The sequence below is a fragment of the Ruegeria sp. HKCCD6157 genome (genome assembly GCF_013110685.1).
In the GTDB taxonomy this organism is placed as follows: domain Bacteria; phylum Pseudomonadota; class Alphaproteobacteria; order Rhodobacterales; family Rhodobacteraceae; genus Ruegeria.
The window spans coordinates 1-52,190 of sequence record NZ_WVRB01000009.1; the positions used below are offsets into that span (position 1 = coordinate 1).

Annotated in this window: 72 protein-coding genes, 1 tRNA gene and 2 pseudogenes (1 of these 75 running past the window's edge); 32 read left to right on the forward strand and 43 right to left on the reverse strand. The window is 57.4% G+C overall.

Translation table 11 applies throughout. The features are described 5' to 3' along the window. The 6 genes and pseudogenes from tuf to GS612_RS18745 form a co-directional block, all read left to right on the forward strand. Positions 1-143 (forward strand): annotated as a pseudogene (tuf, locus tag GS612_RS18720) (elongation factor Tu); the annotation flags it as partial. Between the two features lie 126 nt (positions 144-269). Further along, on the forward strand, positions 270-2,111 hold the full coding sequence (locus GS612_RS18725) for an amidohydrolase (protein WP_171642360.1): 1,842 nt from the start codon (positions 270-272) through the stop codon (positions 2,109-2,111). A 175-nt stretch (positions 2,112-2,286) separates the two neighbouring features. Further along, positions 2,287-2,601, forward strand: a complete 315-nt coding sequence (gene rpsJ, locus GS612_RS18730) for a 30S ribosomal protein S10 (protein ID WP_008756422.1) — start codon at positions 2,287-2,289, stop codon at positions 2,599-2,601. Positions 2,602-2,616: 15 nt separating this feature from the next. Beyond that, complete coding sequence (gene rplC / locus GS612_RS18735; RefSeq protein ID WP_152459170.1) at positions 2,617-3,342, forward strand: 50S ribosomal protein L3; 726 nt, start codon at positions 2,617-2,619, stop codon at positions 3,340-3,342. Continuing rightward, on the forward strand, positions 3,339-3,956 hold the full coding sequence (gene rplD / locus GS612_RS18740; protein ID WP_171642363.1) for a 50S ribosomal protein L4: 618 nt from the start codon (positions 3,339-3,341) through the stop codon (positions 3,954-3,956). Before rplC ends, rplD begins: the two co-directional genes overlap by 4 nt. Continuing rightward, positions 3,953-4,249, forward strand: a complete 297-nt coding sequence (locus GS612_RS18745; protein WP_068348029.1) for a 50S ribosomal protein L23 — start codon at positions 3,953-3,955, stop codon at positions 4,247-4,249. Before rplD ends, GS612_RS18745 begins: the two co-directional genes overlap by 4 nt. Before the next feature lie 90 nt (positions 4,250-4,339). On the opposite strand, the gene GS612_RS18750 is transcribed toward GS612_RS18745, so the two are convergent. Continuing rightward, a complete protein-coding gene (locus GS612_RS18750; RefSeq protein WP_371809363.1) occupies positions 4,340-4,777 on the reverse strand; it encodes a MarR family winged helix-turn-helix transcriptional regulator in 438 nt (145 codons plus the stop codon). 101 nt (positions 4,778-4,878) lie between these two features. On the opposite strand from GS612_RS18750, the gene GS612_RS18755 reads away from it, so the two are divergent. Then, positions 4,879-5,301: a YceI family protein gene (locus GS612_RS18755; RefSeq protein ID WP_253286223.1), complete on the forward strand. Its 423-nt coding sequence runs from the start codon at positions 4,879-4,881 to the stop codon at positions 5,299-5,301. Between the two features lie 197 nt (positions 5,302-5,498). Then, complete coding sequence (locus tag GS612_RS18760) at positions 5,499-6,179, forward strand: hypothetical protein (RefSeq protein WP_171169125.1); 681 nt, start codon at positions 5,499-5,501, stop codon at positions 6,177-6,179. A 216-nt stretch (positions 6,180-6,395) separates the two neighbouring features. Here GS612_RS18760 and GS612_RS18765 read toward each other — a convergent pair whose 3' ends face one another. From GS612_RS18765 to rpmC, 13 genes are all read right to left on the reverse strand, one after another. Beyond that, on the reverse strand, positions 6,396-6,557 hold the full coding sequence (locus GS612_RS18765) for a DUF1127 domain-containing protein (RefSeq protein ID WP_224859333.1): 162 nt from the start codon (positions 6,555-6,557) through the stop codon (positions 6,396-6,398). Positions 6,558-6,917: 360 nt separating this feature from the next. Further along, a complete protein-coding gene (locus tag GS612_RS18770; protein ID WP_152459163.1) occupies positions 6,918-7,301 on the reverse strand; it encodes a hypothetical protein in 384 nt (127 codons plus the stop codon). A 117-nt stretch (positions 7,302-7,418) separates the two neighbouring features. Further along, the gene (rpmD, locus tag GS612_RS18775; RefSeq protein WP_008757946.1) at positions 7,419-7,607 is read right to left on the reverse strand and encodes a 50S ribosomal protein L30; all 189 of its coding nucleotides are present in this window, start codon (positions 7,605-7,607) and stop codon (positions 7,419-7,421) included. A gap of 12 nt (positions 7,608-7,619) precedes the next feature. Continuing rightward, complete coding sequence (gene rpsE, locus GS612_RS18780) at positions 7,620-8,189, reverse strand: 30S ribosomal protein S5 (protein ID WP_039538294.1); 570 nt, start codon at positions 8,187-8,189, stop codon at positions 7,620-7,622. Between the two features lie 116 nt (positions 8,190-8,305). Beyond that, positions 8,306-8,665: a 50S ribosomal protein L18 gene (gene rplR, locus GS612_RS18785; protein WP_152459162.1), complete on the reverse strand. Its 360-nt coding sequence runs from the start codon at positions 8,663-8,665 to the stop codon at positions 8,306-8,308. Between the two features lie 11 nt (positions 8,666-8,676). Next, positions 8,677-9,210 carry a 50S ribosomal protein L6 gene (rplF, locus tag GS612_RS18790; protein ID WP_152459161.1) on the reverse strand — a complete coding sequence of 178 codons (534 nt, stop codon included), beginning with the start codon at positions 9,208-9,210 and terminating at the stop codon, positions 8,677-8,679. 11 nt (positions 9,211-9,221) lie between these two features. Next, on the reverse strand, positions 9,222-9,614 hold the full coding sequence (rpsH, locus tag GS612_RS18795; RefSeq protein WP_068340741.1) for a 30S ribosomal protein S8: 393 nt from the start codon (positions 9,612-9,614) through the stop codon (positions 9,222-9,224). A gap of 13 nt (positions 9,615-9,627) precedes the next feature. Further along, entirely contained in the window at positions 9,628-9,933 is a 306-nt protein-coding gene (rpsN, locus tag GS612_RS18800; protein WP_010437098.1) for a 30S ribosomal protein S14, read from the reverse strand. Between the two features lie 19 nt (positions 9,934-9,952). Further along, positions 9,953-10,513, reverse strand: a complete 561-nt coding sequence (rplE, locus tag GS612_RS18805; RefSeq protein WP_152459160.1) for a 50S ribosomal protein L5 — start codon at positions 10,511-10,513, stop codon at positions 9,953-9,955. Continuing rightward, entirely contained in the window at positions 10,506-10,817 is a 312-nt protein-coding gene (gene rplX / locus GS612_RS18810) for a 50S ribosomal protein L24 (RefSeq protein WP_152459159.1), read from the reverse strand. The genes rplE and rplX overlap by 8 nt, the downstream gene beginning before the upstream one ends. A 2-nt stretch (positions 10,818-10,819) precedes the next feature. Beyond that, positions 10,820-11,188 (reverse strand): 50S ribosomal protein L14, encoded by a 369-nt coding sequence (gene rplN / locus GS612_RS18815; protein WP_039523372.1) that lies wholly within the window; start codon positions 11,186-11,188, stop codon positions 10,820-10,822. A 75-nt stretch (positions 11,189-11,263) separates the two neighbouring features. Beyond that, positions 11,264-11,494 (reverse strand): 30S ribosomal protein S17, encoded by a 231-nt coding sequence (rpsQ, locus tag GS612_RS18820; protein ID WP_152459158.1) that lies wholly within the window; start codon positions 11,492-11,494, stop codon positions 11,264-11,266. 4 nt (positions 11,495-11,498) lie between these two features. Continuing rightward, positions 11,499-11,705, reverse strand: a complete 207-nt coding sequence (gene rpmC / locus GS612_RS18825) for a 50S ribosomal protein L29 (protein WP_093965352.1) — start codon at positions 11,703-11,705, stop codon at positions 11,499-11,501. Positions 11,706-12,046: 341 nt separating this feature from the next. On the opposite strand from rpmC, the gene GS612_RS18830 reads away from it, so the two are divergent. Next, positions 12,047-12,490, forward strand: a complete 444-nt coding sequence (locus GS612_RS18830; protein ID WP_171642368.1) for a GFA family protein — start codon at positions 12,047-12,049, stop codon at positions 12,488-12,490. A 77-nt stretch (positions 12,491-12,567) separates the two neighbouring features. Here the strand turns inward: GS612_RS18830 and GS612_RS18835 are convergent, their stop codons facing one another. The 9 genes from GS612_RS18835 to GS612_RS18880 form a co-directional block, all read right to left on the reverse strand. Beyond that, entirely contained in the window at positions 12,568-13,188 is a 621-nt protein-coding gene (locus GS612_RS18835) for a 2OG-Fe(II) oxygenase family protein (protein ID WP_171329111.1), read from the reverse strand. Positions 13,189-13,421: 233 nt separating this feature from the next. After that, positions 13,422-13,835 (reverse strand): 50S ribosomal protein L16, encoded by a 414-nt coding sequence (rplP, locus tag GS612_RS18840; protein WP_117872242.1) that lies wholly within the window; start codon positions 13,833-13,835, stop codon positions 13,422-13,424. A 12-nt stretch (positions 13,836-13,847) separates the two neighbouring features. Beyond that, entirely contained in the window at positions 13,848-14,558 is a 711-nt protein-coding gene (rpsC, locus tag GS612_RS18845; protein ID WP_117872244.1) for a 30S ribosomal protein S3, read from the reverse strand. Further along, on the reverse strand, positions 14,558-14,938 hold the full coding sequence (gene rplV, locus GS612_RS18850) for a 50S ribosomal protein L22 (RefSeq protein ID WP_039538267.1): 381 nt from the start codon (positions 14,936-14,938) through the stop codon (positions 14,558-14,560). The genes rpsC and rplV overlap by 1 nt, the downstream gene beginning before the upstream one ends. Positions 14,939-14,941: 3 nt before the next feature. Further along, positions 14,942-15,220: a 30S ribosomal protein S19 gene (gene rpsS / locus GS612_RS18855; RefSeq protein WP_068348022.1), complete on the reverse strand. Its 279-nt coding sequence runs from the start codon at positions 15,218-15,220 to the stop codon at positions 14,942-14,944. A gap of 3 nt (positions 15,221-15,223) precedes the next feature. Further along, complete coding sequence (rplB, locus tag GS612_RS18860; protein ID WP_008757664.1) at positions 15,224-16,066, reverse strand: 50S ribosomal protein L2; 843 nt, start codon at positions 16,064-16,066, stop codon at positions 15,224-15,226. A gap of 745 nt (positions 16,067-16,811) precedes the next feature. Further along, entirely contained in the window at positions 16,812-17,666 is an 855-nt protein-coding gene (locus GS612_RS18870) for a hypothetical protein (protein ID WP_171642372.1), read from the reverse strand. Between the two features lie 77 nt (positions 17,667-17,743). Further along, a complete protein-coding gene (gene ettA, locus GS612_RS18875) occupies positions 17,744-19,411 on the reverse strand; it encodes an energy-dependent translational throttle protein EttA (RefSeq protein WP_171642374.1) in 1,668 nt (555 codons plus the stop codon). 67 nt (positions 19,412-19,478) lie between these two features. Beyond that, positions 19,479-20,834, reverse strand: a complete 1,356-nt coding sequence (locus GS612_RS18880; RefSeq protein WP_171642376.1) for a P-loop NTPase fold protein — start codon at positions 20,832-20,834, stop codon at positions 19,479-19,481. A gap of 91 nt (positions 20,835-20,925) precedes the next feature. Here GS612_RS18880 and GS612_RS18885 point away from each other — a divergent pair, with 91 nt between their 5' ends. The 3 genes from GS612_RS18885 to dacB all read left to right on the forward strand — a co-directional run bounded on the left by GS612_RS18885 (position 20,926) and on the right by dacB (position 23,591). Further along, a complete protein-coding gene (locus tag GS612_RS18885) occupies positions 20,926-21,393 on the forward strand; it encodes an MOSC domain-containing protein (RefSeq protein WP_171642378.1) in 468 nt (155 codons plus the stop codon). 32 nt (positions 21,394-21,425) lie between these two features. Then, a complete protein-coding gene (locus GS612_RS18890; protein WP_171642380.1) occupies positions 21,426-22,046 on the forward strand; it encodes a nicotinate-nucleotide adenylyltransferase in 621 nt (206 codons plus the stop codon). A 66-nt stretch (positions 22,047-22,112) separates the two neighbouring features. Then, the gene (gene dacB, locus GS612_RS18895) at positions 22,113-23,591 is read left to right on the forward strand and encodes a D-alanyl-D-alanine carboxypeptidase/D-alanyl-D-alanine-endopeptidase (protein WP_171642382.1); all 1,479 of its coding nucleotides are present in this window, start codon (positions 22,113-22,115) and stop codon (positions 23,589-23,591) included. A 19-nt stretch (positions 23,592-23,610) separates the two neighbouring features. Here dacB and GS612_RS18900 read toward each other — a convergent pair whose 3' ends face one another. The 3 genes from GS612_RS18900 to GS612_RS18910 all read right to left on the reverse strand — a co-directional run bounded on the left by GS612_RS18900 (position 23,611) and on the right by GS612_RS18910 (position 25,219). Next, positions 23,611-24,033 (reverse strand): tellurite resistance TerB family protein, encoded by a 423-nt coding sequence (locus tag GS612_RS18900; RefSeq protein WP_152459150.1) that lies wholly within the window; start codon positions 24,031-24,033, stop codon positions 23,611-23,613. 89 nt (positions 24,034-24,122) lie between these two features. Further along, a complete protein-coding gene (locus tag GS612_RS18905; RefSeq protein ID WP_216603653.1) occupies positions 24,123-24,497 on the reverse strand; it encodes an EamA family transporter in 375 nt (124 codons plus the stop codon). Further along, positions 24,494-25,219, reverse strand: a complete 726-nt coding sequence (locus GS612_RS18910; protein ID WP_171642384.1) for a class I SAM-dependent methyltransferase — start codon at positions 25,217-25,219, stop codon at positions 24,494-24,496. The genes GS612_RS18905 and GS612_RS18910 overlap by 4 nt, the downstream gene beginning before the upstream one ends. Before the next feature lie 364 nt (positions 25,220-25,583). Here GS612_RS18910 and GS612_RS18915 point away from each other — a divergent pair, with 364 nt between their 5' ends. From GS612_RS18915 to GS612_RS18935, 5 genes are all read left to right on the forward strand, one after another. Then, on the forward strand, positions 25,584-27,158 hold the full coding sequence (locus GS612_RS18915) for a lysine--tRNA ligase (protein WP_171642488.1): 1,575 nt from the start codon (positions 25,584-25,586) through the stop codon (positions 27,156-27,158). Between the two features lie 49 nt (positions 27,159-27,207). Beyond that, positions 27,208-27,609, forward strand: coding sequence for a DUF4864 domain-containing protein (locus GS612_RS18920; protein ID WP_171642386.1), 402 nt, complete (start codon positions 27,208-27,210; stop codon positions 27,607-27,609). 138 nt (positions 27,610-27,747) lie between these two features. Then, on the forward strand, positions 27,748-30,036 hold the full coding sequence (locus tag GS612_RS18925) for a glycosyl hydrolase family 28-related protein (RefSeq protein ID WP_171642388.1): 2,289 nt from the start codon (positions 27,748-27,750) through the stop codon (positions 30,034-30,036). Positions 30,037-30,179: 143 nt separating this feature from the next. Continuing rightward, the gene (locus GS612_RS18930) at positions 30,180-30,506 is read left to right on the forward strand and encodes an antibiotic biosynthesis monooxygenase (protein WP_152459145.1); all 327 of its coding nucleotides are present in this window, start codon (positions 30,180-30,182) and stop codon (positions 30,504-30,506) included. Positions 30,507-30,571: 65 nt separating this feature from the next. Continuing rightward, positions 30,572-30,979, forward strand: a complete 408-nt coding sequence (locus GS612_RS18935) for a universal stress protein (RefSeq protein WP_152459144.1) — start codon at positions 30,572-30,574, stop codon at positions 30,977-30,979. A 3-nt stretch (positions 30,980-30,982) separates the two neighbouring features. On the opposite strand, the gene GS612_RS18940 is transcribed toward GS612_RS18935, so the two are convergent. Next, positions 30,983-31,465, reverse strand: a complete 483-nt coding sequence (locus tag GS612_RS18940; RefSeq protein ID WP_171642390.1) for a pyridoxamine 5-phosphate oxidase — start codon at positions 31,463-31,465, stop codon at positions 30,983-30,985. 143 nt (positions 31,466-31,608) lie between these two features. Between GS612_RS18940 and GS612_RS18945 the strand changes: the two genes are divergently transcribed. Both GS612_RS18945 and GS612_RS18950 read left to right on the forward strand, forming a co-directional pair. Beyond that, entirely contained in the window at positions 31,609-32,031 is a 423-nt protein-coding gene (locus GS612_RS18945) for an excalibur calcium-binding domain-containing protein (RefSeq protein WP_171642391.1), read from the forward strand. A 162-nt stretch (positions 32,032-32,193) separates the two neighbouring features. Beyond that, entirely contained in the window at positions 32,194-32,427 is a 234-nt protein-coding gene (locus GS612_RS18950; RefSeq protein WP_171169092.1) for a zf-TFIIB domain-containing protein, read from the forward strand. A gap of 5 nt (positions 32,428-32,432) precedes the next feature. Here the strand turns inward: GS612_RS18950 and GS612_RS18955 are convergent, their stop codons facing one another. From GS612_RS18955 to GS612_RS18975, 5 genes are all read right to left on the reverse strand, one after another. Further along, on the reverse strand, positions 32,433-32,861 hold the full coding sequence (locus GS612_RS18955; protein ID WP_171364017.1) for a hypothetical protein: 429 nt from the start codon (positions 32,859-32,861) through the stop codon (positions 32,433-32,435). A 43-nt stretch (positions 32,862-32,904) separates the two neighbouring features. Beyond that, the gene (locus GS612_RS18960; RefSeq protein ID WP_171642393.1) at positions 32,905-33,612 is read right to left on the reverse strand and encodes an ORF6N domain-containing protein; all 708 of its coding nucleotides are present in this window, start codon (positions 33,610-33,612) and stop codon (positions 32,905-32,907) included. 181 nt (positions 33,613-33,793) lie between these two features. Further along, complete coding sequence (locus GS612_RS18965) at positions 33,794-34,492, reverse strand: hypothetical protein (RefSeq protein WP_171642395.1); 699 nt, start codon at positions 34,490-34,492, stop codon at positions 33,794-33,796. A gap of 4 nt (positions 34,493-34,496) precedes the next feature. Further along, positions 34,497-36,683, reverse strand: a complete 2,187-nt coding sequence (uvrB, locus tag GS612_RS18970; protein ID WP_171642413.1) for an excinuclease ABC subunit UvrB — start codon at positions 36,681-36,683, stop codon at positions 34,497-34,499. 14 nt (positions 36,684-36,697) lie between these two features. Next, complete coding sequence (locus GS612_RS18975; protein WP_171642415.1) at positions 36,698-36,955, reverse strand: hypothetical protein; 258 nt, start codon at positions 36,953-36,955, stop codon at positions 36,698-36,700. Between the two features lie 157 nt (positions 36,956-37,112). On the opposite strand from GS612_RS18975, the gene GS612_RS18980 reads away from it, so the two are divergent. The 6 genes and pseudogenes from GS612_RS18980 to GS612_RS20580 form a co-directional block, all read left to right on the forward strand. Then, positions 37,113-37,424: an ETC complex I subunit gene (locus GS612_RS18980; RefSeq protein WP_171642417.1), complete on the forward strand. Its 312-nt coding sequence runs from the start codon at positions 37,113-37,115 to the stop codon at positions 37,422-37,424. Then, positions 37,425-37,901, forward strand: a complete 477-nt coding sequence (locus GS612_RS18985) for a GNAT family N-acetyltransferase (protein WP_171642419.1) — start codon at positions 37,425-37,427, stop codon at positions 37,899-37,901. It begins immediately after the preceding gene. 21 nt (positions 37,902-37,922) lie between these two features. Next, positions 37,923-37,999: transfer RNA gene (locus GS612_RS18990), tRNA-Arg, on the forward strand. A 313-nt stretch (positions 38,000-38,312) separates the two neighbouring features. Then, positions 38,313-39,413: an AAA family ATPase gene (locus GS612_RS18995; protein WP_171642421.1), complete on the forward strand. Its 1,101-nt coding sequence runs from the start codon at positions 38,313-38,315 to the stop codon at positions 39,411-39,413. Between the two features lie 10 nt (positions 39,414-39,423). Beyond that, a complete protein-coding gene (locus GS612_RS19000) occupies positions 39,424-39,615 on the forward strand; it encodes a hypothetical protein (RefSeq protein WP_171642423.1) in 192 nt (63 codons plus the stop codon). Then, positions 39,560-39,826, forward strand: a pseudogene (locus GS612_RS20580) (transposase); the annotation flags it as partial. The gene GS612_RS19000 and the pseudogene GS612_RS20580, both read left to right, overlap by 56 nt. On the opposite strand, the gene GS612_RS19010 reads toward GS612_RS20580, so the two are convergent. The 4 genes from GS612_RS19010 to GS612_RS19025 form a co-directional block, all read right to left on the reverse strand. Next, entirely contained in the window at positions 39,823-40,197 is a 375-nt protein-coding gene (locus GS612_RS19010) for a YidH family protein (RefSeq protein ID WP_171116923.1), read from the reverse strand. The pseudogene GS612_RS20580 and the gene GS612_RS19010 overlap by 4 nt on opposite strands. A gap of 124 nt (positions 40,198-40,321) precedes the next feature. Then, entirely contained in the window at positions 40,322-40,822 is a 501-nt protein-coding gene (locus tag GS612_RS19015) for a Dps family protein (RefSeq protein WP_171642425.1), read from the reverse strand. A gap of 69 nt (positions 40,823-40,891) precedes the next feature. Beyond that, a complete protein-coding gene (locus GS612_RS19020) occupies positions 40,892-42,517 on the reverse strand; it encodes an acetolactate synthase large subunit (RefSeq protein WP_171642427.1) in 1,626 nt (541 codons plus the stop codon). A gap of 51 nt (positions 42,518-42,568) precedes the next feature. After that, entirely contained in the window at positions 42,569-42,730 is a 162-nt protein-coding gene (locus GS612_RS19025; protein WP_093961673.1) for a DUF1328 domain-containing protein, read from the reverse strand. Between the two features lie 123 nt (positions 42,731-42,853). Here GS612_RS19025 and GS612_RS19030 point away from each other — a divergent pair, with 123 nt between their 5' ends. Then, entirely contained in the window at positions 42,854-43,138 is a 285-nt protein-coding gene (locus GS612_RS19030; RefSeq protein WP_171642429.1) for a DUF883 family protein, read from the forward strand. 166 nt (positions 43,139-43,304) lie between these two features. Here the strand turns inward: GS612_RS19030 and GS612_RS19035 are convergent, their stop codons facing one another. Next, positions 43,305-44,159, reverse strand: a complete 855-nt coding sequence (locus GS612_RS19035) for a formate/nitrite transporter family protein (RefSeq protein WP_171642431.1) — start codon at positions 44,157-44,159, stop codon at positions 43,305-43,307. Between the two features lie 187 nt (positions 44,160-44,346). Between GS612_RS19035 and GS612_RS19040 the strand changes: the two genes are divergently transcribed. After that, entirely contained in the window at positions 44,347-44,538 is a 192-nt protein-coding gene (locus tag GS612_RS19040) for a PLD nuclease N-terminal domain-containing protein (RefSeq protein WP_093961670.1), read from the forward strand. A 95-nt stretch (positions 44,539-44,633) separates the two neighbouring features. Here the strand turns inward: GS612_RS19040 and GS612_RS19045 are convergent, their stop codons facing one another. Then, positions 44,634-45,032 (reverse strand): hypothetical protein, encoded by a 399-nt coding sequence (locus GS612_RS19045; protein WP_171642433.1) that lies wholly within the window; start codon positions 45,030-45,032, stop codon positions 44,634-44,636. Between the two features lie 63 nt (positions 45,033-45,095). Here GS612_RS19045 and GS612_RS19050 point away from each other — a divergent pair, with 63 nt between their 5' ends. Beyond that, positions 45,096-45,845, forward strand: coding sequence for a Crp/Fnr family transcriptional regulator (locus GS612_RS19050; protein ID WP_171232983.1), 750 nt, complete (start codon positions 45,096-45,098; stop codon positions 45,843-45,845). Positions 45,846-45,932: 87 nt separating this feature from the next. Here the strand turns inward: GS612_RS19050 and GS612_RS19055 are convergent, their stop codons facing one another. The 3 genes from GS612_RS19055 to GS612_RS19065 all read right to left on the reverse strand — a co-directional run bounded on the left by GS612_RS19055 (position 45,933) and on the right by GS612_RS19065 (position 47,570). Then, on the reverse strand, positions 45,933-46,502 hold the full coding sequence (locus GS612_RS19055) for a PRC-barrel domain-containing protein (protein WP_171230037.1): 570 nt from the start codon (positions 46,500-46,502) through the stop codon (positions 45,933-45,935). A 154-nt stretch (positions 46,503-46,656) separates the two neighbouring features. Continuing rightward, positions 46,657-47,277: a PRC-barrel domain-containing protein gene (locus tag GS612_RS19060; RefSeq protein ID WP_171232982.1), complete on the reverse strand. Its 621-nt coding sequence runs from the start codon at positions 47,275-47,277 to the stop codon at positions 46,657-46,659. Positions 47,278-47,372: 95 nt separating this feature from the next. Continuing rightward, entirely contained in the window at positions 47,373-47,570 is a 198-nt protein-coding gene (locus GS612_RS19065) for a CsbD family protein (protein ID WP_171232981.1), read from the reverse strand. A 212-nt stretch (positions 47,571-47,782) separates the two neighbouring features. Between GS612_RS19065 and GS612_RS19070 the strand changes: the two genes are divergently transcribed. Genes GS612_RS19070 through GS612_RS19085 form a run of 4 tightly spaced genes read left to right on the forward strand, consistent with a single transcriptional unit; the run spans position 47,783 to position 50,448 of the window. Continuing rightward, entirely contained in the window at positions 47,783-48,292 is a 510-nt protein-coding gene (locus tag GS612_RS19070; protein ID WP_171642435.1) for a hypothetical protein, read from the forward strand. Then, on the forward strand, positions 48,285-48,683 hold the full coding sequence (locus tag GS612_RS19075) for a phage holin family protein (RefSeq protein WP_171642437.1): 399 nt from the start codon (positions 48,285-48,287) through the stop codon (positions 48,681-48,683). The genes GS612_RS19070 and GS612_RS19075 overlap by 8 nt, the downstream gene beginning before the upstream one ends. Further along, the gene (locus GS612_RS19080; protein WP_171642439.1) at positions 48,676-49,437 is read left to right on the forward strand and encodes a DUF883 family protein; all 762 of its coding nucleotides are present in this window, start codon (positions 48,676-48,678) and stop codon (positions 49,435-49,437) included. The genes GS612_RS19075 and GS612_RS19080 overlap by 8 nt, the downstream gene beginning before the upstream one ends. A 9-nt stretch (positions 49,438-49,446) precedes the next feature. Then, the gene (locus GS612_RS19085) at positions 49,447-50,448 is read left to right on the forward strand and encodes an AI-2E family transporter (protein WP_171232979.1); all 1,002 of its coding nucleotides are present in this window, start codon (positions 49,447-49,449) and stop codon (positions 50,446-50,448) included. On the opposite strand, the gene GS612_RS19090 is transcribed toward GS612_RS19085, so the two are convergent. Continuing rightward, positions 50,445-51,941, reverse strand: coding sequence for a phospholipase D family protein (locus GS612_RS19090; protein ID WP_171642441.1), 1,497 nt, complete (start codon positions 51,939-51,941; stop codon positions 50,445-50,447). The genes GS612_RS19085 and GS612_RS19090 overlap by 4 nt on opposite strands. After that, positions 51,919-52,190 carry the end of a sensor histidine kinase gene (locus GS612_RS19095; RefSeq protein ID WP_171642443.1) on the reverse strand. 1,489 nt of this gene lie beyond the right edge of the window, so the window shows 272 of its 1,761 coding nt (coding positions 1,490-1,761); the start codon falls outside the window, past its right edge; it ends in the stop codon at positions 51,919-51,921. Before GS612_RS19095 ends, GS612_RS19090 begins: the two co-directional genes overlap by 23 nt.

A 52,190-nucleotide genomic window follows, 5' to 3' on the forward strand; every position in this document is an offset into this window, starting at 1 on the left:
CCGAGATGGTCATGCCCGGCGACAACGTGTCGTTCGGCGTTGAGCTGATCGCGCCCATCGCGATGGAAAACGGCCTGCGCTTCGCCATCCGCGAAGGCGGCCGCACCGTCGGCGCCGGCGTTGTGTCGAAAATCATCGAATAATTCGCGCAAGCGAATGATCAGACGGAAAGGGCGCCCCGCGGGGCGCCCTTTTTCAATTTCGGAAACGCACACCGAGATGCTACCCTTTTCCGTATTGAAACATTGCAATTCGAAAGAGGTCATAAGATGCACGTATCGGCACGTTCACTCTGTCTTGTCGCAGCAATCGCGTTTTCAGCAACCTCGGCATCGTCCCAACAAATCGCGGATCGCATTTATCTTGGCGGTCCAATTGTCACAATGAATGACGAAGGCCCATCTGCCGAAGCGGTTGCAGTCAAAGACGGGCGTATTCTGGCCGTCGGATCGCTGTCTGACCTATCTGCGTATCAAGGTGATGGAACGGAAACCTTCGATCTGAACGGACGCGCGATGCTGCCGGGCTTTGTGGACAGCCACGGGCATGTTGTCATGGGAGGTTTGCAGGCACTGTCAGCCAACCTTCTCGCGCCGCCGGATGGAGATGTCGTTGATATCGCAAGCCTGCAATCAACACTGTCCAACTGGGCCGCTGAGAATGCGGAAGCCGTTGAGCAGGTGAAAATGATCGTTGGCTTTGGTTACGACAACGCGCAGCTGAAAGAGCTGCGTCACCCGACACGGCAAGAACTGGATATGGTGTCCCAAGACTTGCCGGTCATCATCATTCATCAATCCGGGCATTTGGGGGTCGCAAATTCAAAAGCTCTGGAGTTGGCAGGTATCACCGCCACCTCAGAAGCACCTCCGGGCGGTGTGATTCAGCGCGATGAAGCTGGTGAGCCTAACGGCGTTCTGGAAGAATACGCGTTCTTTTCGGTTCTTGTTCCCATGCTTGGAAATCTGGGTGAGAAAGGCTTGGCGGCATTCGCGAAGGCCGGAACAGAGCTTTGGGCTAAGTTTGGATATACAACCGGACAAGAAGGCCGATCGTCCGGTGAGATTGTCGAGGTTCTCAGGAAAGTTGCAGCCGAAGAAGGGCTGCCCATCGATGTGGTCGCGTTTCCAGACGTTTTGGAAGCTCGGGAGTTCATCGGAGAAAACACATCAGCAGACTACGAGAACCGGGTCCGGGTTGGGGGTTGCAAGCTGACAATCGACGGTTCACCGCAGGGTTTCACAGCCTTGCGGGATCGACCCTATTACAATCCGGTTGGAAATTATGCCGCCGGGTATGCCGGATATGCCGCCATAACGATGGAGCAGCTTCAGGACGCGGTGAACTGGTGTTATGAGAACGGCTTCCAGATCCTTGTGCATTCCAACGGCGAAGGAGCATCCGATATGCTGATTGCGGCCCTTGAAGAAGCGCAGATCAAGTATGGCGACCCAGGCAACCGCCCCGTTCTGATACACGGCCAGTTTCTGAGGGAGGATCAGGTTGCCAGTTTCAAACGGCTTGGCGTGTTCCCGTCGCTTTTCCCGATGCACACGTTCTATTGGGGCGATTGGCACCGGGATCATACTGTGGGACCGGTCAATGCCGACAACATCTCACCCACGGGATGGCTGCGAGAAAGGGACATGATGTTCGGCACACATCACGATGCCCCGGTCGCGTTTCCCGACAGTATGCGGGTTCTTGCCGCGACGGTCACTCGCCGCACCCGTTCGGGCGACATATTGGGGCCGCATCAAAGGGTGGACGTCATGACTGCACTTAAGGCCATGACTATTTGGCCTGCGTGGCAGCATTTTGAGGAAAACGAGAAGGGGTCGATTGAAGTCGGAAAAGTTGCAGACTTTGTGATCTTGTCTGACGATCCTACGACGGTCGATCCAGAGACCCTAGCCGAGCTCAAAGTGCTTGTAACCGTCAAAGGTGATGAGGTTGTTTACGAAGCTGAAGAAGGTGTCAGAGAGGGAAAGATGCGTTTTTCTCCATTTTCCAGTGACCCAGTTATTGCGCATCTTTTTATGCACGCGGTTTACCAAGGAATGAAGGTCGAAAGTCCATGGTTAACCAATGGCGTTTCTGGAGGTGAATAGAAGGTTTTCATTCTGGCATTTGCCTCTTGCAAAAACGCTCAGGTCGCTATAGTACGCGCGGGTTCTCAATAAGAACATCAAGGCGGGGTGATTCCCGCCTTTTGGGTTCGATGAGGGTTGGCGATGCGCGTCTGTCCTCCTCTCAACTCCAACGCCTGAATAAAAGGCTGTTAATATGCAAAGCCAAAACATCCGTATTCGGCTGAAGGCATTTGACTATCGCGTTCTGGATGCCAGCACGCAAGAGATCGTCAACACTGCCAAGCGGACCGGCGCGAACGTGCGCGGACCGATCCCGCTGCCGAACAAGATCGAGAAGTTCACGGTTCTCCGTGGCCCTCACGTTGACAAGAAATCCCGCGACCAGTTCGAGATCCGCACGCACAAGCGTCTTCTCGACATCGTTGATCCGACCCCCCAGACCGTTGACGCGCTGATGAAGCTCGACCTCGCTGCTGGTGTGGACGTCGAGATCAAGTTGCAGTCGTAATCGGAGGGTATGAGAATGCGCTCTGGTATTATCGCAAAAAAAGTTGGCATGACCCGCCTGTTCATGGAAGACGGCAAGCAGATCCCTGTGACCGTTCTTCACCTGGACAACCTGCAGGTCGTTGCACAGCGGACCGCTGACAAAGATGGCTACACTGCCGTTCAGCTGGGCGCCGGTGCTGCCAAGGCAAAACGCACCTCGAAAGCCATGCGCGGTCACTATGCCGCTGCCAAGGTCGAGCCCAAGCGTAAGCTGGCCGAGTTCCGCGTCTCCGAAGATGGCCTGATCGAAGTGGGTGCCGAGATTTCGGCAGAACACTTCCTGGAAGGTCAGAAAGTTGACGTTTCGGGTACTTCGATCGGTAAAGGCTTTGCCGGTGCGATGAAGCGCCACAACTTCGGTGGTCTGCGCGCCTCGCACGGTGTTTCGATCAGCCACCGTTCGCACGGTTCGACCGGTCAGTGTCAGGACCCGGGCAAGGTGTTCAAAGGCAAGAAGATGGCCGGTCACATGGGTGCTGCCCGTGTAACGACCCAGAACCTGGAAGTCGTCAAAACCGACGCCGAGCGTGGTCTGGTCTTCATCAAAGGCGCCGTTCCCGGACCGAAATCGGGCTGGGTCACCGTCAAGGACGCCGTGAAGAAGAAAGCACCGGAAGGCCTGCCTTTCCCGGCTGCTGTGAAATCGGCTGCATCTGATGCACCTGCGGAAGAAGCTCCCGCGGAAGGTGGTGAAGCATGAAACTTGATGTAATCAAACTGGACGGCGGCAAAGCCGGCGACATCGAGCTGAACGCCGATCTGTTCGGTCTCGAGCCGCGTGCGGACATCCTGCACCGTGTGGTCCGTTGGCAGCGCAACAACGCGCAGGCCGGCACCCACAAGGTCAAGACCCGCTCGGAAACCAGCTACTCGACCAAGAAGATCTACCGCCAGAAGGGCACCGGTGGCGCACGCCATGGTGACCGCAACGCGCCGATCTTCCGCAAGGGTGGTATCTACAAAGGCCCGACCCCTCGTTCGCACGGCCACGACCTGCCGAAAAAGTTCCGCAAGCTTGGCCTGCGCCACGCTCTGTCGGCAAAAGCCAAAGCAGGTGAACTGGTTGTGATCGAGAACGCCGAAGCCGAAGGCAAGACCGCCGCTCTGGCCAAACAGGTTGCAAACCTGGGCTGGAAACGCGCTCTGGTCATCGACGGTACGACCGTGAACGAAGGTTTCCTGAAGGCGTCGCGCAACATCGAAGGTCTGGATATCCTGCCGTCGATGGGTGCAAACGTTTATGACATCCTCAAGCGTGACACCCTGGTGCTCACCAAAGCGGCTGTCGAAGCACTGGAGGCTCGTCTGAAATGAGCGCGAAGGCAGAACACTACGACGTGATCCGCAAGCCGATCATCACTGAAAAGTCGACCATGGCGTCCGAAAACGGCGCGGTTGTCTTTGAAGTGGCGATCGACAGCAACAAGCCGCAGATCAAAGAGGCCGTTGAGGCACTGTTTGGTGTGAAGGTCAAAGCGGTGAACACCACCGTGACCAAAGGCAAGGTCAAGCGGTTCCGCGGCCAGTTGGGCAAGCGGAAAGACGTCAAGAAGGCCTATGTGACCCTGGAAGAGGGTAACACCATCGACGTGACCACCGGTCTCTGATCGGACCCGTCGTTTAGAAAATCAGAACCCCCGCGCGAGCGGGGGTTTTTTTTTGGCACAGACTGTGTACTCTGCGCCCTTAGCGGCTTCCTATTCAGCTTGCTTGCGCGCGGTTTCGATGAAGGCCTGCCAGCCATCCGACTTGCCAAAGGTGCGCATCTTTCCGTGCAGCAAGGGGCCGTAGATTTCCCACATACGTTTTCGCAGCTCTTTCCCCTTGTCGGTGATCTTCAGGACTTTACCCCGCCGGTCACCGTCAAAGGACACAAATGTGATCAGTCCTTCTGCAACCAGGCGCCTGCTCAAATGGGACAGGTTCGATTGCTCGAATATGGTGTCCTGAGCCAGCTCGTAGGGGCGCAGTTTGCCGCCGTGCCGCTCGAGGGACCAAAGGATGTCGTACCATTTCAAAGGCGGCAGGCCAGCGTCTTTCAGGGCGGCACTGATTTCAAACTGGATGAGCCGTGTCGTCCGGTTCATTGTAACCCAGATGTCTGTTTCCAGCGATGTTGGCAGATCACTCTTCACAACTTCGTGCTCTCCTTGATTCCGATTGCGGTTTGTTGCGCGTTCAAAAAGATGAAAATTCAACTAATATCCAGCCCCTACCGGATGAAAGGAACTCAGCCATGAGCTTTAACTCTATGATCGCTGCCGTCGCCCTGACCGTTGCCGTGGCACCTGTCTGTGCGCAGACCTACAAGACTGACCAGGGGCATACAGAAGTCCGGTTCAGCTGGAGCCATGCAGGGGTGTCCACCCAGCATGGCGAATTCACCAAAGTCGAAGGTGTGCTGGATCTGAACGCGGATGATGTCGAGGCATCGACACTGAACGTGACGATCGACACAAACAGCCTGTCCTCGGGGTTTGGGCCTTTGGACGATCACCTTAAGTCGGCGGATTTTCTCGAGGTCGAAACCTATCCGGAAATCACTTTCGTCAGTACGGGAATTGAACGGACGGGCGACACCACGGCGGATGTGACCGGCGACCTGACCATTCATGGTGTAACCAAACCCGTGACTCTGCAGGCCACGTTGACTCACTAAGGCCCGCATCCGCTGGGCGGTGCCATTGAATACTATCAAGGCGACTGGGTGGCGTTCTCGGCAGAAGCTGAGATTGACCATACGGAGTTTGGCGTCGGACCATTCTCAACCGGGCCGATCACCATCCTCATCGACACCGAGATGAAGGCTGACGGGTAAGAATGGTAAGTCAGCCCGCTGGCGCTACATTGAATGCTATGGCTGACTCAAAGAACACACCGCAGCATGGAAATAAGCAGCACACATTGCTACGACGCTTGCTAGGTGGTTTCGCGACCTCGGCAGTTCAAACCGACGAGGTCGCTTTCGTCTCTGATCCAACGGCTGAACGTGAGCAGGTGCTGGCGAAGATGCGCGCGTTTAACGGTGAGCCGTATTTCCAGATAGCCGATGAAAAGCTGGGGCTCTTGTCGGTATTCGATGATCTGAAATACGATCGGGCGGATGTGGACATGATCTCTCCGGCGATGCGTAAGCATGTTGTCACCAAGCTTGGTCCGCTGGGGTTTCGACAGATTTCCGGCACGGTACTGGAGCACGTGAAAGCCGACATGCGTGTACATATTCCAAAGTTCCACGCCCTCGGCGCGTCGCCCTTTGACATTACGCGCTACACAGACAAGCGCGCTCAGGATTATTGCCTGCTGACCCCGACGCAGGTGGCTTGCCAGTTCATCGATCACTATGTGCTGGACGACGCCGTGCAGCGGATCGAAGCGCTTGTTAAAAAGCACCCAATCAATCTGCTAAAGCTGGCGGATTATCTGGAAGGCAAACCCAAGCACCGTGCGTTTCGAGAAGTTCTCGGCCATATCAAGCTCAAACAGCGGATTGCAGTGGAGTCTGAACCACTCTGCCGCAGGCGGTCTTTGGGGTAGGGCGTCAGAAGGCCAGGGGTCAGGGAAACGTATGTTGCGGGAGCCCACGGTTGGAAAGCGCCGTAGAGCCGGATTTTAGCTCCGTACAGCGGCATTGTGATCTTCAGTGGGCCTCTATCCTGCTGTTACGCGTCTACTGGTCGTGCTGTGAGCCGACGCGTGATACAAAAAAGGCGCCATTTGGCGCCTTTGTGCATTGCTGCGGATTATCCGCGATTAAGAGCAGTAAACATGTTTGTGCGCAATATCTGCGATGTCGCAGCGGCGGATGCCGATGTCATCCAGTTCGCGGTTGGTCAGGCTTTGCAGTTCGCGGTATGTGCGCTGATATTCAGCGGCCCGTTTGCGTGCGGTTTTGATCCGTTCGATCATGTCCATGATCCGGGTGCCGAAGTTGAAGCCGGTATTTGTCAGTGTTGCGGTTGTCATTTCTGTGTTCCTTTCTCAAATCAGGGCGAATTCCCTGACGTTACCTTTTGTGTTCCTTGTTTGGACAAGGCTGAGATAGGGTTAATAGTTATCGCTAACAATACAGGTTTCGGTCTAGCCGCTATGCGTTTTCGGTATGACAAAGGTTGATCGCAACGCAATACGGATCGCGCAAGACATTCGGAATATTATGTACTTGCGTCAGAAGCACTCAGAAACTGCAGTAAGGGCGCTTCTCCTCTTGAACGCAGGCCGTGTGGCAGTGCTAACACCTTGCGATAAACCTGTACGAAATGCCCTAAAAACCGACTATTTCCTAATCTTCCCCTCGTATCGCTCTTTTTGTTCATTAACCAGAATCAGTTTGCCGTTGTTCACGACGTAAAGATCAAACCGGGGGTTTTGGTATCCAATGCAACGCATCCCGTTGTCATAGAATTTGTATGAGTTTGCTTTCCATGTTTGGCCATCCCTTTTGTAGGAGTAGGTTCCGTCGGAAAAATATGTTTCTGTGTCTTTGCCAGTGTAAACGACTTTGCGTCCCGCTAGGTTGTTTTGGAGCCAGGCTGCGTTCACTTTCTGGTCGCCGTCTGAGAAATAGCTTTTCGAAAGTTTTGGAGCCTTGTTAGGGCAGGCTGCGTGCGCTGAGACACCAATGGCCGTCGCGCAAAGCGCGGATAGGAACAGTTTCATCTTTTCTCACTCTTTAATCAAAATGGATCAAAACGATACTTCAGAGGCAGTTAAACGCAAGAAAAAACGCCCCTGAAAAATATCAGGGGCGTTTCAAACTCTGCGAAGATTTAGCGATTAGCCGCGTTCTTCGATGATCTCAACCAGATGCGGGATCTTGTTGACCATGCCGCGGACCGAAGGAGTGTCTTCCAGTTCACGGGTTTTGTGCATCTTGTTCAGGCCCAGACCGATCAAGGTAGCGCGCTGTTCAGCGGGGCGGCGGATCGGGGAACCGATCTGCTTGACGACGATGGTTTTTGCCATGGGTCGCTCTCCTTATGCTTCTGCTTCAGCAGCAGCCGGTGCTTCGTCCCGCTTGGGCAGGATGTCGGCAACCTTTTTGCCACGACGTGCGGCAACCGAACGCGGGCTCTGCTCTTTTTGCAGGCCGTTGATGGTGGCGCGGATCATGTTGTACGGGTTCTGCGAGCCCAGCGACTTGGACACAACGTCCTTGACGCCCAGCATTTCGAACACGGCACGCATCGGACCACCGGCGATGATACCAGTACCTTCAGGTGCGGTACGCATAACCACTTTACCAGCGCCGTGACGGCCTTCGATATCGTGGTGCAGGGTACGACCTTCGCGCAGTTGCACGCGGATCATCTGACGCTTGGCTTGTTCGGTCGCCTTACGGATGGCTTCAGGTACTTCTTTCGCTTTACCTTTACCAAAGCCGACGCGGCCTTTCTGATCGCCGACAACCACCAGAGCGGCGAAGCCAAAGCGCTTACCACCTTTTACGGTTTTCGACACACGGTTGATCGCAACCAGGCGATCTGCAAATTCCGGTGCTTCGTCACGGTCGCGGCCACGGCCCCGACGGTTTTCACGTTCTGCCATCTTGGCATCCCTTTTCTCTAGAGGCGCTCTCGGCGCCGTTTGTTCAATCCAAGTGAGCCCCGACTAGTGCCGAGGCCCCCGGATCATCGGGGCGGATCGAAACCCGCCCGCAGGTCTTAGATCTTCAGACCACCTTCACGCGCAGCGTCGGCCAGAGCCTTCACCTTGCCGTGGAACAGGAAGCCACCACGATCGAAATAGGCCTCTTCGACGCCTGCCTTCTTGGCACGCTCTGCAATGGCCGCGCCGACTTTGGTCGCCGCATCGATGTTGTTTTTGCCAACAACGCCCAGATCCTTTTCCAGGGTCGAGGCCGAGGCCAAGGTCACGCCACGTACGTCGTCGATCAACTGAACAGAGATGTTCTTGTTCGAACGGTGTACGGACAGACGCGGACGACCCGCGTTGACCTTGCGAAGTTTGTTCCGAACGCGCAGGCGGCGCTTCAGAAACAGGGTTCTTTTGCTGTTTGCCATTGTGTTCGTCCTTACTTCTTCTTGCCTTCCTTGCGGAAGATGAACTCGCCCTTGTAGCGGATGCCTTTGCCTTTGTAAGGCTCGGGGCGGCGCCATTCGCGGATTTTGGCCGCGGTTTCGCCCACCAGCTGCTGGTCGATACCTTCCACAACGATCTCGGTCTGCTTCGGGGCGGTGATGGTGACACCTTCCGGAGCAGTGAAATCAACATCGTGGCTGTAGCCCAGGTTCAGCTTCAGGGTGTTGCCCTGCATCTGAGCCCGGTAACCAACACCCTGGATCTCCAGCTCTTTTTTGAAGCCGGTCGTCACACCGGTTACCAGGTTGGCAACCATGGTGCGGCTCATGCCCCACTGCTGGCGAGCACGCTTGGACATGCCGCGGGGGTCGATCTTGACCACGTTGTCTTCAACCGACAGCGTTACGTCGTCGGTGGCGGTAAAGCTGCGGGTGCCTTTCGGACCTTTCACTTCGATGGTCTGACCCGACACAGTGGCGGTAACGCCGCTGGGCAGCTCGACCGGTTTTTTACCAATACGAGACATTGCAGACCTCCTTAGAAGACGGTGCAGAGCACTTCGCCGCCAACATTGTTGGAGCGAGCGTTTGCGTCCGACATCACACCTTTCGGAGTGCTGACAATCGACACACCCAGACCCTGACGGACCTGCGGGATGTCATTGACGCCCATGTATACGCGACGACCGGGCTTCGAGACCCGCTTCAGTTCGCGAATGACAGGGGTGCCTTCGTAGTATTTCAGGCTGATTTCGATGGCCGGATGACCGTTTTCACCGGTCGTCTTTTCATAGCCACGGATGTAGCCTTCGTCCGCCAGCACGTCCAGAACCCAACCGCGCAGCTTGGAAGCCGGGGTGGAAACGGTGGACTTGCCGCGCATTTGCGCGTTGCGGATACGGGTGAGCATATCGCCGATAGGATCATTCATATCTATGTCTCCCTTACCAGCTCGATTTCACCATGCCGGGGATCTGACCAGCAGAACCCAGCTCGCGCAGCGCGATACGGCTGACCTTCAGCTTACGGTAGTAAGCGTGGGGACGACCGGTCAGCTGACAGCGGTTGTGCAGACGAGTGGCCGAGCTGTTGCGCGGCAGCTTCGCCAGTTTCAGACGCGCTTTGAAGCGCTCTTCCATCGGCTTGCTCTCGTCATTCGCGATTTCTTTCAGCTCGGCACGCTTTGCGGCATATTTGGCCACCAGGCGTTCGCGCTTCTTTTCGCGTTCGATCATTGCTTTTTTAGCCATGTCTCAATCCTCCCGGCGCTTATGCGTTGAACGGCATGTTGAACGCTTTCAACAGTGCCTTTGCTTCAGCGTCGGTTTTCGCTGTGGTGGCAATTACGATATCCATGCCCCAGACCTCGTCGACCTTGTCGAAATCGATTTCCGGGAAAACGATGTGCTCTTTCATGCCCATGGCAAAGTTGCCCTGACCATCGAAAGAAGGTTTTACACCGCGGAAGTCACGCACGCGCGGCAGCGCGATGGTGATCAGACGATCCAGGAATTCGTACATCCGGTCACCACGCAGGGTCACTTTCGCGCCCAGCGGCATGTCCTCACGGACGCGGAAGCCCGCGATCGACTTCTTCGCCTTGGTTGCAACGGCCTTTTGACCGGCAATTGCAGTCAGATCCTCGACCGCAGCTTTCGCTTTCTTCGAGTCTTTGACGGCCTCGGCACCACAGCCGATGTTCAGAACGATCTTCTCCAGCTTGGGCAGCTGCATGTCGTTCTTGTAACCGAACTCTTCTTTCAGAGCGGCACGGATGGTTTCAACGTACTGAGTTTTCAGACGCGGGGTGTAGGTTGCGTTATCAAGCATCGATCACGTCCCCTGTGGTCTTGGCGAAGCGGACCTTCTTGTCACCTTCCATGCGGAAGCCAACGCGGGTCGCTTTGCCGTTCTTGTCCAGCAGTGCCAGGTTCGACAGGTCGATCGGGTTTGCCTGAGGCAGACGACCACCTTGCGAGTTCTGCGACTGGCGGGTGTGACGGATGGCGATGTTGATGCCATCAACAACAGCTTTTCCGGCTTTGGGGTCAACCGAGGAAATGGTGCCCTCTTTGCCCTTGTCCTTGCCGGCCAGCACGACGACCTTGTCGCCTTTGCGGAGTTTAGCAGCCATGATTACAGCACCTCCGGAGCCAGCGAGATGATTTTCATGAAGTTCTTGCCGCGCAGTTCGCGAACAACGGGGCCAAAGATACGGGTACCGATCGGCTCGTTGTTGTTGTTCAGGATGACGGCGGCGTTGCGATCGAAACGGATCGCGGTGCCGTCTTCGCGACGGACTTCCTTGGCGGTGCGCACGACGACGGCCTTGCGGACGTCACCTTTCTTCACGCGGCCGCGCGGGATGGCTTCCTTCACCGAGACGACAATGATGTCGCCGACGGAGGCGTATTTACGCTTGGAACCACCCAGGACCTTGATGCACTGAACTCGGCGAGCGCCGGAGTTGTCAGCGACATCCAGATTGGTCTGCATCTGGATCATGTGGTTTCTCCCGACCTGTGGGGGCTGGTCTTGTTAATTCCCCCAGGGTTTCGACAAATGGAAAGGTCTGGGGGCTTACGCCTCCAGAACCTCCCAACGTTTCGTCTTCGATTTCGGCGCGCATTCGATGATGCGTACAGTGTCGCCGACCTTGAAGGCGTTCTTTTCGTCATGAGCCCGGTATTTCTTGGACTTACGAACGGTTTTGTGCAGCAGCGGGTGCTTGAAACGGCGTTCAACCGAAACAGTCACGGTCTGCTCGTTGGCGTCGCTGGTTACTACTCCGGACAGGATACGCTTGGGCATGGGATTACTCCTCCGATGCCGCAGCAGCGGCCTTTTCGTTCAGAATGGTTTTGACGCGGGCAGCATTGCGGCGGGCCGCCTTGATGCCGGCAGTGTTTTCCAGCTGACCGGTTGCCTGTTGAAAGCGCAGGTTAAAGCTTTCTTTCTTCAGGTTGGCCAGTTCCTCGCGGAGCTGGTCCGGGGTCTTTTCACGCAGTTCTTGGGCGTTCATCGCCTTTTTCCTTTGCTCAAAACACCAGAAGGCCCCGTACACGGGTCACCTTGGACCTGGTGGATGAATGATAGACATGCGAATCGCCCGACAACGCCGGGCGACACGCAGGATGCCGCCGTATAAGGGTTTAGGGAGTGGGGGGCAAGGGAAAGTTTGACGTCTTCTTGATGGCGAGGGAATTGGATGCTCCCGGTCGCCGAACGGGTTACCAATCACGAAACTTCCGCGAAGTTATCCTCATCCAAATTCAGGCCAAGGTCTGTATTGCCAATGGGCCGCGTTCGGCGCCCAATAGAACAGGCCCACAAAGGTCTGAAGTTCACAGAGGAGGTAAGAAAATGACCAGCCCTTATTCAGGAGGATGTGAACACGTCAAGATAGTCGCAACGGAAGAACCGATAGACAACCATGAATGCCACTGTGATGTCTGTAAGTCCGTGACCGGACAGCACACAACCCATGTTGCGTTCTTTAACTACACAGACCTGTCAGCAGACCCAGAAGATAAGATGAACCGTCAACCATTCAACGCCAACAATCCCGATGGCCCTTTAGAGCTTTGCACCTGTTCTGAGTGCGGGGCCGCGCTGATGCTGGATGATAAGCAAAAACGCATACGCGTGGCTGTACCCAACGTGATGGGGTATGATGACAGCAAGTTTCCTGCAGCGACTTACCACGCGTTTTACGATGACAGCAAAGGGTACCCCAAGCCTGATGACGGACGACCGGTATATGAAGCGTTCCGTCCAGAATTTTCTTGGCCTTCACCTGCCGCCTGACAGGACTTTCGTTCATTCTGGGCGGAGTGCCAACGGTGTTCGCCGGCATTCAAGATGCCGTTATTCGGTGGGAGCGTTCAGTCCCACCGATAGTTAAAACTGACCGATATCCGCTCTTCCTCGGCCATGTTCATCGGGACCTCGTGGCGAAGCCAGCTTTCCCAAAGCAGGACATCCCCCACCTGCGGTTTCATGTAGATGAATGGCTGCAAATCCCGCCGCCCGCCTTTCAGGCGCGTCGGCGCGGCCATCATGCGGCCTGAACGGGGGTCCTCCAGTTTCAGCGCGCTCGCCCCTTCGGGCATCGCTACATACGTCGTGCCCGAGATCACACTGTGCGGGTGCAGGTGGCTGGAGTGCATGCCACCCTCGGGCAGGATGTTGATCCACAGGTCTTCCAGTTTCAACGCGCCTTCGCCCAGATCAAACTCCAGATCCTTGGCAAAGGCCGCCACGTGCTGATCAAGTACCTTCACCAGATCGGCGAAGATCGGGAAGCGCCAGGGCAGGTCGGTCAGCGAGGCATAGCTGGTGTAGCCGGGATAGCCGTTTTCCTCACACCATTGTTGCCCGGCCTCGTCATCTTCGGCGATGACAAGGCAGGAGTTTTCCAACTCTTCCGCATCGATCGCGGGACCGAACTCGGACAGGGCTGCGCGATAAAGACGGGTTACGAAGAGTGATTCAATCTGTGCCATAGCGCCCTCTTAACCCAGCCTCATCGCGATTGCGATGGCTCTTTTGCGAGGCTCTGCCTCGCGCTCCGGGATATTTTTTGCCAGATGAAATCCGGATCCCCTGCTTCATCTGGCCATAATAATCCCGGGGGAGTCGCGGCTTGCCGCGGCGGGGGCAGCGCCCCCAAATGATAACCCCCGCCGGTTTCCCGACAGGGGTCAATTTTGTCACGAACGGGAAAACCCCGGATCGCTTACCAGTCTTCGCGAACCACGACGCGGGTCTTGATCGGCAGCTTCATCGCGGCCAGGCGCAGGGCCTCGCGGGCGATGTCGTCATTGACGCCGTCGATCTCGAACATCACGCGGCCGGGCTTGACCTTGCAAACCCAGCGGTCCACCGAACCCTTACCTTTACCCATACGAACTTCGATCGGCTTTGCAGTGACCGGAGTGTCGGGGAAGATACGGATCCAGACACGACCCTGACGTTTCATGTGACGGGTCATGGCACGACGTGCAGCTTCGATCTGACGTGCGGTGACGCGCTCGGGCTGCAAGGCTTTCAAACCGTAGGTGCCAAAGTTCAGATCAGAGCCGCCTTTGGCTTCGCCCTTGATCCGGCCTTTGTGCATCTTACGGAATTTAGTACGCTTTGGTTGAAGCATATCTTTCCCTCCTTAGCGACGACCGCCACCAGCACCACGAGGTGCAGGGCCGTCCTGGAGTTCCTGTGCTTTACGGTCACGTGCCTGCGGATCGTGCTCCATGATCTCACCTTTGAAGATCCAGACCTTGATCCCGATGATCCCGTAAGGAGTCATCGCTTCGGCATGTGCGTAATCGATGTCGGCACGCAGGGTATGCAGAGGCACGCGGCCTTCGCGATACCATTCGGTCCGTGCGATTTCGGCGCCGCCCAGACGGCCAGCGACGTTCACCCGGATACCCAGGGCGCCCATGCGCATGGCGTTCTGAACCGAGCGCTTCATTGCGCGACGGAACGAAACACGACGTTCCAGCTGCTGAGCGATCGACTCGGCAACCAGCTGCGCGTCAAGCTCGGGCTTGCGCACTTCGACGATGTTCAGGTGCAGTTCGCTGTCGGTCATACCAGCAAGCTTTTTGCGCAGAACTTCGATGTCTGCACCTTTCTTGCCGATGATGACACCCGGACGTGCGGTGTGGATCGTTACGCGGCACTTCTTGTGCGGACGTTCGATGATCACACGTGCAACACCGGCCTGCTTGCACTCTTTCTGAATGAACTCACGGATCTTGATGTCTTCCAGCAGAAGATCACCGTAATCCTTGGTGTCAGCGTACCAGCGGCTGTCCCAGGTGCGGTTGACCTGCAGGCGCATGCCGATCGGATTGACTTTATGTCCCATTAGGCTTGCTCCTCAACTTGACGCACCTTGATGGTGATCTCCGAGAACGGCTTCATGATCTTGCCGAAACGGCCGCGGGCACGCGGGCGACCGCGCTTCATGACCAGGTTCTTGCCAACCCAAGCTTCGGCGACGATCAGTTCGTCAACGTCCAGGTTGTGGTTGTTTTCGGCATTCGCGATTGCGGACTGCAGGCACTTCTTGACGTCCTGCGCGACACGCTTGTTCGAGAAAGTCAGGTCGGTCAGAGCCTTCTCGACTTTCTTGCCGCGGATCATTTGCGCAACCAGGTTCAGTTTCTGCGGGCTGGTGCGAAGCATGCGAGTTTTCGCCATTGCTTCGTTTTCAGCCACGCGGCGGGGGTTCTTTTCCTTGCCCATGACTTACTTCCGCTTCGCTTTTTTGTCTGCGGCGTGACCATAGTAGGTACGAGTTGGCGAGTATTCACCGAACTTCTGACCAATCATGTCTTCCGTGACGTTTACCGGGATATGCTTCTGGCCATTGTACACACCAAAGGTCAGACCCACGAACTGGGGCAGAATGGTGGAACGACGCGACCAGATCTTGATGACTTCGTTGCGGCCCGACTCGCGCGCTGCTTCGGCTTTTTTCAGCACATAAGCATCGACGAAAGGACCCTTCCAAACAGAGCGAGACATAGATTAACGTCCCTTCTTCTTGGCGTGCCGCGAGCGGATGATCAGCTTCTGGGACGCTTTGTTCTTGTTGCGGGTACGCTTACCCTTGGTGTCCTTACCCCACGGTGTAACCGGTGTACGGCCACCCGAGGTACGACCTTCACCACCACCGTGCGGGTGATCGATCGGGTTCATTGCAACACCACGAACCGACGGACGAACGCCTTTGTGGCGCATACGACCGGCTTTACCGAGGTTCTGGTTCGAGTTGTCGGGGTTGGACACGGCACCAACGGTGGCCATGCATTCCTGACGGACCATGCGCAGCTCGCCCGAGCTCAGACGGATCTGAGCGTAGCCGCCATCGCGACCAACGAACTGAGCGTAAGTACCGGCCGCACGTGCGATCTGACCGCCTTTGCCAGGCTTCATCTCGATGTTGTGGACAATGGTACCGATCGGCATGCCCGAGAACGGCATTGCGTTGCCCGGCTTGATGTCGGCCTTGGCAGATGCCACGACTTTGTCACCAACAGCCAGACGCTGCGGAGCCAGGATATAGGCCTGCTCGCCGTCTTCGTATTTTACCAGTGCGATGAATGCGGTCCGGTTCGGGTCGTATTCGATCCGCTCGACGGTTGCCGCGACATCAAATTTGTTCCGTTTGAAGTCAACGATCCGGTAGAGACGCTTTGCGCCACCGCCGCGGCGGCGTGAAGTGATCCGTCCGGTGTTGTTCCGGCCGCCCGATTTGGTCAAACCCTCAGTGAGAGACTTGACCGGACGTCCTTTCCAAAGCTCCGAACGGTCGATCAGCACCAGCCCGCGCTGGCCCGGCGTCGTCGGCTTGTACGACTTGAGTGCCATGCTTTCTGTCTTCCGTTTAGCAAGTGCGAGGGGGTTCCCCGCTATGTGAGAGGCCCCCGTAGGTGCCAAGGGTATAGGGCCCCGAAGGTCCCCGGTTCAAAATATCTAAGGCCCCGGAACGAATCCGAGGCCGCAAGATTGGGTGCATCTAGCAGTGTTGGGGCCGGGTGACAAGAGAGAGTGTCAAACTAATTCTGTGGCCGTGAAAACCGCACCCTGGCCAAACGCGTTGTGGTTTATGGCCCGGATGTTAAATCCAGAAATGCACGAACTGTTGCTGGAACTCTCAGAGCGTGAACAGGGCCTGACAGAAAAGGTTGAAATCGCTTCCTTTGAACTTTGGTGCAGTGAGCCCCGATCGGTAGGCTCGGAGGCCGGGTTTATTGGTGTGGGGTCGGAAGGTTTCGCGGAAGCCGATCTGGCAAGGTGCTGCCCCTGCAATCAGTCCAATGTATTTTATGTTGAGGCGCTGCTGCTTGGCGGCCGCATTCATGAGCGGGCTGGGGAAGCATCCGACCGATTGGCCGTATTCGTCAGTCCATCGCGATATTCGTGCAGGTCGGGTTGATCCGGAATGGAGTGGTGTGGTCACCGATGGCGCGTTCGGAGAGCCGTAGGATGGGGTTTCACCCCATCATTTGAGAGGTTGGAGTTTGGAAGAGGTTTGGTGCGCGGGAACAAATCGTGCGGGTGTTCGGGTATGATCGTTGGGTAAGTGATGGGGTGAAACCCCATCCTATGCTTGCTAAAATGGGATCGCACTGAGTACTGATCTTCTGAAGATCGACTGAGCAGCGCGCGAATTCGCGCGCCTTCCATTCAGTCTAATATGCACGTGCAAAGGTGACTTTTCTTCGATTTCAAACTCGAATTCGTCGCCATATTGGATTCCATCTACAAAATCACGAATTCCGTTTTCAACTTGAGTCACGCCAATGCCCCTTACACAGGCTAAGGCTGAGTCATCACCGAGCTTGCTAAAGGTAATTTTCTCTTGCTGGTTGCGATATAGGAACTGATTTCTCTCGGCATCACGGTCCGATGCAGAATTGGAGATTGATCGTTCTAAACGATCTAAACGTTCCAATATGATTTCACTCGCTGGCAGTTTAGTGCTTTCGACATCAGGGATGTGGAAAGGACCAAGTTGCCCAATAAAACTTTTGTCTTTGCCATGCTTGGCAGTGTTTTTTAATGTCTTCGTCAACTCCGCCTTGAATTTTTCCATCGCTGGGTGACGCAAATCTCTAGGGTATTCAATGTACCTATTAGGTGCAGTATCAAACGGATATGCAGTTTTATCGTCTTTGATGATAACCGTCGGCAGCTGAGTTGCCATACGTATTCCCAATTCAAAAAACACGTTAGGATTGCGACCGCTCACATCGCATATGATAACTCTGTCGTTGTAGATATTTTGAAGTATCTCTTTGTGAATCAAGTTTGACTCAAAGGTGTCACTCACCAGTCTTGCCGAAAACCCAGCTTCGTTGGCAGCGCTTTCTAGGATATCCAACACGTCCGCCCAATGGGATGAAGGACGCCCATCGCACTCGGATATTGGCATCACGATGCCACAAACTTCCTTTTTATCGACCAACTCACATACTCCACTCTGTGTGTGCTGCTAGGTGACAGTGCATAGATAGTGACTAACTTTGCAATTGTTTGCGCGCGCTACCGCGCAAACTTCTTATGCTTCAACCGCTTGGGTTCCAGCGCGTCCGGTCCCAGACGGCGCTTTTTGTCCTCTTCGTAATCCTCGAAGTTGCCCTCGAACCATTCCACATGAGCATCACCCTCGAAGGCCAGAATATGCGTACAAATCCGGTCGAGGAAGAAGCGGTCGTGTGAGATCACAACGGCGCAGCCCGCGAAATCGACCAGCGCGTCTTCCAGTGCGCGCAGGGTTTCGACGTCGAGGTCGTTGGTGGGTTCGTCGAGCAGCAGGACGTTGCCGCCCTCTTTCAGCAGGCGGGCCATGTGGACGCGGTTACGCTCACCCCCTGACAGCAGAGAGACCTTTTTCTGCTGGTCGCCGCCCTTGAAGTTGAAGGACGAGCAATAGGCGCGGGAATTGACCTGCGCGTCGCCCAGTTGAATGATCTCGGCGCCGCCGGTGATCGCCTCCCACACGGTGTCGTTGTCGTTGAGGTCGTCGCGGGACTGATCGACATAGGACAGCTGCACCGTGTCGCCGTATTCGATGGTGCCGGCGTCGGGCTTTTCATGGCCGGTGAGCATTTTGAACAGGGTCGATTTACCGGCGCCGTTGGGGCCGATCACGCCGACGATGCCACCGGGCGGCAGGCTGAACGAGAGATTTTCGATCAGTTGCTTGTCGCCCATGTGCTTGGCCAGCCCGCTGACCTCGATCACCTTGCTGCCAAGGCGCGGGCCGTTGGGGATGACGATCTGGGCGCGGGTCAGCTTTTCACGTTCGGACTGTTCGGCCAGCTCGTTATAGGCGTTGATCCGGGCTTTGGATTTGGCCTGACGCGCCTTTTGACCCTGACGCATCCATTCCAGTTCGCGCTGAAGCGTCTTCTGCTTGGATTTGTCCTCGCGGGCCTCTTGCTCAAGCCGCTTGGCTTTCTGCTCCAGCCACGAGGAGTAGTTGCCTTCGTACGGAATGCCACGGCCGCGGTCCAATTCGAGAATCCAGCCGGTGATGTCATCCAGGAAATAACGGTCGTGGGTGACGATCAGGATGGTGCCTTTGTAGTCGATCAGGTGCTGTTGCAGCCAGGCGATGGTTTCCGCGTCCAGGTGGTTGGTCGGCTCATCAAGCAGCAGCATGTCGGGCGCTTCCAGCAGCAGCTTGCACAGCGCCACGCGGCGTTTCTCACCACCCGAAAGGTTGGCGATGTCGGCGTCGTCCGGCGGGCAGCGCAGCGCCTCCATCGACACGTCGATCTGGCTGTCCAGATCCCACAGGTTTTCCGCGTCGATCGCGTCCTGAAGGGCGGTCATCTCCTCCATCAGCTCGTCCGAATAGTTCTCGGCGATCTCCATCGCGATCTCGTTGAAGCGGTCGACCTTGGCCTTTTTCCCGGCCACGCCCAGCATGACGTTTTCGCGAACGGTCAGGGATTCATCCAGTTGCGGTTCCTGCGGCAGATAGCCGACCTTGGCGCCCTCGGCGGCCCATGCCTCGCCGGTGAAGTCGGTGTCGAGTCCGGCCATGATCTTCATCAGCGTCGATTTACCGGCGCCGTTGACGCCGACGACACCGATTTTCACGCCGGGCAGAAAGCTGAGGTGGATGTTTTCAAAGCACTTCTTGCCACCGGGATAGGTCTTGGAGACACCCTGCATGTGGTAGACATATTGATAGGCGGCCATGTCGCGTCCTCTGGGTCGGGGAAATTGAGTTGGGCGGTGTGATAGCGGATGGTTGTGGTGGGGGCAATCATGAACCATTCGGCAAAATGAAGGTGTCGAAACACTCGGCGATGACTCTAGCCGGAAGTGTCGCGCGATTTTTCCGAATCTCCAAACGATCCAAATGATCCGATGATGGGCTAGATCGTAAATTGTCCCCCTGGCCAAGTGTGCAAGCGGACCAACTTATTTTTGCGTCACGAAAAAAGCCTGGTTCCGCGTCGCGGCCTGAAAGCCGAAAAACTTCATCGACATTTTTATATTCGAGTCGGTTAAACCGAGCATCTTTAATGAGATTGGGCTTAATAATGCGAAGAACAGAAAGTCCGGAATAAATATGAAAGGTGCCTTCAGAAGCAGTCTCGGGTTCTGGCGAAACGATGACCTGTGAAATCAGTTTTTCAATGTCACGCAGGCTAACAGAAGTGTGATGGTCGATCATCAGGAGGTAGTTTCTTATCCAGTCGTATCGCCAATCGTTATCAAAATTGTATTGTTCGGAGATGTGCTCGTAATATTTTGAATACACACCGATTTCTCCCTGGCGAACCTTTGCGCCCGACAGCGGTAGTGTTACAGACGTAAACTTCTGTAAGTACTTCTCTGCGTCTGAATTTTCGCTGTATCTTGCACGAACGCTGTTTTGCAATTCCGACAAGTTTACTCCAAGAACAAAATGGACACCGTCGACACTGAAAAAATGCTTGGTCACCTCTAGTAGGCAAAGCGAAAAGTCTGGGCGGCATCTATCCAACTCGTCTATTACAACGATTAGTTTTCGTGTTGGGTAACCATCGTTGTTTGGTTCCGTCAGATCAATGAGTGCTTGACGGAAAGCCGCCATCGCCGCACGTTTCCCGTTCTCTCTTTGCCAGAATTCGGCCACAGCCCCGTCGAGCTCGCTGGAAACAGTGTTGATAGCGGCATCCGTCAACGCGTCTGCCTTGGTCACTAGGCCCGCTGTTGCCACCGAAACTCCGGTGCGCACAAGCGCGCGGCCGAGGGCGGGGGCGACCTGCTTGGCCTTTTTCCAAGCTTTTTGAGCCGGTTTGTCATCTGCTTCTTCAAACCGTTCGGCGATCGCACCGGTCAAGGCAATCAAAGGATCGTCTAGAAAGTCATGCTTGAAAGCATCGAAATAGACGGTCTGTGTCGTGTTCTTTTCGCGCTTCAGATGCTCACCGACCCAGCATTTTAAGAAGAAAGACTTGCCGGACCCCCAAGCTCCGTCCAAAGCAATCACAAGAGGGTCGTCGATACGCTCGACCAGTTCCGACAGTTTGTCGCCGGTGGGTTTGCGCGAGAGTTTGTCGTGCTTATCAAACCCGTCTTGGTAAAGCGTGATCTCAGGTTCGGGGATAGTCAGGCGCGTGTCTTTCTCCAATTCACAAATCAATCAGCGCTACTATTAGCGGCTGCCTTGCGAAGGGCCAGACTGCTAGATGAGGGGAGGTGCGAAAATCTTGGAGCCATCGATGTCCTTGAAAGATCTCATTGCCGGTTGGGCGCAGCCGGGACGTGTCGAATGGATCGGGCTGCGGCTCGAGCGGCGGTCGGAGATGGCTATAGTGGACGCGGTCACGATCTCTGCCAAGGGGCTTGATGGTGACCGCGCCCGCGTTGGCAAGCGAGCGGTGACTTTGATCCAGCAGGAGCATCTGGCGGCGATTGGGTCGTGCCTGGGGCAGGGGCCGGTTGCGCCTGAAATCCTACGGCGCAACCTGGTGGTTTCGGGGATCAATCTGACGGCGCTCAAAGGGCGCGAGGTGCAGGTGGGCGAGGCAATTTTGCGCCTCACCGTGATTTGTGCGCCGTGCAGCCGGATGGAAGAAGCGCTGGGCAAGGGTGGCTATTCCTCCGTGCGTGGGCACGGAGGATGGTGCGCCGAAGTCGTGCGACCCGGGCGGGTTCGGCTGGGTGATGTGGTGCAACCTGTTGATTGACAACGCCCCGCAGTTCTGAACATCAGCAGGGTATGAAGCGGTACGGCATACCCTATGCGCGACCTGGGCAGGTCGTCGGTCTGTTCGGCGGGTCGTTTGATCCACCGCATCAGGGCCATGTGCATGTCACGCTTGAGGCGATGAAGGCGTTCGGGCTGGATCGGGTTTGGTGGCTGGTATCGCCGGGCAATCCGTTGAAGGAACGCGGGCCCGCGCCCATGGACAGGCGAATGGCGGCAGCGCGGAATGTGATGCAGCATCCGCGTGTCGAGGTGACGGACATCGAGGCGCTGACAGGTACACGCGCGACTGCGGATACTCTGACAGCGTTGCAGCGATTGTATCCACAGGTGCGATTTGTCTGGCTGATGGGGGCGGACAATCTGGCGCAATTCCACCGCTGGAAAGATTGGCGAGGGATCATGGACAGTGTCCCTGTCGGTGTGGTCGCACGGCCCGGGGACCGGATATCCGCCCGGATGTCCAGGGCGGCGCGGGTCTATGCCAAGTACAGGATCGACGGGCAGGCGCGGCATCTTTTGGGGCGGGCGCAGGCTCCGGCCTGGTGTTTCGTGAATGTGCCGATGGTTGATGTCAGTTCCACCGAGATTCGGACGCGCGGCGAATGGCGCGCGGAAGTGTTGCCGGAATAGCCTTGCGCGGCGCATAATCGCAGCGAGTGGTTGCGCGCATTTGATCTGTGGGATTTTATTCCAACTATGGCTGGTCGTTTTTCACGTCGTGAGTTTCTGGGAGGATTGGGGGCGTCTCTGATCCCGGCAGCTGGTCTGGCACAGGCGCCGCTGGTCTCGCTCAGGCCGCGCGCGCGTGTGGCGCTGTTGAGTGGCGCCGAGCGTTTGGTTGCGGCCGCAGGGTTGACGGGCGAAGTTGTTTTCGCCGTCGCGGATGTGGCGACCGGAAAGCCGCTGGAGGTTTTTGGTGAAGGTGCGGGCTTGCCTCCGGCCAGTGTCGGCAAGGCGATGACCGCGCTTTATGCGCTGGACGTTCTGGGACCCGACCACCGGTTCGAAACCCGTTTGATCGCAGATGGGCCAATTGAAAACGGGATTTTGCATGGCGATCTGATACTGGCAGGCGGGGGTGACCCGCTGTTGGATACAGATGCGCTGGCCACGATGGCGGCCAACCTGCGCGAGGCCGGAATCACCGAGGTTCGAGGAGCCTTCAAGGTCTATGACGGGGCGCTGCCCTTCGTGTTCAGCATTGATCCCGGTCAGCCGGATCATGTGGGGTACAGCCCGGCGGTAAGCGGGATATCGTTGAATTTCAATCGGGTCCATTTCGAGTGGAAGCGTGCCGGTAAGGGTTACGATGTGACCATGGATGCCCGCAGCGCGCGATATGTGCCGGCAGTTGATGTGGCAGCCATGCGGGTCGAGAACCGCAGCTTGCCGATCTATACCTATCAGCCAAGCGCGCGGCAGGACCGCTGGACCGTGGCCAAGGGCGCGCTGGGCAATGGCGGGGCGCGCTGGCTGCCTGTGCGCAAACCCGCATTGTACGCAGGTGATGTGTTTCGTACTTTGGCCCGATCCAATGGAATCGTTTTGAATCGGGTGCAAGTGACACGAGAGGCGCCAAAAGGCGTCGACCTTGTGGTGCATCGCAGCGATCCATTGAACAGTATTTTGCAGGGGATGCTGAAATACTCGACGAACCTGACGGCCGAGATGGTCGGACTGGCCGCAACCAAAGCGCGGGGCGTTGACCCGCGCAACCTGGCGGAGTCGGCGGCCGAGATGAACCGTTGGGCGTCTCAGAGCTTTGGCGTGAACGGGATCGCGATGGTCGATCATTCCGGTCTTGGCGATGCCTCGCGTATGGTGCCGGCGGATCTGGTCGCGGCCCTTGTCGCGGCCCGGAAAATGGGCGTATTGCGCCCATTGATGAAGCCTTTTGCCTTGACGGATCGAAATGGGCGGCCGGTAAAGAACCACCCGATCAAGGTCGATGCCAAGACAGGCACATTGAACTTCGTATCCGGGTTGGGCGGTTTCCTGACAACGGCGGACGGGGTCGATCTGGCCTTTGCCATTTTTACGGCGGACGTGGCCCACCGCGCCAAGATTCCTCGCGCACAACGCGAACGGCCTGAAGGCGCGCGCAGCTGGAACCGCAGGTCGCGGAAACTGCAACGGGCCTTGTTGGAACGTTGGGGTTCGCTCTACGGAAGCTGAAACCCGTAGATCGCCCGGATCAGACCGTGTGGCGCGCGCGTGCCCCGCGTTCGATTGCGGCGGCATGCAGGCGGTCGATATTCAGTTCGTACCGGATTTCTTCCAGCAGGCGCAGTTCCGTTTCGGCCAGCGAACCGTCGGCGGCTGCAACATCGCAAGCCAGCGCATAGGCCGTTTCGTTCAGACGCTCGGGCAGGTTTTCGCGGATCAGGCCAAACAGCGCATCCAAACCGTCTTCCTGTTCGAACAGGTCAAAAACAATCTGTGATACACGACGGGTCCGATCGATGTCATACCCGGCAAAGACCGGCAGCATGTTCACGGCGACTTCGATCTTGACCAGCTCGGCGGTTCGGATGTTTTCGTCAGAGGCCGAGACTGCAACCATGATCGCCACAAGGCAATCCTGCGGGGACATCGGGTGGGGCACTTGCTCGGTCATGGGATGGTCCTGATTGGGGTCGTTCGAGGACGCACGATATGAGCGCAGCGGGTCAGGTTCAACACCTTGTTTCATCCACCCCCGCGCGATCAGGTATTCATGACCATCATTCCGGAAATCAAAAGCGCGGCCCCCAGCCAGTAGCGCAGCCCAAGTGTTTCGCCGAAGAAGACGTGCGAGGCCAGTGGCACAAGAACGAAACTGAGGGCCATGAAAGGGTAGGCCTGGGACAGAGACAGATACCGCAGGACATACACCCACAGCACCGTAGCCGAGCCATAGATGGCAAAGGCTGTCAGAAGGAAAGGATCGAACAGCGTCTGAATGAGGCCCGCCAATCCGGTGGCTTCGCGCCCGTCAATCCGGTTTCCTGCCAGTTTGAACAGGATTTGCCCAGCCGAGATCATAACTGGTGTGCACAGCAAACCAGCCCAGACCAGTGTCGTTGGGGCGGGCGGAGTCATCCTTGGTGCTCCGGTTCCGGTTTTTCCTCGGGGCGGTCTTCGCAATAGTAGATGTCGCGCCCCAGATCTTCGCAGACATGGATGTCCGGGCTGGGATGCACCGCGCGCAGAAAGCTGTGGGTGTAGGGGAAAAAGTTGAAATGCGGATTGAAGGTGTACCTGCTTTCGCGTTCACGCGGGACCACGATAATGACGCGTTTTCGCGCGACACGACGCAGTTCAGAGATTGCTTGCCGGTAATCCAGAAGATGCTCGATCACGTGGGTGCAGATTACTGTGTCAAAGCTGTTGTCTTCAAACGGCAGTTCTTCGATCCGAGCTGCGACATAGTCGATATTGTCGATGGCAGCCGCATCATCGACGACGAAATCCACCCCTGTCAGTTGCGTGATGTCGGGCCGGGCGGCCTTTATGCGTTGCAAAAGAACTCCGGTGCCGCAGCCGATATCGCAGATGCTTTGCCCGACGATATCCGTGGCAATCCGCTTGATGCAGGCCTCGGAATTGTCGGTGCCCTGATGCACGCGCGGATGATCGCGGTAGAGTTTTTCGTATTCGTCATCGGTCAGATAGGTTGCGCGTTCACGGAATTCGGCAAGGCGAGTGATATGGTCGCCCCAAACCCTGCATGCCAGCCAATGAAACGCGGCGCTGTCACGCAGGATAGGCGGCACGATATCTTCGAGTACAAAGCGTATACGGTTGGTGGTTTCGCGTCGCATCCCGTTTCCTCTGGTCCGGGGAACACCCCCGTGTCGCCTTTGTCTAACACTGCCCGGTGAGCGTGCGAAACAACCGGGTCAAGTTTGCGCCCGCGCCCGTGTCTTTTTTGTTTCGGGGGAACCGTCGCACCACCATTGTGGCCTGAGCAGGGCTGGCCGGTGAAAATGCAGCGCAGATATCCCGGACAGAGTGTTTGCGGGCCAGGGAACGTTTCCCTGCCGGCCCGAGGGCGACTGTTTTTTGGCGCAGTGTGTCGCGAATTGCGCCACTGCTTTATTGACTCATGCTGCACTGGCACAATAGGAGGGGCCGGTCCGGTTGCATGGGGTGACCGCGACACTTTCCCCGATGGAGCACATTGAAATGTCTGAACTGCGTGAAACCGCGATGTCGTCCAAGGCCTGGCCTTTTGAAGAGGCGCGCCGGTTGCTCAAACGCTATCAGAAGGGTGCTCCGGAAAAGGGGTATGTGCTGTTCGAAACCGGTTACGGCCCGTCTGGCTTGCCGCATATCGGAACATTCGGCGAGGTCGCGCGGACCACGATGGTCAAGCGCGCGTTCGAGGCGCTTTCGGACATACCGACCAAGTTGATCTGTTTTTCGGACGATCTGGACGGGATGCGCAAAGTGCCCAGCAACGTGCCCAACCCGGAGGCGCTTGAAGAACATTTGCAGCGCCCGTTGACTTCGGTTCCCGATCCGTTTGGCGAATACCCCAGCTTCGGCGAGCACAACAACGCGATGTTGCGCCGGTTCCTCGATACTTTCGGATTCGACTATGAGTTCTATTCTGCACGCGATTTCTATCGGTCAGGCCAGTTCGACGAGATCCTGAAGCGCGCGGTCGAGCGCTATGACGACATCATGGCCATCATGCTCAAAAGCCTGCGGGAAGAGCGCCAACAGACCTATTCGATTTTCCTGCCGATCCATCCGGAAACCGGGCGGGTTCTGTATGTGCCGATGAAGAAAGTTTGTGCAGAGACCTATACCGTCACATTCGATGACGAGGACGGCAAGGAATGGACCCTGCCCGTGACTGGCGGCAACGTGAAACTGCAATGGAAGCCGGATTTCGGGGCGCGCTGGGCAGCGCTGGGTGTCGATTTCGAGATGTACGGCAAGGAACATGCGACCAACGAAAAGATCTATGACGCGATCTGCCGTGCATTGGGCGGCCGCGCGCCCGAGCATTTTTCCTATGAGCTGTTCCTGGATGAGAATGGCCAGAAGATCTCGAAATCGTCCGGCAATGGTGTGTCGATCGACGAATGGCTGACCTATGCACCGACCGAAAGCCTGGCGTATTTCATGTATCAAAAGCCCAAAACGGCCAAGCGGATGCATTTTGACGTGATCCCGAAGGCTTATGACGAATATCATCAACAGTTGCGCGCCTATCCGGGGCAGGACCTGAAAGCTCGGTTGAACAATCCGGTCTGGCACATTCATGGTGGCGACGTTCCTGAATCGACCCTGATCGTACCGTTTGCGATGTTGCTGAACCTGGCGTCGGTCTCGGGCGCGGAAGACAAGGAGACGCTGTGGGGTTTTATTCGCCGCTATGCGCCGGAAGCAACAGCTGAAAGCCATCCCGATCTGGATCAGGCTGCGGGCTTTGCGGTTCGCTACTTCAACGATTTCGTCAAACCAACGCGCAAACACCGCGCACCTACGGATCAGGAGCGTGAGGCGCTGGAAGCGCTGAAAGCCGCGCTTGAGGCTTATGATGGCCCGACCGAGGACGAGGCGCTGCAATCTGTGGTCTATTCCATCGGGCGTGAGCGGTTCGACCCCATGCGCGGTTGGTTCACTGCGTTGTACGAAGTGCTTCTGGGTGCATCGCAGGGCCCGCGTTTTGGCGGCTTTATCGCGCTGTACGGTGTGCCTGAAACAATTGCCCTGATCGACAAGGCGCTGGCCGGAGAGTTGGTCTGATTTGACCTGATCCCGTATGGGGCTACTCTTTTTTGCAGGAGGTGGCCCCATGCGTCGATTTTTGCTTGCTGTATCCCTGAGTGTTGGGCTGGGGTCGGGCGCATTTGCGCAAAACGCAGAGATCGAAGCAAACATTTCGGCGCAGATACAAGCCTTCAAGGCGGATGATTTTGCCACGGCCTTCACCTTTGCCAGCCCCAGCATCCAGCGCCTTTTTCAGAACCCCGACAATTTCGGAGCAATGGTACGCAATGGGTATCCGATGGTCTGGCGTCCGTCCGACATACGTTTTCTGGAGTTGCGTGAAATTGCAGGCGCCCTGTGGCAAAAGGTGATGATCACCGACGCAAACGGGCGTGTGCACATACTGGACTATCAGATGATCCCTCTGGAGGGCGGTTGGAAAATCAACGGCGTCCAATTGTTGGGCAACGCTGACCCTGCGGCCTGAGGCAACACCACCGTCACGGTGATATGAGCCGTGGTTAACTCTCTTTCGGTATTCAGACTGACGCGTTCGGGGCGGACCTGGACACGGGGTTTGGACGCGTCGCCAGATTGGTGCGGCGCGATTTAGAAAGGGTTTTCAATGAACAAGGCAATCACTGACGGCATCGTCTTCATGCCGCCTCAATTCGCGAATGGCCTGACCGTTTGGTCTGCGGGGGACGGAACGCCCGGCTCGCCCACATATGGCGGATCCGGCACGGGGGTTTTCGTGCCTGCGGATGCCGATTTTGGTGGTTGTCTGGAGATCCTAAAAGTCCAAACTACCCAACAGCTTCGGTATATGGGCCAGACGCCGATTTTGCCCGGTTGCTATTTGCAGATCAAAGCGCGGGTCAAGGCGATCAGCGGCCCTTTGCCATCGGTGCGCATAGCGGCCTGGGCCGGGGGTGCAGGGGACACGCATGTGGCAGGTGTCGTGGAGCAGGGGCCTGCCACACAGCTGTCGGGCTATGGAAGCGTGCATGAAATAACGGCGATCGTCGGAACCGGCAAACGCCCCGGCGTGGACATGCCTTGGGGGCTGGCCGCCCTGTATGGCCATTTTGGTCTGGATATTGAGGGCGCGAATGGGGCGCTGGTGCGCGTCGACGACCTGGAGATCACGGATGTCACCGGTGTCTTCCTGCGTGAGATGATCAGTGTTGTGGATGTGCGCGACTATGGGGCCATCGGCGACGGTGTGACGGATGATTCAGCTGCGTTTGAAGCGGCCGATCAGGCGGCGGGTGGCCGTCGGGTTTACGTTCCGCAAGGGACTTATCATCTGGCCGAAAACACCAGTATGACGTCCGAAATGGACTTTGAAGGCACAGTCACCATGCCGGATGACAAGATGCTGTTGCTGACAAAGGATTTCCATCTGCCGTCTTACATTTCGGCTTTCGGAGACGAAGAACTGGCGTTCAAAAAAGCGTTTCAGGCCCTTTTGAACAATTCGGATCATGACTCGCTGGATTTGGGTGGTCGCAAGATTTCCGTCACCGCGCCGATCGACATGGCCGCAGCGGTTCCCAACAAGCAGAGTGGTTTTTCAACCCGTCGCGTGATCCGGAATGGTCAGTTTGACGTCAAAAGCAGTTCGGCTTGGGATACGGAAACGTTCACCTCGACTGCGACCTATGATCCGTCGGACAAAACGCGTCTGACCAATGTCGCGAATGTCGCCAACATTCCCGTCGGGTCCTACGTTGCCGGCAGCGGAGTCGGGCGTGAAATCTATGTACGGTCAAAGAACGTCGGTGCGGGTGAGATCACACTGAGCGCGCCCCTTGTGGGGGCGTCGGGGACCCAGCCCTTTTCGTTCTATTCATTCAAGTACCTGCTGGATTTCAGCAGCTTCAGCACGCTTCGAAAATTCGGCATGGAGCAGATCGAATTTCAATGCAACAGCCGATGCAGCGGAATTCGTTTGGCGGCCGCCGGCAGTACATTTTCGTTGAACGACTGTTTTGTCAGCCGCCCGAAAGACCGGGGGATCACGTCGACCGGAACGGGGTGCAAGGGCATGCTGATCGACAATTGCCAGTTCCTGTCAGCAGAAGAAGCCCTTGTCGTTACGGACCGGTATTCCATTGCGTTGAATACCAATTCAAACGATGTGAAGCTGCGCCACAACCGAGCCGTGCGTTTCAGACATTTCGCTGTTCTGGGCGGTGACAACAACATGATTCTGGGCAACCATGTCTTTCAGGGCGATAGCATCCCGCAAGGTGTGCGTACGGCCGGTTTGATCATGATTGGCACCTACAACAGTTCCACTATCGCCGAGAATTATGTCGACAACTGTTTCATCGAATGGACGAATGAACGCGACCCGTCGCCGACATACACGAGTGGTTTTTCGTTCAGTGCGATGAGCATCACGGACAACATCTTTTATTCTAGTCAGGCCCCGTCCTGGTTTAGTTTCATCGTCATTCGCCCCTATGGGCCCGGGCATTTTCTCAATGGCCTGGTCGTGACCGGCAACAAGTTTCGTGCCACGAGCGGTGAAATCTTCCGAGCGGAACGGGTGGATACAAGCTTTGCCGACTTGAACAAAGACAGGCACACCAACGTGACCTTCCAGAACAATACGTATCATGGCGTAACCAGGAAATCCGCAAACCCGTTGAGGGTTCGCTATACGCAGAACTCGGTGTCCAATCTTTGGCCTGTTTCGGCAAACGGACAGTTGCCATTCGACGGCAAGGCACGAAGCTGCGATGGGGTTGCGACGATCGGTGTGCTCTCGGGAGTGTTCAACAACCATGTCTTCAGTGCGCCTCATGTTGAGGTCGAACAGGGGGCGACAGGCGACAGTTTTCTGTTGCGCTGGCCAGAGCATGTGAAGGGTACGGCCTCAGTTCTGATGCGCATGGAACGTTAAAAGGCTGTCTGGCCACTCCGAAACGGGTGGCCATTTCACTCTGATCTGACCGTAAATGACTGACCCGGTTTGCAAGGTCGGCAGGAAATAGGCGACGTTTCATTTTGATGTGTTAGGCTTGGGACAGAAAGTGGAGAATCCCGATGCTGAAAATCGCCAAAAACGCCAGTGTTCAAACAGTTATCACGACCTTTGAAATGACGCCTGGCACCTGTCAGGACCTTCTGGAAGCTTTGACGGATGCCTATGCCGAGTTCATTTCGAAGCAGCCAGGTTTCGTTTCCGCCGGGCTGCACGTCAATGACGCACAAACCCGAATAGCAAACTATTCGCAATGGGAGCGCCGCGAAGATTTCCTTGCCATGCTGCGCACGCCGGAAATGCGCGATCGCAACCGCAAGATCAACGAACTCTGCAAAAGCTTTGAGCCGGTCATGTATGACGTCGCTGAGACATTCGGCAGTTCCTGACCTGAATCAAAGCCTGCAATTCATATCTGTTTCAAAGTTAGCCTGCAAAATTGGAGGCTCACATCATGTATCACAACATTCTGGTCCCCATCTCGTTCGATGCTGAAAGAGATACATCCGGGCCTTTGAAGCTGGCCCAGATTCTGGCCACGCCAGACGCGCAGGTGACATTGTTGCATGTGGTCGAGCATATTCCAAACTATGCAATCTCGTATATGCCGTCCGAATATCTGACAGAGGCGCGTAAGGCGATTCAGACAGAACTGGATGAACTGGCATCGCAGCTGCCGAATGCCAAGGGTTTGGTGATCGAGGGACATTCCGGCCGGACCATTCTGGATTGGGCCGAGGCGAACAAGCCCGATCTGATCATAATTGCGTCCCACCGGCCGGGGATGCAGGACCTGCTTCTGGGCTCTACCGCGTCTCATGTCGTTCGTCATGCGGGATGCGCCGTGCATGTGGTCCGCTGATGGCTAGAAATCCTGTGCGGTAAGGCGATAGGCCTTGCCAAATCCGGCGTTCAAAAGACCGTCCTGAATGGCGAACCGGACCAGTCCGAAATCGGCGAAATCGATATAGAGTTTCGCTTTGGGCCGTCGCGCCAAGTACCGGTCGCGCAAGTCACCATAGCCTGCCATGTCCCGGTGAACTGGCTGAGCGATCACGTGCAATGTCAGGCGCGGATGGGTCAGCGGGTCGCCCTTGTCTGCGGGCTCTCCGATCAGAAGGGCGCAGTTGGGGCAAGTGCTCAGCGCGCGCGTGTGTTCCGCAAGGGTTGAAATCAGAGAGACAGGGCAACCTGCTTCATCCGTGGCCAGCGCGATCCGCGAGACAGACGGCAACCCGGTGTCAGGGCGCAGAAAGGCCAGTGCGGCAAATTTTGCCTGAAAGAGAAGGTCTTGTGCTTGCAAGCGCGCCGCTGCGTCGGGCGTCTGATAGGGATCGGATTGGGTCACGATATCGGTTCGGCAGCAAAAAACACAGGCAGATGACGGTTCCCCGCCATCTTAAGTGCCTGAAATGGATTGCACCATTTGTTTTACCTCAGCGTTATGGGATTGCCTCGGCTTTGCCACAAATCGACGTTACAGATCAGGCAATGCTGTTCAAGAAACCCTCGCAGGATACGCCTGATCCGAAGCCACGGCCGTCCAGACGACACCGGCGCGCAGAGGCGACGCGCAGGCACGCGCTGTCTCCGCTACGCATACTGGTCATGGTTCTGTTGTTGCCGCTGACCACCGTTCTGATCGCCACGGGTGTTTTTCTGCGCCTGTCCGAATTTGAGCGGGAAGAGGCGGTGATCCACCTGATCGCATTGGCGGGTTGTGATGCAACGCAGTCGCTGGGGGTGGGGCCGTTTTACGAGGGGCAGGCAGGGTATCACAAGCGCAATGACCCGGATGGCGACGGGGTCGCCTGTGGCGCTGCCAACCCGCCCCGGGCAACTGCGCCGGCACTTCACAACAGTCCCGAACCGCAACAGCGGTCTCTTGGAACGGCCAAGTTCGTGCGCCCCTGACGGTTGTAATCGCGAAGTCCAGAAATTCTGCCTGGGCCGGGGCCAGTTGCCTGTGTCATACCGCTTGACCCAAGCGAACGGGCGTCATGTCACAGAGGGATGGCAATGCAGCGGATCAACCCCATCTCATATAGATTAGATGGCAAAACAGGAGATCGTATGATGCAATGCCCGATTGACGGAACTCAACTGGTCATCACGGACAGAAACGGGGTTGAAATCGACTATTGTCCGCAATGCCGAGGTGTCTGGCTGGATCGGGGCGAACTGGACAAGATCATCGAGCGTTCGACAGCGTATTCTCCGCCACAACCCGGCTACGATGACCGGGCGGATCACGGCTATCGCAAGAAAAAGAAACGTGGCGGTTTTCTGGAAGATCTGTTCGATTTCTGACCCGGTCAGGACAGCTGAGCCCCGGCACATTCGCGGAAAATGCGAACCTGGGGTGCTGCACCGTCCAAGGGAAATTCACTCACCCTGTCCTGCGTAAACGCATAGGCGGTCAGGTTGTATTCCAGCCCGTCCAGCACGTTTCCAAATCCGGTATCGGTAACCGTCAGCATCGATGCACCGTCGGACAGAACATGATGCGGAGTGGCGATTTCGATGGGGTTCGGCCCCTCGAACCGCATCGCGAACCATGGGGTGTTGGTCCAACCTTCGGTCTTGCGGGTAACGGACAGGGTATAGAGCGGTTTTGCCGGGTCATAGGTCAGGAATATCTCTGCCGTGTCCGTCATGTGTGACAGGGTGCAGATCTGGCCCACCGTTGCTTCCCACGCGGCGGCGGGTGTGCCGAGGGTCAGTGATAACAGGACAACGCGCATGGGGCGGAGTCTAGCGGCCGAAAGGTCCGGGGCAAGGGTTGCGTCAGCCTTTCATCGCATTCAGCAGGTCCAGCAACCCCTTGCGGTCGTCATCATCGGCATAATCGCCGGCGGCCAACCGTTCGGCGATCCGCAGGCGCAGACGCTCGTGCTGGGTGCGCACCTCTTCGCCTGCGGTTTCGGCCAGGGTCTTCATGATCACCGCCACCGCCTGCTGGCGTTTGGTGGTGGGGTTGGCGATGTAATCGACCAGGCTCTGCTGCCCGGAATCGAGGATGTTTTCGGCCAGCGCCCGCAACTGATCGCCATTGGGCAGCAGCGGGGCGGGGGTGCCTTCGGGCGGCAGGATCTCGGGCGCGCTGCGTGGGGTTTCGGTCAGGGCGTTGGCGCCGTCGACGAATGCCTCGGTGATCATGCGGGTGATTTTGATCGCGAGCGGGTCCTTGAACAGAGTCGAGGCGATGGCCACGCCGTAATCGGTATAGACCCAAGGATTGACCCGCCGCCCACCGCGGCCCTTGGGTTTTGAAATCACATTCTGTGATGTCAAATCGGCCACCTCGGCGTCGGTCAGCTGAAAGCGGTAGCCTTCGAACAGGTCTTTGTTGCGCGAGACGGCCTGATTGAAGGCGCTGACGGATTTTCCGTAGAACCGCGCCAGATCCTCGGCCAGCACCACGCGGGTGCCGCGCACCCGGTGAATGGCGCTTTGGACCTCTTGTGTGCTGGGAAGGTTTTTCGGGTTCGTCATAGCAACCGTTTGGAATCACAATCTGTGATTTCAAACGTGGAGGAGGGAGCGCTGGGCTGCAAGGGTGGAGTGTGTGCGTTCGATTGCTAGGGTGTAGGATGGGTTATTTCACCCATCATTTTGACCGTTTGAGAAAGATGGGTGCGAGCCCCCATCCTACGCATGCATGCCTTCGCAAGGCCTAGTTCTCATAATTCAACCCAGTAACTTTGGATTGCATCACCATTGAAGCAAGCAGTTCGTGAACCATTTGCCTTACTGCGGCGTCCTCTGCAGTGTTATCTGGTGCAACCTGGGATCCATCAGGAGAGCAAAAAGAGCCGGGATTGGAAGTGCCCCGATGGAGAAAAAAGTTTTTGTGTTTTGGTGACTTGTCAAAGTGAGCGCCGCCAACAGTATTTCGCATCCAAGAAACAATTTGTATCCTAGAAAACTCTTGCCTTGAGGAGTTCAATAAAACAGGCTCGTTCAGCCAATCATTGACAGAAAGTTTGCGATACTCACTTTTTTCCGCACCAATTTGCACGCTTTTCACGTCTTTTGGAACGTGTTTTACCGTCATTTGATGGTTTTCTGAGTGAATGCGAATATTTGTAAGCAAGCTTTGTGGAAGAAGGTTTTCCTTGTCTAAGCTTTTGTCGACGCTGGATATCACGAAAATTTCATCCTTAATTCCCAGCGCCCTTAAAATGGATATGTGAGATCCGCCTTTGTCGTGGCAAATTGTATTGATACCATTAGCCATCCAGAGACAAGTGAAGTGATTTCCTTGATCGTATTGGTTAATCGCAATGCTAAGTAATCTGCATTGTGTAAACAGGGCAAATTGAACTTCAATCGATTGCTTTTCAAAACCTATCCACTCATCTGACGCCGACACTACCTTACCTCTTTCGCCGCTTAACATTCCCACCCCGCTGCCCCGGCCGTCCGGCCGTTGACCGCCCGCGCGACTTGACCGCATCCTCGGACGCTTTCTCGACCGCCCATTGGCGCGCCATGGGGTCGTCGGCGACGGCCAAGTCGACCGCTTCCAGACGTTTGATCTCATCCCGGATGTTGGCGGCCTCTTCGAATTCCAGGTTCTCGGCCGCCTTGCGCATCTTCTCGCGCAACCCGTCCAGATGGGCCTCAAGATTGGCGCCGTGCATCGGTTTGTCGATGGTGGCGGTGACGCGGTTCATGTCCACATCGCCTTCGTAGAGACCGGCCAGAACGTCCTCGACATTTTTCTTCACCGTCTCGGGGGTGATGCCGTGTTCCTCGTTATAGGCAATCTGCTTGGCGCGGCGGCGGTTGGTTTCCTCCAGCGCGCGCTCCATGCTGCCAGTGATCTTGTCGGCATACATGATCACGCGGCCTTCGGCGTTGCGGGCGGCGCGGCCGATGGTCTGGATCAGCGAGGTCTCGGACCGCAGGAAGCCTTCCTTGTCGGCGTCCAGAATGGCGACCAGCCCGCATTCGGGGATGTCGAGCCCCTCGCGCAGCAGGTTGATGCCGACCAGCACGTCGAATGCGCCCAGCCGCAGGTCGCGCAGGATCTCGATCCGTTCCAGCGTGTCGATGTCGGAATGCATGTAGCGGACCTTGATGCCCTGTTCGTGCAGATATTCGGTCAGGTCCTCGGCCATGCGTTTGGTCAGCGTGGTGACCAGCGTGCGGAAGCCATTGGCGGCGACCTTGCGCACCTCGTCCAGCAGGTCGTCCACCTGCATCTCGACGGGGCGGATTTCGACCTCGGGGTCCAAAAGGCCCGTTGGGCGGATCACCTGTTCGGTGAAGACGCCGCCGGTCTGTTCGATCTCCCACTTTGCAGGGGTGGCGCTGACGAAAATGGATTGCGGGCGCATGGCGTCCCATTCCTCGAATTTGAGGGGGCGGTTGTCCATGCAGGACGGCAGGCGGAAGCCGTGTTCAGCCAGCGTGAATTTCCGCCGATAGTCGCCCCGATACATGCCGCCGATCTGCGGCACCGAGACGTGGCTTTCGTCGGCGAAGACGATGGCGTTGTCGGGGATGAATTCGAACAGGGTCGGGGGCGGCTCGCCCGGCGCGCGGCCGGTCAGATAGCGCGAGTAGTTCTCGATCCCGTTGCAGACGCCGGTGGCCTCGAGCATCTCCAGATCGAAATTGGTGCGCTGTTCCAGCCGCTGCGCCTCGAGCAGCTTGCCCTCGCCCACCAGCTGATCCAGCCGCTGGCGCAGTTCCTTTTTGATGCCGATGATGGCCTGCTGCATCGTCGGTTTCGGCGTGACATAGTGCGAGTTCGCATAGACGCGCACCTGTTCCATTGTCGCGGCGCGCTCGCCGGTCAGCGGGTCGAATTCGGTGATGCTTTCCAGTTCCTCACCGAAGAACGAGAATTTCCAGGCGCGATCCTCAAGGTGGGCGGGCCAGATTTCAAGGCTGTCGCCCCGCACCCGGAATGACCCGCGCTGAAATGCCTGATCGTTGCGGCGGTATTGCTGGGCCACCAGATCGGCCATCACCTGCCGCTGGTCGTATTCGTGTCCGACCTTCAGATCCTGCGTCATCGCCCCGTAGGTCTCGACCGAGCCGATGCCATAGATGCACGAGACCGAGGCCACGATTATCACGTCGTCTCGTTCCAGCAGCGCCCGCGTGGCCGAGTGGCGCATCCGGTCGATCTGTTCGTTGATCTGCGATTCCTTCTCGATATAGGTGTCCGATCGCGCGACATAGGCCTCGGGCTGGTAGTAGTCGTAGTAGGAGACGAAATACTCGACCGCGTTTTCCGGGAAAAACCCCTTGAACTCACCATATAGCTGCGCCGCCAATGTCTTGTTGGGGGCGAGGATGATGGCCGGGCGCTGAGTTTCCTCGATCACCTTGGCCATGGTGAAGGTTTTGCCCGTACCGGTCGCCCCCAACAGAACCTGATCGCGCTCTCCATCCAGAATGCCGCCCGCAAGTTCCTTGATCGCGGTTGGCTGGTCTCCTGCGGGGGCGAACTCCGTATGCATGACAAACCGTTTGCCGCCTTCCAGTTTCAGGCGGGCCCGAACATCTTCGGTTGTCATTTGGGTCTTGTCGGAATGGGCGTATGGCATGGGCAGGCTCCGGATCAGGCCCTTACATTTGTTCTTATTTTGTCCAACTGCAAGGGCTGATCCGGTACAAATCTCCCAGTTTCGACACTGGGCAGATACGCATCCGGATTGTGATCCGAACCAACCTTGCCGGCCAACGCGCCAAGCTCGCCGATGAGAGCCTTCGTCATCATCGGTTTGTCGGCGATTACGGTATGGGCTTCGGTCGAGGGCATCGCCCGGTTGTTCCCGGGGTTCGCGTCGACGCCCAGAATGCATTCACTATGGATCATCTGCTTATCCTTCGGCTGATTTGTCGAAGATCATAATTGGCCCTGATGACAGTTTCTGTCATTGGCTTGCTTCGACAATCCGCGACAATTGTTGTCTTGTCCCGGGTTGCGCTCTGACGCATAAACAGATCCAGCCAAGTGAGTACGGAGAGGCGACATGCGCGCACGGATTTACCAGCCTGCAAGGAATGCGATGACTTCAGGGATGGCCAAGACCCGCAAGTGGGTTCTGGAATATGCCCCCGCTTCGGCACGTAAGGTTGATCCGCTGATGGGCTGGACATCATCCAATGACACGCAAACCCAGATACGCCTGAAATTCGACACCAAGAAAGAGGCGATGGATTATGCCAGGGACAATGGCATCGATGCGCAGGTCAACGAGCCGCACAAGCGCAAACCCAACCTGCGCGCACGCGGTTACGGAGAAAACTTCGCTACTGACCGCCGCGGTCCCTGGACTCACTGAATGATCGAGATTCGCGAGGCCGACCCCACCTCGGACGTGTTGCGCCCGATTGTGGAAGCTCATTTCGCCCACAGCGAATCGGCCGGCCCTGCTGAAAGCAACCATACGATGAGCGCAGAATCACTGGCCGGACCGGGTATTCGATTCTGTGCGATTTACGACGATCAGCAGGCGTTGGGCTGCGGCGCCTTGAAACTGTTACCCGATGGCACGGCCGAGGTGAAATCGGTGCATATCCTCGCACAGGCACGGGGGCGCGGACTGGCGCGTGTCATGATGGCTCATCTGGCCGATCTGGCGCGCGCAGAAGGCGTCGAAGCTTTGGTTTTGGAAACCGGGGCAGAGCATCTTCCAGAGTATGATGCCGCCCGCAAGCTTTACAAAGCGTTGGGTTATTCCTATTGCGGACCGATCTTTGGGTACAGTGACGATCCGAACAGCGCATTCATGCGCTTGGCTCTTGAACCCCGCTCATAAAAACCGCAAGAAGGGTGCAGCGGTCCCTTAGCTCAACTGGATAGAGCAGCTGACTTCTAATCAGCAGGTTGAGGGTTCGAGTCCTTCAGGGATCGCCATTCTCGAATTTCGATTTCTGACGTTCGACATCCAAAGTCCGTTTTTGCGACAAAAAACGGATTTTTGAATTGCCCCCGAACCTGCTTTGTTTTTAGCGCAGTTCTTTCAACAACTTGTATGCCGTGTAGCGGTTCGTTCATTCCGGTCGGGTTCGATGGCGCAACCCAACCAGGATGCGTTGACACGCAGCACGCTAGATGTTCCCTAATCGTTCCACAGGTTCCGGAACCTTTCACACCCATCAGTCCCGCCCGCCCCGGCGGTGTGGACAACGGCACGGCAAGCCCTGTCACGCCTCGAAAGGATTCTGCGATGCCCCGTGCCACCACCACGATTCCATTTCATGCGCTGCGGTTCGAAGACGACCTGCCGACACTGCACGAGGTCGAGCGGCGCCTGAAGACATTCCTGCGCGCCCTCCGCAGGCAACGCCAGGCGGCGCAGACCGGTGACGATGAAGGCGACCGCGACAAGATGGACCAGTTCTTCGACTATCTGAATGAGGCCGAGCGGCGGAAAATCAGGCGCCGCGCGCACCGGTACGTGCAGCGGCTGGACGCCCTGTCTGGCCTGTCTCATCTGAGCGAGGAGAATCGCGCCAAGCTGACGCCCTTGCGTGGCGGGCTGCCGGTCACCCGCATCACCTCCGAACACGAGGCGGACGAGATCGCGGCTGCGCTGCATGCCGAGATGCCTTGGATGGCGCCCGCCACCGAAGCCGTCTGGCACGGGCTGCGGGCCTCGGCGCGCCAGGGCCTGCCGGGTGTCCGGTTCACGCCGCTGGTCCTGAACGGCCCGCCCGGCATCGGCAAGAGCTTCTGGGCCCGGCGACTGGCGCATTATCTGGAGGTCCCCGCGACCAAGATTGACGCAACCGGGGAGCCGGCGTCGTTCGCGCTCACTGGGTCACAACGCGGTTGGGGCAGCGCCCATGCGGGCAAACTGGTCAACACGGTCCTGAACCACCGGCATGCCGGACCGCTGGTGATCATCGACGAGATCGAAAAGGCTGATGAGGTCCACTCCAACAAAGGCACGCGCCATACTCTCACCGACGCCCTGCTGCCGCTGCTGGAGCGGATGACGGCAGCGACCTGGGAATGCCCGTTCTTTCAGGTCAAGATGGACATGTCCTGGGTCAACTGGGTGATGACGGCGAACAGCAGGCAGGGCCTGCCGGAACCGTTTCAGAGCCGCTGCGTGGTGCTGGATCTGCCGGATCTGACCACGGGGCAGCTAAGGGACTTCGCCATGACCGAAGCCGCGCGGCGGGGACTCGCCGAGCCTGCAACCGACGCCGTCGCCGCCATCTTCGAGACCGGCGCATTGTCCCACCGCCGCCTGAACCTGCGCACCGTCGCCCGGATGCTCGACCGCGCCGAGGCGCTGGCGATGCGCCCCTTGCTGCACTGAGGCGACCGCCATGACCCATGTGACCATTCCGTACCAAACCGATACCCTCGTGGTTCTTGGTGATCTGCATTTCGCCCGCTATCAGCGCCATGGGCTCGATCCGATCAAGATATGGGGGTTCGAGGACATCCTGTGGGAGGCCGATGCGCTCACCTTGGGAAAACGGCTGCTGCGACTGCTTCAACGCACGGTTCCGCGATGAACTGCACAACGGCGAGCTATTCTACGGCCTAAAGGAAGCCAGAATTCTGATCGAGTAATGGCGTGTCCACTACAATACCGTCAGGCCACACAGCTCACTGGGCTACTGTCCGCTCGCGCCAGAATGCATCGTGCCGGTGGACCAGAGGCCAATGATGCACCAACAATCAAACCGTACCACCCGACGGGGGCACGCCAGGCGCCTCAATTAGACAAGCCACAACACAAGGCAACATGCGATTGATCCGAGGGACAGGCTTCCAACAACCAATTGCAAGTGGAAGCGAGATGCCGGTTGGGCGCTGTGCGCTTCCAATCGGGAATACACGCGGCGGGCGTTCATCCACGCTCCCCAGTAGATTAGCAGCGAGATCAACACAAAAAGGGTGGCTGCAGCCTTCGCCAGCCACTCGGGTTCGACGGCGGAAAATACGGCCTTAAGGCCAAGGGCGATGGCCACGCATGCCATTCCGGTTCTCATCCATCCCGCAAATGTGCGCTCATTTGCCAAAATGGTGCGGTCTTCGGCCCAGTCGGTCCGCTCCTCGGCCAAGTTTTGGCTTTTCGTGTTTTTTTCAGACATTGCCGCCCTTTGGACTAGTCACCAAATCGGAATGTGCAGGCTTGCCGGTTTTTCGGCAAGCCTGCCCAAGACCTTAAACGCGCACAGTTGGGTCGCAAAACGACACACGCGCCCGGTCACCGCGTCAGCTTGATTTCGAGATCGCCCGCAGCATCCAAGCTGCCTGCTCATGAAATGCCGAACGTTCGGTCGCCAGATCTTCAGTCACGACGTCTTTGCGGCTTCCTGCAAGCTCGGTCAGGGCGTGCAGGCGGTGCGCCACCCGCTCGTGATCAGCAGCCAGATCTTCGATCATGTCGGCGGCGGACAGGTCCCCTTCGCGATCCTTGATAGCCGAGAAATCCAGGATGTCGGACATGCGCGAGGGCGCCAGGTGTCCCAGCGCGCGGATGCGTTCCGCGATCTCATCAGCGGCGGCGAACATGTTTTCGTACTGTTCTTCGGTCAGCTTGTGGATCGAATAGAACAGAGGGCCTTCCACGTTCCAGTGATACGCATGTGTCTTGAAGGTCAGCCGGTAGGTGTCGGCCAGAATATCAGCCAGACCCTTGGCCAAGGGTGCGGTGTCGCGCACGCCAGTGGAAACAGGGTTTTCGTTCGGGACAACGTTCAATGCGTCGGTCATGACAACTCCTTTTTTCTACTGGGGAAGAAACGCCCAAAGCCTGGCGTTGTTCCACTTTCGACAAAAAAATCAGGTGACAGTGGGCATCCCGCCATCAGCGGAATAGTCGACCGACACCCGCAGCAAAGTCGGAACGGCGACGTCGGCCGCCGCCTGCAGCGCAGGAGCAAGTTTGCTGCGGGTTTCGATGTCGTGGTAGACCCAGCCAAAGGATCGGGCCAGCGACTCCCAATCGGGGTTGCCGAAGGAAAACTCGCGCGCACCAGGCTGTTTTTCGTCGATCAGACCATAGCCGTTGTCTTCCCAGACCAGAACAGTCACGGGCACGCACAACCGGGCCGCCGTCTCCATCTCCTGAACATTCATCAAGAAGTCCCCATCACCGCAAACGGCGATCACCCGACCCTCGTCCAACAGACGGGCAGCCTCGATCGCTCCGGGCAGCGCAAGGCCCATACCGGCCAGGCCGTTCGGAATGATGATTTGACCCGCCCGGCGTGCTTGAACCTTGCTGGCGACCCAAAGCTTGTGCAGGCCCACGCCAGACAGCAAAACGTCGCTTTCGCGAAGCGTTTCGGAAATCGCCTGACATATTTCCGACGGCGCGACACAAGCGGCATCGGAAGCTGTTGCTCCACCTTCCAGCGAGGCGTCAATCCTCCGCTGAAGATCTTTGAACCAGCTTTGCGGGGGACGTTCGGCCGTGGCCTTTGCCAGAACGTCGATGCAGTGCGGAAGGTCGCCTGTCAGAGCGGCCTTTACCGGCCAGTCCACATCAACGGTCGAGGCCACGTCCGAGACCTCGAGAACCGGCTTCTGACCGCCCATCGAAATGTTCGAGGGTGGATATTCGACCGGGTCAAACCCGATGGCAATGATCAGGTCGCACAGGTCGAAGGCTTCAGACGCCAACTCCTTGCCCGGCTGACCGATCGAATGCAGCGAGAGCGGGTGCCCCGGAGGCAAAACGCCTTTGGCCATGAATGTCGTGACGACCGGGGCAGAAAGGCTTTCTGCAAGTGCCCGAACGTCGCTTGCGGTGCCGGATCGGATCACCCCGTGTCCCGCAAGGATCAAGGGCTTTTTCGCCTCGGCCAGCAGGCGCGCGGAACGGATGACCGCATCGGCCGCCGGTCGCACCTCGGCTGGCGTCGGGGCCACGAAAGGTTCGGCCAGTGTCGGGACCTCGGCGAGATCCTCGGGCAGGGAAAGATGGACGGCTCCGGGTTTGTCGATCTTGCTCAATCGCACGGCCTCGGCCACGACTTGGGGAATTTCATCCGCGACCATCAGCGTTCGGCTCGACTTGGTGACTGGCGCAAAGAGTGCTTCGAGATCGATGATCTGATGGCTTTCACGGCCCAGCCTGGACCGCGCCCCCTGTCCTGTGAGGGCGATCAGCGGCACATGGTCAAGCGTAGCGTCAGCCACACCGGTGACAAGGTTGGTCGCTCCAGGTCCAAGCGTCGAAAGGCAAGCCGCCGGGTTCCCCGTCAACCGACCGTGAACCGATGCCATGAAAGCCGCCGACTGCTCGTGCCGGCACAAGACGAAGTCGATGCTCGACTTGTCGATTGCGGCGATCAGATCGGTCGTTTCCTCACCCGGAACACCGAATGCACAGGTCACGCCGTTGGCTTCCAGGCAGGCAATCAGCAATTCGGCGGCGGTTTGGGTATCGACGGCATCTTTCATAGGGCTTTGAACCTCGGAGTACTGTTTCAGGGAGTGCGGATGCGCGGGGGCTTACCCACGGATCAGCCGCAAGATCAGCGAACCGATGAACAGGACCAGAAAGATCACGAAAAGGATCTGTGCGATACCGGCCGAGGCCGACGCGATGCCGCCAAACCCGAAGATGCCAGCAACGATAGCAAGTGCGAAAAAGATCAGCGCCCAGGACAACATGGGATTTCCTTTCATTTTTGTGACTACTGACGGGTCAACGCTTGGAACCCCAGATTGGTTCCGGATCATTTTGGTGGAACCTTTGGCGACCGCCCGCGTTGGGTCGATGAAAGGAGATCTGACATGACACAGAAAACGGAGAAGAAGGCCCCTCAGGACACTCCCCATGTCGAGATGGCGGCGCGGATCGACGAAGTGGCCAAGGAGGCCAAATCAGCGTTGGAAGATGGCGTAACCGCAACGCGTGACACGTTGAAGACGGCGCGCGACGAGGCGGAAAAGCAGCTGACACAGACATCCGAGAAAAGTGCCGCCTTCGTGCGCGAGAACCCAGGCTTGGCAATGGTCGGAGCGTTGGGCGTGGGTGTCCTGCTGGGCCTCGCGTTGCGCAAGGTGAACCGCAGCTAGGACACGCGGTACACCGCGACCGATATGGGCATCGAATACGTATTGCCGGCCATGCTCGGCTTGGGTTTGGCCGGTCTACTGATCTGGTTCTTCATCAGGAATCGCTGACAGCGCTATTCGTCACTGCCACGCCAACCAGCCCGCCATCCCAAAGACCCAAAGCGCCTCAGCCGCGTTTCGGGTCTTCTTCTATTTCGGGTTTGATCTGGGCGTAGGCCAGCATCGTGAAGACTGCGGTTCCTCCGATGATGTTGCCGGCGAGGACGGGCAGGAAAAAGCTGAAAACGGCTGCGCCTACCGACAACTGACCCTGAAGCATCAGAACCGCCATTTCCACCGAACCGGCAACGACGTGGGTAAAGTCACCGGCCGCAATCATCCAAGTGAAGATCACGATGACCAGCACCTCGTTGTTCTGCGCTGAAGGCAGCATCCAAACGATCGCCGCAATCAAGATCCCCGCCGGTATTCCGCGCAAAAAACCAACCCACGCGCCCATGCCGGTGGCGTGGTGGCTCAGGTCGTTGATGACCGAGACGAGCTGGGGCGATAACACCGGCGTATGGATCAGGAAGGCAGAAATCGCAAACGCCCCCAGCACATTGGCACCCAGAACGATTGCCCACAGCCTGGCGGTTTTGGTGAAGCAGGCAACGGACGGATTTATCATGGCAGGAACGACAGTCGTTATCGTGTTTTCGGTAAACAACTGCATCCGCCCTAAGATGACCAGGACAAACCCGAGGGAATAGCCCAGGTTCTCGATCAGAAAGCGCCCGCTGGTTTCGGGCAGATGTGCCCGCAAGATCGCTTCGCCGAGCACTGAAAAGCTGATCAGCACGCCTGCGGCAATCCCGGACCAGAACAACGCTTTGGTCGGGCGGTCCAGTTCCTCCTCGCCGTTTTGGCGGATGGTCTCGAATATCAGGCGCGGAGACAGGCCGGACGCTTCTTCGACCGCTTCGCGCTCACTTTCCTTCTCGACAAGATCTTTTCGCGGCGCTTTGATTTTATCGGACATTTTGACCCCATGTATCGACCTTCAAACCCAACGTTCTGCCGGTCGTTTTGGTTCCGTCAGGTACAAAGTTCCTCAAACCTTCTGAAAGAACTGGGATCACGCCCAGATCTTTGTCGGGAACTTTCGGCTACCTATCGCGTTGTTTCCTCGTAGGAACAACGACACGTAATTCGAAAGGAACTTCGGTATGGTGGAAGTATATGGCATTGGCGGTCTGATCGTCCTGGTTTTGTCGATCTGGGCCATAATCTCGATCATCGGTTCGTCTGCGACGACCGGTGCGAAAATCCTGTGGGTCCTTTTCGTTCTGTTGCTTCCGGTCATCGGATTCATCTGCTGGCTGATCTTTGGCCCGAAGGCCGCGCGCAGCGCGATCTGATCAGTTCGGAAATTCTCAGTACAAAAACAAAGCGCGGCATCGGCCGCGCTATTTTCGTTCAAGGATATTGGGGGCACAATGCGCCCTGCGCCGACTCACCCAGGATCTGAACCGACCTTCAAGCCGTTCCCACTGAAATCGATGGACGCGATCTTGCGTGCAAGATCTGCAGCCGTGAAAGGCCGTATCAGAGCCGCGCATTCAAATTGCGCTTGCACCTCGGGGGACGGGTCCAGCAGCAACAGTGCACTGCCGCGTTCAACCAACAGCCGCGCGACGGCGTCAAATGACGTCTCACTTCTGCGATAGCTCAGAACGCTCAGGGCCGGGGCGAATTCGGGGTCCTGCCAGAAATGCCCGCCCGCGTGCAGCTCGCGGATATGGACAATGCGATCGGGCGAAACTCCGGGGATGGCGTCACTGATGTCCGCTGCTTCGATAAAGTTTTCCGTAACAATCAAAACATCTGCTACGCTGCGGGAAGAGGGTTCCATAAATACCATCCTGAAATCTGTTCGATGCCACCGTAGGGCAATCCCGCAGCGCCGCAATAAACTATGACACAGCAACGAAAAAATTCTCTGATCGCATGTAGGGACTGTCCGCTGAGGCAGATGGACGTCTTCCTGCCGTTCTCGGAAGACGACCTGCGATTCATGCAGGGTTTCAAAACCGGTGAGATGCAGGCCGAACCCGGAACACAACTGTTCATCGAGGGCGCGAAATCCGCGCATCTGTTCACGGTTCTGAGCGGGATGGGCGTTCGTTACAAAACGCTCGAAAACGGTCGCAGGCAGGTCATAGGCTTTGTGCTTCCAGGCGATCTCGTCGGGCTGCAGGCTGGCGTCATGGGCGAGATGCGGCACTCGGTCGAAGCGACAACCGCGATGCGGCTGTGCGTTTTCAATCGCTCGCGGCTGTTCGAGTTATATCAGAACCAGCCTGATCGCGCCTTTGACCTGACATTCCTGGCCGCCGTCGAAGAGCATTTTCTGGGCGACGCCCTGACAACAGTCGGCCAGCGCGGCGCGATCGAGAAGATCGCGTGGAGCCTGCACCGCTTCTACACAAGGTCGCAGGCTGTCGGATTGGCCAAAGGCTTGCAGTGTCCGCTGCCCTACCGGCAGCAGGATCTTGCGGATGCGTTGGGCTTGTCGCTGGTTCACACGAACAAGACCCTGCGACGGCTGAAGGATCTCGGTCTGGCCGAATGGTCCAACAATGTGCTGCAGATTAACGATCTTGAGGGTCTAGCCGAGCTTGGCTTGGTCGAAATCACCGAAGCCGTTCCGCGCCCGCTGATCTAAACGTGGCGGATGGACAGGAATTAAAGAACCGCCGACCGAAAAATCGGCCGACGGCTTGATCACATGCTTTGCGACTGAGGAGCCGTTTTACGACCCTTCGTAGGCCGGCATATCCTTCAGCATCTCCTTGTCAGCGTGAACGAAGGCATAGGTGTTGTCACCATTGACTTCACGCATCAGCGACACGCGCGAGAAATCGATCAGAACATCCTTTTCCCCCAAGCCGAGGAACCCGCCAACGCCGATCACGGCCCCATCTACCGATCCGTCCATGTCGACGACGACCTCTTCGATCTCGCCGATCCACTCTTGCGAGACGTCATAGACGCGCATGCCGGTCAGATCTTCGGCCGGGATGGTGCCTTGGGCAACGGGGACATAACCCTTGATGTCGATGGTGGTTGGGTCAACCGCATCGGCCATCTGACCGGCTTTTTCGCTGATGTACTCACCGGTTGCTTCGGCTGCTTGGTCGACGTCTTTCGCCGTGTTCTGCGCAGCGTTCTTGATATCCTGCGCGGTATTGGACAGCGCATCACCGGCTGCCTCGGCTGCCTCTTCCAGGTTCTTGCCGACTTCTTCGACATTCGAGCTTTCTGCATAGGCCGATGCCGACATCACCAGAACGATCGAAGTTGTGGTCAGAAAACGTTTCATAGCTCACTCCTTTGGTCTGTTCTGACCGCGTTTCCCGCGGTCTTGTTGAACAAACGAATGACGCCGCGACTTGTTCCCAGAAAAATGCAAAAATATTTGTTTTAAAAAGAAAAAACCGCGCAAATGCGCGGTTTGACAAGTCGTGACCAGACCCTCAGACCGGGTGCAGCGGATCGGAAGATCTGGACAGAACCATGTAGTGTTCGTCGTCGGGAATATTGCGTAACTCAGCGAACGGAAAACTCAGGATATCTGGTCGCCCGTCGATCAAGAGAAACCGCAGAGCCTTGGTGTCAGGGTCGAACTCAATATCCTTGAATCTGCCCAACTCACCAGTCGAGTCAAACGCAGGGTTGCCCTGCAGCTTCGTAAACCATCGGAAGTTGCTAGCAGGTGGCGTGGGTTGGGGGCGTTGGCCGAGAGCGTCATTCAGGACCGCTCCCATCACAACCGGCGCAATCGCGTTGCCGAACGGCCCTACAACCAGGGGCGGTAGGCCCTTGATGTCCACTGCGAGGGGAACCTCGCCTCCTTCCCGTTGTCGAAGATGATTCACTTGGTGTTGGGATAACGCGCACACTACCTCGCTTGCACCAAGTTCGAGCGTATCGGCGGTGAACGCCACCGGGTCATTCCCTCCGGCCACGCTCAGATTGACTAAGACGTACTCCAACTCGGTCTGCCCAGCGCGAATGGCGATATCGGAAACGCGACCAATTGCGTGGTCGGTTCCAGCTGGGACAACGGGCGTGTTGATGAGGTCAGACAGTTTCATGGCGCTCGTGATTACCTGTTGGGGTCGATCTTGGGAGTCTGTGGGGCGCCATTGACTTGATGCCACCCCACGCGATGTGCGCATCCACCTTTGGGCTACATGTCCTTCATCAGGCGATCCACGATTTCCCGAACGTCTTCTTTCGAATCTCCGTATTTCTTTTGGATGATGCCTTCCAGTTGCTCGCGATCGCCGCGGGCTTGCTCGATCTCATCATCGGTCAAATCGCCGAAACGCTCGATCAGCTTGCCTTTGAATTCGGTCCAGCGTCCAAGAATTTGGTTCCAGTTCATCGTAAATTCCTTTCGATTTCTTCGTCGCTGTCAGTGAAACGCGCCAAACGCGAGCTGGTTCCGGGCGGCGGCGTTTTTTCTGCAACTGACACCGTGCAAGGGTGATCTGACGGTATCCGAACTGGGTCCACCGTGGCGTTCGAACTGGTCTTGGGAACAATCTCGCCGGCCATGCGTTGGGTGACCGAGACCTCAACACAGGAGATCGAAGCATGCCACGTCGAACTGAGACCACGGAGAAAGCAAAAGCCCATGCCCAGGATCTGGCCGGCAAGGTCAAGGACACCGTGACCGCCGAGGCCTCGGCCCGGGCCGAATCCCTGAAGGACAGCGCAGCGCAGGAGGTTGAGAGCGCCGCTCATGCAGCCGACGCAGCTGCCGATGCATTTCCCGACCAATCGGTGCAGCATCAGGTCTTGTCGAGGATTGCGGACAACATGGAAGCTGTGGCTGGGCAAGTCCGTTCTGCCGACTTGGCCATTATGAGCCGAAAGGTGTCTGATTTCGCCCGCGAAAACCCGCTATTGTTCGTCGGATCGGCTGCCTTGGCCGGTTTTGCTGCAGCCCGTTTCCTGAGCGCGCGCAATACGGGCGCGGCCCAATCCGCATCTTTTGGTGCAGATCCTTGGGATATTGATCCGTCGCTGCTGCATGGTACCTCGGTCGATACTTCGGGCCACACCAGCGCGTTGGCGCGAATGAATGGTGGCCGCGATGCATAACCCCAACGATCTGCGATCTGCACCGGGGCTTTTGGCAAACGCGCTCAAGCATCTGTCGGGTTTGCTTCGGGCTGAGGTAAAGCTTGCCAAGGAGGAGTTGTCCCGAAACCTGACGCGAGCGGGCTTAGGGCTGGCCTGCCTTGGCATTTCTCTGATCCTTTTGATGATCGCACTGAACCTCATGGCGACATCCCTGGTCGCGTATATCGCCGCCAATGGTTTTTCGGTGGGTATGGCCTCGTTGCTCGTTGGCGCGGGCTTGGCACTGGTTGCTGGGTGCCTGGCGCTTTTTGGCCGGTCCCGCTTGTCCGCCACCGCGCTGGTCCCCGAGCAAGCCATGAAAAACCTGCAGCGCGACATCGAAGCGATGAAGGAGTCGACCCATGTCTGACCTGACACCTCTTGAAACGCAGATCGCATACGAACGCAGCGCTCTTGCACGCTCGCTGAATGCTCTGTCGGATACGCTGGCACCGCCGCGCCTGGCAGACGAGGCGAAATCGTCGCTTGAAGCCTATGGTGGGCAGATCGGTGCGCAACTCTGGTCCTCGGCTCAAAAAAACCCGGCCGCCTTTGCTCTGCTCGGTGCAGGAGCAGCCCTTTTGGTTGCGGGTCCAGGGTCTGGCTCAAAAAGCACCCAATCCCCGCGCCAGGCCGTACCTCCACAGCAGGCCTTCGACGGCTTTGATCGGCGTGTCGCCGACGCCGACAGCCGCATGAAACAGGAGATGACCGGAATGACTGAACACAGCCAATCTGCCAGCGTGCTGTCCGCCGCCTTGGATCGTGGTCTGGACAAGCTCTCACCCCAGGCCCGTGCCCGTGTGATCGAAGCGCGCAAGGCCGCAATCGGTGCGCAGCAAGCGGTCGAGAAGCGTGCGCGGAAGGCGACGAAGGCCTCGCAGACCTTCGTCCATGATCAGCCGCTGGCGGCCGGCGCATTGGCGCTGGGCGTAGGTATTCTGGCTGGTGCTCTGCTGCCCAACACTCGCAAGGAGGACGAGCTGCTGGGCCATCGGCGCGATCAGCTGATGCGACAGGCCCAAAGGGTTTTGAACGAAGAACTGGACAAGCTGCATGCTGCGGCAAGTGTACGGCTGGATGAGGCGGCTGATCGGGCCTCTCACGCTTTGCGCAGTCAGTGAAGCGCGCCCATGCCCACTGCTTTCAGCTCTGCATCAGCCTTGCGTGCGATGATGGCGATCCTGACCGGGATCGCCGTCATCACCGCTTTGTACCTGGCCCGGTCGATCGTCGCGCCGATCACCTTTGCGTTGGTTTTGGGGGTCGTGGTCGCCCCGCTTGCCGACAAGCTTGAGAAGGTCGGTTGCCCACGAGTGATATCTGCCTCGGCACTGCTATTCGTGACCAGCACCGTCATCGTCGCGGCGTTCCTTCTGCTTGAACCATTGCTGTCCACGCTGGTCGAACAGTTGCCCGCAATCAAACGCGAGTTGCGCTCTTGGGTCGCCGCGATGTCCGAGTTCATTCGGGGTATCGAAACGCTTGGACGCGAGATCGAAGAAACCGTCGGCGCCGATGGGGCAGCGGAAACGGAGTCCGCCCTTCCGTCGGTGATGGATGCTTTGTGGCTGGCGCCCAATTTTGGATCAAAGATCCTGATTTTCATCGGTACGCTGTTCTTCTTCGTTTTGACCCGAACCGAGCTCTATGCCGCAGCCGGCCCGTTGACGGAGCGGCTGTATCTGGCTGACCGCGCGGTCTATCGCTATTTCGCTGCCGTGACGTTAGTCAATATCGGCCTTGGGACTGTTACGGCTGTGGCCTTGGGGCTGATCGGCATCAATGACGCCGTAATCTGGGGGGTGGCCGCCGGCCTTCTGAATTTTGTGCTGTATCTCGGCCCGCTGATGATCCTGACCGGCCTTCTGATCGCCGGTTTAACCCAGTTCGGTGGAGCCGCGGCCCTGTTGCCCCCCCTGATTTTCCTGGCGATCAATCTTTCTGAAGCACAATTCGTAACACCCGCCTTCGTCGGCCAACGTCTGCAGGTGAACCCGTTGGTCGTGTTCATTGCCATCATCTTTGGGCTTTGGCTGTGGGGGCCGGTCGGCGCCATCGTCGCACTGCCGATCCTGCTGTGGTTCGGCGTATTGATGCACCCCAAGGTCATGAGCCCGGTCGCGACCACCTAAACGATGTTTTCAGTTACCCCCGGAAGCGGTTGCCGCATGTCGCGCGCAACGTCGGCGTCATGCGGAACCAGGAAGCCGCTGCGCGCTTCGGGGCGCCGCACGCCGTTGGCCTGTACCTCTCGCCCCCACCACGCGAACATGGCATCTGGCTCGATCGGTTTGCTCAGATCATCCGAGAACCACCAATGGTCCACTAGGGCCTGCCGCAGAACCGCGATCCGCTGCCGGTCGGTGACCCGAAGGGCGACTTCTGTGTCCCACCGCAAAGACCGTCCGTTCAGGTTGGCGGACCCGACCAAAGCATGATGGTCATCCACCACCAGAACTTTGTTGTGAACGTGAATAATCGGAGACCCGCTCAGAACCTCGACGCTGGCATCGGCCCCGCTGGCGGCAATCGGCTGGACCGGGGTCGAAAGCGATACACGGTCTTGGAACCCCTGCTGGATGATCTCCAGGCATTTGGCTTGAAGGTCCAACCCGAATTGCGCGTCCAATCCGTCATGCCCGCCAAAGGCCACTTCCTCGGGCAAGGCTGGTAAAACAAGTACCAGTTTCAGATCCTGCTTGGAATGGCCCGCCTCAGCCAAGGCCTCGGCTAGCCGGGTTGATCTGAAATACTGGGTCTCGATGTGCAGAAGTTGCCGCGCGGCTTGAAAGGCGGCGATGTGCTCATCCTCGATCTCATGCGCGATAGTCTTTGGCGACAGCCGCCAGAATGCAAACCGGCGCGGGCTGGACAGGGTGCGGCGCAGATGGCTCGCCTGGGGGTCCGGTTGTCCGGTCGCGATTTCATGTTCGAACCGGTCGATATGGCGCGCGGCCTCGGAGGCCTCTGGTCCGCGGACCAGCAATTGAATGTCTGACCATGTGTTTTTGGCCAGACGATCGTGATCCGGTGTGTCAAAGCGCCTTTCGTTCAAGTCCAATCCGCCGAGGTAGCAGACCTCATTGTCGATCACGGCGACTTTCTGATGGTGCGACACGGTGTGAAGCCGGGGCAGCGTGTCCGACCCCAGCCGTACCGCCTGCCGTTTGCGTCGTTCGCGGGACAGCTCCTGCATTCGCTGCGCCTTTTTACGCAGAACCGCGGGCAACAGCGTGGCCCAAGGCAATGCGCCGGCCTGCGCGGGATGCATGGACACGCGAACGCTCAAGCGCGCGGCCAGTTCAGGGCTAAGGATTTCCGCAAGCGCAACCGCCTGCCGTTTGGTGCGCCAACTCAGTTCGTGCAACTCGGTCGCAAAGATCGGATCGAAATCGCTGATGACCAGATGAAACGAGACACCCTTGCAGATGACATGCTCGATCAGGTCAAACCAGGTATCGCCGATCCGGCGCGCCTCATCGCTTCGCAGCCGTGTCATGAAATCGAATATCCGAAAACTTGCCTTGATCTGGTGCCGGGCCTCCAGAACCGCTTTTTCCAAGGCGGGCCAGGCTTGCTCGGCCGTGATCAGAACCTCAAAGTCATTCTGCTGCGGCACGGGCATCACCGCCTCTCTCATCCGCAATGGTCTGTGGTTCGCTATCGCCTTCTACTTCGGCGATATCGAACGTCACCTCATACACATAATGCGATGACGTCTCGGTTATGGTTTCGGAACCGTCCAATTGGCGGAGGAAGGCCTGCATCAGCCGCTGACCGATCCCGCCGCTGTGAAACAGATCCGCACCGTCGTCCGTCTGCCCGCGCGTGTTGGAGATTTTCAGATGCAGGTTGCTCTCCTCGGGTCGGGTCA

Bases quoted from the DNA above. Each gene is read 5' to 3' on its own strand.
- GS612_RS18755 (WP_253286223.1), top strand. From the start codon at position 4,879: ATGAGCTTTAACTCTATGATCGCTGCCGTCGCCCTGACCGTTGCCGTG.
- GS612_RS19015 (WP_171642425.1), bottom strand. From the start codon at position 40,822: ATGACCGACGCATTGAACGTTGTCCCGAACGAAAACCCTGTTTCCACT.
- rpsN (WP_010437098.1), bottom strand. From the start codon at position 9,933: ATGGCTAAAAAAGCAATGATCGAACGCGAAAAGAAGCGCGAACGCCTG.
- rplN (WP_039523372.1), bottom strand. From the start codon at position 11,188: ATGATCCAGATGCAGACCAATCTGGATGTCGCTGACAACTCCGGCGCT.
- rplF (WP_152459161.1), bottom strand. From the start codon at position 9,210: ATGTCTCGTATTGGTAAAAAACCGGTCGAGCTGCCCAGCGGCGTTACC.
- rpsS (WP_068348022.1), bottom strand. From the start codon at position 15,220: ATGTCTCGCTCTGTTTGGAAGGGTCCTTTCGTCGATGCTTATGTGCTG.
- GS612_RS18890 (WP_171642380.1), top strand. From the start codon at position 21,426: ATGAAGCGGTACGGCATACCCTATGCGCGACCTGGGCAGGTCGTCGGT.
- GS612_RS18915 (WP_171642488.1), top strand. From the start codon at position 25,584: ATGTCTGAACTGCGTGAAACCGCGATGTCGTCCAAGGCCTGGCCTTTT.
- rpsC (WP_117872244.1), bottom strand. From the start codon at position 14,558: ATGGGACATAAAGTCAATCCGATCGGCATGCGCCTGCAGGTCAACCGC.
- rpsH (WP_068340741.1), bottom strand. From the start codon at position 9,614: ATGAATGATCCTATCGGCGATATGCTCACCCGTATCCGCAACGCGCAA.
- dacB (WP_171642382.1), top strand. From the start codon at position 22,113: ATGGCTGGTCGTTTTTCACGTCGTGAGTTTCTGGGAGGATTGGGGGCG.
- GS612_RS19060 (WP_171232982.1), bottom strand. From the start codon at position 47,277: ATGAAACTGTCTGACCTCATCAACACGCCCGTTGTCCCAGCTGGAACC.
- GS612_RS19045 (WP_171642433.1), bottom strand. From the start codon at position 45,032: ATGGAACCCTCTTCCCGCAGCGTAGCAGATGTTTTGATTGTTACGGAA.
- GS612_RS18985 (WP_171642419.1), top strand. From the start codon at position 37,425: ATGATCGAGATTCGCGAGGCCGACCCCACCTCGGACGTGTTGCGCCCG.
- GS612_RS18930 (WP_152459145.1), top strand. From the start codon at position 30,180: ATGCTGAAAATCGCCAAAAACGCCAGTGTTCAAACAGTTATCACGACC.
- rpsE (WP_039538294.1), bottom strand. From the start codon at position 8,189: ATGGCAGAACGTGAAAACCGTCGGGGCCGTGGCCGCGACCGTGACGAA.
- rpmD (WP_008757946.1), bottom strand. From the start codon at position 7,607: ATGGCAAAAACCATCGTCGTCAAGCAGATCGGTTCCCCGATCCGCCGC.
- GS612_RS19055 (WP_171230037.1), bottom strand. From the start codon at position 46,502: ATGAAACGTTTTCTGACCACAACTTCGATCGTTCTGGTGATGTCGGCA.
- rplP (WP_117872242.1), bottom strand. From the start codon at position 13,835: ATGCTTCAACCAAAGCGTACTAAATTCCGTAAGATGCACAAAGGCCGG.
- GS612_RS18770 (WP_152459163.1), bottom strand. From the start codon at position 7,301: ATGAAACTGTTCCTATCCGCGCTTTGCGCGACGGCCATTGGTGTCTCA.
- GS612_RS19035 (WP_171642431.1), bottom strand. From the start codon at position 44,159: ATGTCCGATAAAATCAAAGCGCCGCGAAAAGATCTTGTCGAGAAGGAA.
- GS612_RS19085 (WP_171232979.1), top strand. From the start codon at position 49,447: ATGCCCACTGCTTTCAGCTCTGCATCAGCCTTGCGTGCGATGATGGCG.
- GS612_RS18995 (WP_171642421.1), top strand. From the start codon at position 38,313: ATGCCCCGTGCCACCACCACGATTCCATTTCATGCGCTGCGGTTCGAA.
- rplB (WP_008757664.1), bottom strand. From the start codon at position 16,066: ATGGCACTCAAGTCGTACAAGCCGACGACGCCGGGCCAGCGCGGGCTG.
- GS612_RS18950 (WP_171169092.1), top strand. From the start codon at position 32,194: ATGCAATGCCCGATTGACGGAACTCAACTGGTCATCACGGACAGAAAC.
- GS612_RS18945 (WP_171642391.1), top strand. From the start codon at position 31,609: ATGCTGTTCAAGAAACCCTCGCAGGATACGCCTGATCCGAAGCCACGG.
- GS612_RS18980 (WP_171642417.1), top strand. From the start codon at position 37,113: ATGCGCGCACGGATTTACCAGCCTGCAAGGAATGCGATGACTTCAGGG.
- GS612_RS18835 (WP_171329111.1), bottom strand. From the start codon at position 13,188: ATGGCACAGATTGAATCACTCTTCGTAACCCGTCTTTATCGCGCAGCC.
- GS612_RS18905 (WP_216603653.1), bottom strand. From the start codon at position 24,497: ATGACTCCGCCCGCCCCAACGACACTGGTCTGGGCTGGTTTGCTGTGC.
- GS612_RS19010 (WP_171116923.1), bottom strand. From the start codon at position 40,197: ATGTCTGAAAAAAACACGAAAAGCCAAAACTTGGCCGAGGAGCGGACC.
- rplC (WP_152459170.1), top strand. From the start codon at position 2,617: ATGCGCTCTGGTATTATCGCAAAAAAAGTTGGCATGACCCGCCTGTTC.
- GS612_RS18935 (WP_152459144.1), top strand. From the start codon at position 30,572: ATGTATCACAACATTCTGGTCCCCATCTCGTTCGATGCTGAAAGAGAT.
- GS612_RS19025 (WP_093961673.1), bottom strand. From the start codon at position 42,730: ATGTTGTCCTGGGCGCTGATCTTTTTCGCACTTGCTATCGTTGCTGGC.
- GS612_RS18885 (WP_171642378.1), top strand. From the start codon at position 20,926: ATGTCCTTGAAAGATCTCATTGCCGGTTGGGCGCAGCCGGGACGTGTC.
- GS612_RS19030 (WP_171642429.1), top strand. From the start codon at position 42,854: ATGACACAGAAAACGGAGAAGAAGGCCCCTCAGGACACTCCCCATGTC.
- GS612_RS19000 (WP_171642423.1), top strand. From the start codon at position 39,424: ATGACCCATGTGACCATTCCGTACCAAACCGATACCCTCGTGGTTCTT.
- GS612_RS18765 (WP_224859333.1), bottom strand. From the start codon at position 6,557: ATGGACATGATCGAACGGATCAAAACCGCACGCAAACGGGCCGCTGAA.
- GS612_RS19050 (WP_171232983.1), top strand. From the start codon at position 45,096: ATGACACAGCAACGAAAAAATTCTCTGATCGCATGTAGGGACTGTCCG.
- GS612_RS19075 (WP_171642437.1), top strand. From the start codon at position 48,285: ATGCATAACCCCAACGATCTGCGATCTGCACCGGGGCTTTTGGCAAAC.
- uvrB (WP_171642413.1), bottom strand. From the start codon at position 36,683: ATGCCATACGCCCATTCCGACAAGACCCAAATGACAACCGAAGATGTT.
- GS612_RS18900 (WP_152459150.1), bottom strand. From the start codon at position 24,033: ATGACCGAGCAAGTGCCCCACCCGATGTCCCCGCAGGATTGCCTTGTG.
- GS612_RS18925 (WP_171642388.1), top strand. From the start codon at position 27,748: ATGAACAAGGCAATCACTGACGGCATCGTCTTCATGCCGCCTCAATTC.
- GS612_RS18745 (WP_068348029.1), top strand. From the start codon at position 3,953: ATGAGCGCGAAGGCAGAACACTACGACGTGATCCGCAAGCCGATCATC.
- rplE (WP_152459160.1), bottom strand. From the start codon at position 10,513: ATGCTTGATAACGCAACCTACACCCCGCGTCTGAAAACTCAGTACGTT.
- rplD (WP_171642363.1), top strand. From the start codon at position 3,339: ATGAAACTTGATGTAATCAAACTGGACGGCGGCAAAGCCGGCGACATC.
- GS612_RS19065 (WP_171232981.1), bottom strand. From the start codon at position 47,570: ATGAACTGGAACCAAATTCTTGGACGCTGGACCGAATTCAAAGGCAAG.
- GS612_RS19070 (WP_171642435.1), top strand. From the start codon at position 47,783: ATGCCACGTCGAACTGAGACCACGGAGAAAGCAAAAGCCCATGCCCAG.
- rplX (WP_152459159.1), bottom strand. From the start codon at position 10,817: ATGGCTGCTAAACTCCGCAAAGGCGACAAGGTCGTCGTGCTGGCCGGC.
- GS612_RS18920 (WP_171642386.1), top strand. From the start codon at position 27,208: ATGCGTCGATTTTTGCTTGCTGTATCCCTGAGTGTTGGGCTGGGGTCG.
- rpsJ (WP_008756422.1), top strand. From the start codon at position 2,287: ATGCAAAGCCAAAACATCCGTATTCGGCTGAAGGCATTTGACTATCGC.
- GS612_RS19020 (WP_171642427.1), bottom strand. From the start codon at position 42,517: ATGAAAGATGCCGTCGATACCCAAACCGCCGCCGAATTGCTGATTGCC.
- GS612_RS18960 (WP_171642393.1), bottom strand. From the start codon at position 33,612: ATGACGAACCCGAAAAACCTTCCCAGCACACAAGAGGTCCAAAGCGCC.
- rplR (WP_152459162.1), bottom strand. From the start codon at position 8,665: ATGGCAAACAGCAAAAGAACCCTGTTTCTGAAGCGCCGCCTGCGCGTT.
- GS612_RS19040 (WP_093961670.1), top strand. From the start codon at position 44,347: ATGGTGGAAGTATATGGCATTGGCGGTCTGATCGTCCTGGTTTTGTCG.
- GS612_RS19080 (WP_171642439.1), top strand. From the start codon at position 48,676: ATGTCTGACCTGACACCTCTTGAAACGCAGATCGCATACGAACGCAGC.
- GS612_RS18760 (WP_171169125.1), top strand. From the start codon at position 5,499: ATGGCTGACTCAAAGAACACACCGCAGCATGGAAATAAGCAGCACACA.
- GS612_RS18830 (WP_171642368.1), top strand. From the start codon at position 12,047: ATGACCAGCCCTTATTCAGGAGGATGTGAACACGTCAAGATAGTCGCA.
- GS612_RS18910 (WP_171642384.1), bottom strand. From the start codon at position 25,219: ATGCGACGCGAAACCACCAACCGTATACGCTTTGTACTCGAAGATATC.
- ettA (WP_171642374.1), bottom strand. From the start codon at position 19,411: ATGGCCGCCTATCAATATGTCTACCACATGCAGGGTGTCTCCAAGACC.
- rpmC (WP_093965352.1), bottom strand. From the start codon at position 11,705: ATGAACGCCCAAGAACTGCGTGAAAAGACCCCGGACCAGCTCCGCGAG.
- rpsQ (WP_152459158.1), bottom strand. From the start codon at position 11,494: ATGCCCAAGCGTATCCTGTCCGGAGTAGTAACCAGCGACGCCAACGAG.
- GS612_RS18725 (WP_171642360.1), top strand. From the start codon at position 270: ATGCACGTATCGGCACGTTCACTCTGTCTTGTCGCAGCAATCGCGTTT.
- GS612_RS18955 (WP_171364017.1), bottom strand. From the start codon at position 32,861: ATGCGCGTTGTCCTGTTATCACTGACCCTCGGCACACCCGCCGCCGCG.
- GS612_RS18975 (WP_171642415.1), bottom strand. From the start codon at position 36,955: ATGATCCATAGTGAATGCATTCTGGGCGTCGACGCGAACCCCGGGAAC.
- rplV (WP_039538267.1), bottom strand. From the start codon at position 14,938: ATGGGCAAGGAAAAGAACCCCCGCCGCGTGGCTGAAAACGAAGCAATG.
- GS612_RS19090 (WP_171642441.1), bottom strand. From the start codon at position 51,941: ATGCCCGTGCCGCAGCAGAATGACTTTGAGGTTCTGATCACGGCCGAG.